This is a genomic window from Methylobacterium sp. Leaf466 (assembly GCF_001425565.1).
Taxonomy (GTDB): domain Bacteria; phylum Pseudomonadota; class Alphaproteobacteria; order Rhizobiales; family Beijerinckiaceae; genus Methylobacterium.
The window spans coordinates 53,976-108,977 of sequence record NZ_LMRC01000033.1; the positions used below are offsets into that span (position 1 = coordinate 53,976).

Consider the following 55,002-nt stretch of genomic DNA (forward strand, 5'->3'; position numbering starts at 1 on the left):
CGTCACCATGAACGAGGTGCTCGATCGCGCGCCCTCGAATTGGTACATCGAGGCCGAGGAGGCGCGTGGCCTCGGGCTGATCGAGGCCGTCCTCTGACCGGGCCGGCCGCTGCTCGGCCGTGACCGTCCCGATGCGCGAGGCACGCGCCGGCGGGACGAGAAGCGCTCCAGGATACGGTTGCCGTTCGATCCGAGCGGGAGCCGCGTCAGCTCGCGAGCGACAGCACCACCGCGCGGGGCGCCAGGCGCTCGGCGATCCGCTCGGCCAGGTACTCCGTATCCTGGGCGATGCCGGAGAAGCGGCCCGAGCCCCAGGTGTGGAGCCAGGGCAGCCCGACGAAGGACAGGCCCTCCACGGCGGTGACCCCGCGCCTGTGGACCGGCAGGCCGCGGTCGTCGAAGACCGGGGCGTCGACGAAGCCGAAGTCGGCGCGGAACCCCGTCGCCCAGACCAAGGCGCCGATGCCGGCGGCCGCGCAATCGAGGGTTCGGGGAGCCGCCGCAGGCTGCCAGACCGGCCGGTAATGCGCCTCTGCCGGTGCCACGATACCCTTGGCCGCGATGTGCCGGTCGATGGCCCCCTGGATGCCGACGTAGACCGCGTCGGCGCCGTCGAGGTTCTTCCCGAGGTCGTCGGCGAAGCGGAGGGTGCCGCCCGCGATGCCGGTCAGCCGCCCGTGCAGGGCCATGCCGTCGCGCGCGAAGCGGCGCAGGTCGATGTCGCGGCCGCCGTCGCGGCCGGTGAGGTAGTGGTTGGCCTTGCGCCGCACGTCCTGCCCGAGGGGATGGTCCTCGACCGAGAGATCGTACTGGCCCATCTCGGCCAGCCAATCGACGGCGTCGCGGCCACGGTAGCGGCGCGGACAGCGCGGCGCGCTGCCGACCACGAGGTGCACTTGGCGCCCGGCCAGATGCAGGTCCTCGGCGATCTGGCAGCCCGATTGGCCCGAGCCCACCACCAGCACCGCGCCCGCCGGCAGCTGCGCCGGATTGCGATACGCCGACGAGTGGATCTGCGCGATGCCAGCGGGGAGGCCGGCGGAGAAGGCCGGGATCGCGGGCACGTGGTAGCCGCTGATCGCCATCACCACCGTGTCGGCGCAATAGGTGCCGGCCTCGGTGTCGACGGTGAACCCGCCCTCCGGCCGGGGGCGGACCGCGGTCACGCCGACGCCGGTCATCAGGGGCGCTTCGATCGACCGGGCATAGGCTTCGATGTAGGCGACGATCTCGTCCCTGCCCATGAACCCGTGGGGATCGTCGCCCGCGTAGGGGAACCCCGGCAGCCGGCACTGCCAGTTCGGGGTGACGAGGCAGAAGCTGTCCCAGCGCTGGGTCTTCCAGGCGCTGGCGACGCCGCTCTTCTCGAAGACCAGGTGCTCGATGCCGCGCTCCTTGAGCTGACGGCTCATCGACAGCCCGGCCTGGCCGCCGCCGACCACGATCGCGGGGAGGTGGCGCGCGGCGGAATCCGCTCGGGTCTCGGTCATGCGGTCTCTCCTCGGAGTGTCGGTCGTGGTGGCGCCTTCAGCCCTCGAAGCGCTCGACGAGGACGTCGCCGTCGGGCGCCTGGGACCCGGCACCGGCTTCGATGCGCGCGAGCTGGCTCATGGCGAGGCTGCAGGGAAAGCCGTAGCGGGCCGCGACCCGGTCGCTGGCGATGACGAGGGCGGTGCGGCTGCGCGCCACGAACTCGGCGAGGGGATAGGCCTGCCCGACCGTGAAATGCTCCTTGATGACCAGGGACGGCGAGTAGCAGGCCTCGCGCCGGCCGTCGGGCCAGCGGATGTGGAAGTGCATCTCGGGCATGGTCTGGCCTCTCACGCATCGGACAGGGCGCGCTTGCGGTCGCCGCAGGTGGCGTAGGCCGCCACGTGCTTGGCGGCGCAGGCGCGCCAGGAGTGGCGTCCGGCGATACCGGGGCCCGCTGCGACGAGGCGGGCGCGCAGATCGGGCGCGAGGACCGCCAGCATCGCCGCGGCGATGGCCGGCACGTCCTCGGGGTCGACGAACAGGGTGTCGCCGGGCGTCAGGTACTCGGTGAAGGGGGCGAGATCGGCGACGATGGTCGGGGTCCCGCTCGCCATCGCCTCCAGCACGCTCAGGCCGAACCCCTCCTTGAGGGAGGGGAACACCAGGGCGTCGGCGAGGCGGTAGAACGCGGGCATCGCCTCCTGCGGCACCGGGCCGGTGCGGATCACCGCCTTGCCCACGCCGACGTCGAGCCCGGCCCGGTCGAGGGCCGCCCGGCACCGGGCCTGGTAGCCGGCATGGTCGAGGAGGGAGGCGCCGCCGACCACCACGAGCTGCGCCTCCGGCCTGTCGGCGCGGACGCGGGCGAAGGCCTCGATGATGCGAAGGGCGTTCTTGCGCTCCTCGAACCCGCCCACCGAGAGATAGACCGGTCCGGGCCCGATGCCCCATTCGGCACGCAGGGCCGCGTCGCGCTCGCTCGGGACGGGACCGTAGGCGCTGGTGTCGACGCCGTTGCCGACGCTGTCGGCGCAGAGCCCGTAGTCGCGCTTGAGGGTCTCCTGCCACAGGCGGCTGACGCACAGCAGCGTCGTCGCTTCGTAGATCGCGCGGTCGTGCCAATAGGCGAGCTGCGGTTCGGCGAACTGGTCGAGGTGGTGCACGGTGCGCACGAAGGCCGGGATCAGCCGGCGGCGCATCAGGGTGGTCAGCGCGTTGCCGCTGATCGCGTCCTGGGCGTGGAACACGTCGAAATCGCAGGCCGCGGGCGAGGCGAAGTGGCGCTGGTAGTCGGCGATGCGCGCGCCCACCAGTTCGGCGGTGGAACCGGCCATGGGCCGGGCCGCCACCGGGACGGTGCGACAACGGGCGGCGCGGAAGAAGCCCTGGCCGCCGGGATCGGGCGCATGCACCACCGCGTCGTGGCCGAGTTCGGTCAGCGCCTCGCCGAGGCAGAGCGCATGGACCACGCCCCCGCGCGGGTTGGTGGAATGGGTGAGGATCGCGATGCGCAACGGACGCTCTCTCATGGGCTCATGCTCATGCGCTCATGATCCTGCGCTCATGCCGCCGCAGCCGATCAGGGGACTGCCGGCGAAGTCCCAGACCACGGCCTCCTCCTCGCCCGCGACGATCCGCACCACCCGGCTCGCATCGACCGTGCCGATCGCGGAAGCCGCGATCCCGCGGGCCGCGAACCGGTCGAGGACGGCTCCGAGCCGGTCGGGCGCGACGCTCAGGAGGTAGCCGTAGCTCGGGAAGGCGGTGAGCCAGCGGGCGAGGGGGACGTCGGGGGGGCGCGGGATGCGGTCGAGGACGATGGCCGCCCCGACGCCCGAACATTCGAGCAGCATCAGCGCGGTGCCGACGACGCCGGCCATGCTGATGTCCTTGCCCGCTTCCGCGAGGCCGTCCTCGGCGATCTGCGCCAGCAGGCCGACGTCGGCGCGCAGGCGCCCGGGCGGGGCGCCGGTGGCGGCGTCCCAATAGGGATGCGGCTCCCGGAACCGGCCCCGCAGGTCGATGGCGGCGACGAGGAGGTCGCCGGGTCTCGCGGCAAAGCTCGTCAGGAGCCGCTCGGCCCGGCCGAGGATCGCCACGGCGAGGTGTTCGGCGCCGGCGCGGGCGTTGGTGTGGCCGCCCACCACCGGCACGCCGTAGGTCTCGGCCCCGGCCCGCAGGCCCGCCAGGATCGGTTCGGCCTGTGGCTGGTCGCGGCTCCACAGGGCGTCCACCACCGCGATCGGCCGGCCGCCCATGGCCGCGATGTCGCTCACGTTGACCATCACCCCGCAGAAGCCCGCGAAATACGGGTCCGCGGCGACGAAGCCGTCCAGGAAGCCCTCGATGGCCAGGAGCAGGAAGCCGTCGCCGTCCGGGATCGCCGCGCAATCGTCGCCCAGCGGCACCGCCGCGTCCCTGTCGCCGAGGCCCAGGCGGGCGACCACCGCGTCGATGTCGCGCTTGTGGGCGACGCCGCGGCCTTCGCGGATGCCGCGGGCGATCTCGGCGAGGGTCGGCACGACGGTCATCCAAGTCCCCCGCCGCCCGCCCGCCGCAGCAGCGTCACGAGACCGGTCTCGGGGTCGGCCATGGCCGGGTAGCGGGTCAGATCCGCCTGCATCAGAGCATGCGGCAGGCCGTGAAGGTCGAGGGTGTCGAGGGCGACCCAGTGCAGGGCCTCGAACAGGGCGACGTTGCGGCCCTGGACGTGGGCGAGGAAGCGGGTGCAGCCGCGCGCATGGGCGGAGGCCACCGCCACGTGGATGAGCCCGGCCCCCAGCGCCCCGATCCGCCGGTAGTCGGCCGCCACCGCCAGGCGCGAGCCCCACCATTCGCCGGGGGTCTGCGTGTCCGCGTGGATGCGCACGGTGCCGACGACGGCATCGGCCTCGCCGCCGAGGGTGGAGAGGGCGCAGATCGGGATCGCCCGGGCGTCGACGGCGTCGGTATCGTCGCCCGGAAACACCGCCTGCTCCTGGCAGAAGACCCGCCGGCGCAGGGCGGCGGTGCCGGCCCGCTCCCAGTCCGAGGTCGCGAACTTGATGCGGAAGTGGCTCGGCTGATAGGGCGGGACCGGCTCGAACATCGCGCTCACCGCTCGTAGGCCGAGAGCGCCGAGCAGGCGCCGCAGCGGCCGCAGCCGGCCTTGATGTCGGTGGAGCGCAGGCCGGCCGCCGCCAGCATCCGCGAGAGCGGCTGCAGGATGTCGTGCATGAACGCCGGCGAGGGGGCGGGGTGGCTCTCCAGCGGGGTTCCCGAGATCGGCACGAACGGCACCACGAAGGGGTAGACGCCCATGGCGATCAGCCGCTCGGCCATGGCGAGAACCGCCTCGCGGGTGTCTCCGAGACCGGCCAGGATGTAGGTGGAGACCTGGCCGCGGCCGAACACCGGCACGGCGGCGGCGAAGGCCTCGTCGTAGCGTTCGAGCGGGACGTCGGCCTTGCCGGGCATGATGCGGGCGCGCACCTCCGGCGTCACCGCTTCGAGGTGCATGCCGAGGGCATCGATGCCCGAGGCCTTCATCCGCTCGAACCAGCGGTCGTCGTCGGGGGGCTCGCATTGCGCCTGGATCGGCAGGTCGACGGCGGCCTTCACGGCGAAGGCGCTCTCGCAGAGCACCTCCGCGCCGCGGTCGGTGGCGTTGGGCGTGCCCGTGGTCATGACCATGTGCTTGACGCCGTCGAGCAGCACGGCGGCGCGGGCGACCTCCGCCAGTTGCTGCGGGCTCTTGCGGGCGACGGTGCGGCCGGCTGCCAGCGACTGGCCGATGGCGCAGAACCGGCAGGTCTTGGTGCGGCTGGCGTAGCGGATGCAGGTCTGCAGCACGGTGGTGGCGAGCACGTCGCGCCCGTGCAGCACCGCGATCTGCGAATAGGGCACGCCGTCGAGGGTCTGCAGCGCATGGAAGCGCGGCTTGCCGGGAAAGCTCACCCGGCCGATCACCTCGCCGTCGTGCTCGATCGCGCTCGACCCGTCGGCGTCCGGCCGTCGCACCAGGTAGGGTGATTCGAAGGCTCCGGCGGTATGGACCGGCACCATCACGGTGCGGCCGGCGATGGTCAGCGCCTTGTGGTCGCTCGGCCCCGCGCCGCCGCGCCGGCTCTCGACGCCGTGGCGGGTGTCAGCCAGCCTGACCCCGAACGACTGCAAGGCGTTGATCAGGCGCTCCGTCGGCATGCCCGGATGGGGCAGGCCCCGGGTGACGGCCGGGATGGCCGGAGTGGTCAGAAGCGGGCTGTCGCTCATCGCACTGTCGCTCATGGGTCTGGCTCCGGTCGTGAGGGGGCGCGTCGCGGGTGGTGACGACGGTGCGGGCGGGGCGGGCGTCGTGGTTGAGGCTCAGCAGTTCGGGGCGGGCGTAGTGCCCGACCGAATCCATCATCCGCTTGCGCTTGGTCACCAGCGCCATGTCCATGTCGGCGATCAGGATGCCCTCGCCCTGCGTCATGGGCGGCGCCAGGTGCCGCCCCTCGGGCGAGACGATGGCGGTGCAGTTGCCCCCCCGCAGCGCCCCGCGCAGGGTCTCGTCCGGGCAGATCGCGGCGATTTGGTCGTCCCTGAGCCAGCCGGTGGCGTTGACGACGAAGGCGCCGGCTTCCAGCGCGTGGTGGCGGATCGTCACCTCCATCTGGTCGGCGAAGACTTGGCCGACCATCGATCCGGGAAATTGCGCCGCGTGGATCTCCTCGTGCTGGGCCATCAGCGCGTAGCGGGCGAGCGGGTTGTAGTGCTCCCAGCAGGCCAGCGCCCCGACGCGGCCCACCGCCGTCTCCACGACGGTCAGCCCGGCCCCGTCGCCCTGACCCCAGACCATCCGCTCGTGGTAGGTCGGCGTGATCTTTCGGCGTTTCAGCAGCAGCGCGCCGTCGGCGTCGAAGACGAGCTGGGCATTGTAGAGGGAGCCGTGGTCGCGCTCGTTGACCCCGAGCACGATCACCGCGTTCGCCCGGCGCGCGGCCGCCGAGACCGCCTGCGTCACCGGGCCGGGCACCGTCACCGCGCCCTCGTAGAGCCTGAGGTGCGCCGGCCCCTGCGCCGCCGGCGGAGCGATGAACGAGAAGTACGGATAGTACGGCACGAAGGTCTCGGGGAACACGATGAACCGCGCGCCCTTGCCCGCCGCCTCGTCGATCGCCGCGAGCACCCGGTCCAGGGTCGCGGCCGGATCGTCGAGGTCGGGGGCGATCTGGACCGCCGCCGCCCGCACGATGCGTTGTTCGGACATGGGTGGGGTCCTCGGCATTGAGCTCCGTGGTGCGCCTGTCCCTCCCCCTTTTTGCGGGGGAGGGTTCGGTCGCGCGTCAGACCGTCCAGGTGTCGATCACCACCGCGTTGTCGCGCTTGTGCAGCAGGACGAGGTCGAGGACGTCGGTGGGGGCGATCGGGCGGATGCCCTCGATCAGCGAGGGCTCGCCGTGGCCGTAGAGGGCCTGGAGCGCGAAGCGGCAGGCGTAGACCTTGCCCCCCTCCGCGATGAACTTGGCGATCTGGTTGTTCATGTTCATGTGGCCGGGGAAGGCCTCGTCGCCCAGCGTCGGGAAACCGCGCTGGATGCCCAGCGTCACGCCGGGGCCGTAGAGGAGAACCGAGGTCTCGAAGCCCTTGCGCAGCAGGCGGGTCGCCTGGAGCAGGTTCACGAAGCCGATCGAGCCCTCGAAGGCGACGGTGTGGAAGGTCACCAGCGCCTTCTGGCCCGGCTCGGCCTTCACGTCCTCGAAGACCTTCTCCTCGTAGTCGACGAAGTAATCGCCCTTCTTGTGGTGTTCGGCGCTGACGGCGGGCATCGGTTCCACTCCCGGAAGACCAGTCTTGACCGCGACATCGGCCGAGTCGGCGGCGTCACCGGGATTGGCAAGGCGTGTGCCAGCCGCCGCGGTCGTCGCGTCCGGGCGATGGTGCCTTGGGAAATGCGGTCAATCGGCCGGTCAATATCGGAGGACGCGGCGTGATCGCGGATTCGGCAGCAATGCACAACGACACGGCGTCTGCTGCATCGCGTGGCACTGTCACGGAGATTGTCATCGGATATACTTGTATGGATCGAACGGTTCGGTCGTCGTTCCATGGGGTCGACATGCCGGCACGGCGATTGCGATCCGGTCAATGTACGATTGATCGCATGATGACCGGACCGAGCAGGATGACCAGGACCGCACGACCCGACACCGGAGCCGCCGCCGGAGCGTGGACGCCCGATCTGCGCCCCTGGGGCAAGCCGCATTATCTCGCCCTCGTCGATGCCATCGCCGACGACGTCCGCACCGGGCGGCTCGCGGCGGGCCGGCGCCTGCCGCCCCAACGGGTGCTGGCCCAGCGTCTCGGCCTCAACTTCACCACCGTGGCGCGCGGCTACGTCGAGGCGCAGCGCCGCGGCCTCGTCGAGTCGCGGGTCGGCCAGGGCACCTTCGTGCGCGGGCCCGCCGCCGCGCCGAGCCAAAGGCGGGAGGCGAGCCAGCGCCGCCTCGGCCCCGTCGACTTCACGATGAACCTGCCGCCCGAGCCCGACGACCCGGCCCTGCTCGCGCGGATGCAGGCGGGGCTGGAGGCGGTCTCGCACGACCTGCCCAACCTGCTGCGCTACCAGGGGTTCGGCGGCACCCTCGAGGACAAGGAGGCCGCCGCGGCCTGGCTCGCCCAGCGCGGTATGGTCGCGCCGCGCGACCGGCTGCTGCTCTGCCCCGGCGCGCATGCGGCGCTCGCCGCGATCCTCGGCCTCGTCGCCAAGCCCGGCGACACCATCTGCGCCGAGGCGCTCACCTACCCCGGCCTGCGGGCGCTGGCCGCCCACCAGGGCCTCAAGGTCGCCGGCCTGCCGATGGATGCGCACGGCATCGACGCGGATGCCTTCGCGGCGGTCTGCACCCGGCTCGCCCCCAAGGCGCTCTACCTCAACCCGATCCTGCAGAACCCGACGACGCGCACGATCACCCGCGAGCGGCGGGAGGCGATCGTGACCGTGGCCCGGCGCTACGACGTGGCCATCGTCGAGGACGACGCCTACGGCTTCGTGCCGGAGGCGCCGCCGCCGAGCTTCTACGCGCTCGCCCCGGAGATCACCTACCTTGTGGCCGGCCTCTCGAAGTGCCTCGGGGCCGGCCTGCGCCTCGCCTACGTCCTGGCCCCGAGCGCCCGGGCCGCCCTGCCGCTCACCGCCGCCCTGCGCGCCGCGACGGTGATGGCCTCGCCGATCACCGCGGCGCTCGCCACCCGCTGGATCGAGGACGGGACGGCCGCCGCCGTCCTGGCGTTCGTGCGGGCCGAATCCCGGGCCCGCCAGGCCATCGCCGCCGCCATCCTGCCGCGGGAGGGCGTCACCGCCGATCCCGAGGGCTTCCATCTCTGGCTGTCGCTGCCCGAGGGTTGGACGCGCTCGGCCTTCGCCAGCCAGGCCCGGTCCGCCGGCCTCGGCACCGTGACGAGCGACGCCTTCACGGCGCTGGGGCCGCCGCCCGAGGCGGTGCGGATCTGCCTCGGCGGCATCGCCGGGCGAGACGAGATCGCCCAGTCCCTGGAGGTCATCGCCCACGCGCTGGGCCGGTCGCCGGCGCTCGCCTCGGCCTATATCTGAGCGGTCTTGCCATGGCCTACCGGGCCTGTGCCGCACCGACGCGGCGTCGGAACATCGCTCGCCTCCCCCGGTTGGCGACTCCCGACAGCCAACGACGAGCGACCCGTTCCACCATGGACCACCTGCGTTCCTGCGTTCTGCCATCGTCCGCGATGGCGATTCCCACCAACGACGGCGAGCATCCCCTCGCGATCGAATTGCGGGCATTCATCAAGGCGCCGGATTTTCCCTGCGTCGGTGCCAAATCGGCGATCGCGCGGGGGCAGTTGCGGATCCTCGTGGCCCGGGACATCGCCTCCGGCTGGGACGACATGCGGATCTACCCCGCCCTTCTTGCCTTCATCTGCCGGTACCGGGCGCGGCCGGACCTGTTCCAGAGTTTCGCGGTGATCTTCGAGGGGCCCGACGCGACCTCCGAGGAGGCGTTCGAGCGGCATCTCTGGGCTCGCGCCCAATCGCTCTCCGACAAAGACGGCTTCCTCGGGCAGCGCTACGACGCCAGCGTCGATCCCGACCCCGAGAACCCGCATTTCTCGCTCTCCTTCGGCGGCGAGGCGGTCTTCCTCGTCGGCCTGCATCCGGGCGCCAGCCGCCCGGCCCGGCGGTTCTCGCGGCCGGTCATCGTTTTCAACCTGCGCGCCCAGTTCGAGCAGCTGCGCCAGGAGGGCCGCTACGAGACCCTGCGCTCCTCGATCCTGTCGCGGGACGTGGCTCTCGCCGGCTCGATGAACCCGATGATCGCCCGCCACGGCGAGGCCTCGGAGGCCCGGCAGTACAGCGGGCGCGCGGTGGGCGAGGATTGGGCGTGCCCGTTCAAGGGCAGAGATATCTCGGGTCGGGCCACGTCCGGGGCCGACGAGCGTGCCAAGGGGGGCCGCGATGCCGCGTGAAACCGTCCGCGGCGAGATCCCGCCCCGCTCCGGCACCGCCTTCACCCTCGACAAGGGCGACCGGCTGCGGGTGATCGACCCGGAGGGCGAGCAGGTCGCCGACCTGCTGGCCTTCGCCCGCGCCGACCTCGACGAGGTGATCTCCTCCGGGCGCACCCTCGACTACGCCAGCCGCATCTACCTGACCACCGGCGACCCGATCTACTCCAACCGCTCGACCGTGCTCCTGCGCATCGTCGAGGACACCGTCGGGCGCCACGACTTCCTGCTGACGCCGTGCTCGGCCGACACCTTCCGGATCATCTACGGCGACGAGGCGCCCCATCGCGGCTGCTTCGGCAACCTCGCGGCGGCGCTCGCACCCTACGGCATCGCGCCCGACCGCATCCCGGTGGCCTTCAACGTGTTCATGAACGTCGTCGTCGACGGGACGACCGGGGCCCTGCGCGTCGAGGCGCCCTTGAGCCGCGCGGGCGACAGCGTGACGTTCCTGGCCGAGACCGACCTCGTCATCGGCCTCACCGCATGCTCGGCGCTGCAGTCGAACAACTACGCCTTCAAGCCGATCCGCTACGAGATCGAACCGGCTGCCTGACCGGACGCGGCGGGAACGACGGCCTGTCGCGCTCGTCCGTCCGTGCTAAGGGCGACGCCCCGCGCCGACGCGAAGCGCCCAACAGGTCGATGTCTTACCCATGCGAACCATCGTCTATGCCGACGGCGGCTGCGATCCCAACCCCGGCCCCGGCGGCTGGGGCGTCGTCATCGCCGGCCCGGAGGGCCCGGTGGAACTGTGCGGCGGCGAACGCGGCACCACCAACAACCGCATGGAGCTCACCGCCGCGATCCGGGCCCTGGAGCACTTCCCCGAGGGTGCCGCGATCGAGATGCGCTGCGACAGCCAGTACGTCGTCAAATCCGTCACCGAGTGGATGAAGGGCTGGAAGGCCCGCGGCTGGCGCACCGCCACCGGGCCGGTCAAGAACATCGACCTGATGCAGCAGCTCGATGCGCTGGCGGCCAGGCGCGACGTGCGCTGGACCTGGGTGCGCGGCCATGCCGGCGAGGACGGAAACGAGCGTGCCGACCGCCTCGCCACCCGGGGCCGGCGCGAGGCCCTGGGCCTCGCCGTCGAACCGCTGGCGCCGGTGTTGCCCACCGCTGCCGCGCCGGCCGAGGCGGCGCCCCCGCGTGAGCCGCGCACGACGCCGGTGGCCATCGACGCAGGGCTCGGTCTGGAGATCTCCCGGCGCTGCAAGCTCGCCGGGGTGACGCCGCGGGCCTTCGTCGAGGATGCGGTGCGGCTCGCCCTGGAACTCGGGCCCGAGGGCATCGCCCGCGCCAGGGCCGCCGGCGCCAAGGGTCCGTGATCGCACCCCTCGGGCCGGCCTTCTTCGACCGGCCCGTCGTCACGGTCGCCGCCGATCTCGTCGGCTGCCTGCTGTCGGTGGAGGGGGTGGGCGGCATCGTCGTCGAGACCGAGGCCTACGACCGCACCGATCCCGCCTCGCACAGCGTCAACGGGCAGACCCGGCGCAACGCCGCGATGTTCGGCCCGCCGGGCCACGCCTACGTCTACCGCTCCTACGGCCTGCATTGGTGCCTGAACCTCGTGTGCGAGCCGGGCAGCGCGGTCCTGATCCGGGCCCTCGAGCCGCGCGCCGGCATCGCGGCGATGGAGGCCCGGCGCGGCCTGTCGGCCCCGCGCCTGCTCTGCGCCGGACCGGGCCGCCTGACCCAGGCGCTCGGCATCACCGGTGCCTTCGACGCCCGCCCCCTCGACGACGACGGTTTTCGCCTGCTCGGGTCCCCGACGCCGGTCCCGGTGGTCGCCGACCGGCGCATCGGCATCAGCCGGGCGGTGGATCGACCGTGGCGGTTCCTCGCCGAAGGCTCGCGCTTCGTGAGCCGGCCGCCGTCCCGCTTCCGTGTGCCGCTCGACGAAGGTGCGGCCTGATAGGGTTTCTGCTTGAATCAAGCGGGAACCCTATCACCGAGCCCGCGCGGCGCCTGAGCGAAGCCCATTTCCGCATCACGAAGTGATCACCCGGAAATGGGATGAGGTGCCGGTTTCAGCGTCGGGCCGGCGATCCCGTCGCTGTCGCGACCCGGCGCGTGCGGCCGGCGACGATCAGGCCCGACAGGCTGGCCGCACCCAACAGCAGGACCGTGGTCCCGTGGGCGACGGCCACATGCAGCGGGTCGGCGATCGGCCCCATCACCAGGCCGACGCCGATCAGGACGAATCCCAGGCGTTGAAGGAGAGGCGTCATGGTCATGGCTCGTTCCGGGCTCGGCCGTTGCAGTCGGGAAACGATGGCCGGTCCGTATTGCCCGGATGTTTCCGGGCGATGGCGCGGGAACCCGCAGGTGCGGCCACGCACGCAGCCGTGACGGGAGACGCCGGCCCCGGTCGCAGACGGATGCGGCGCCAGGGCGTATGTAACTTACCGTGAGCCGCCGCGAACGGTCCAGCGAGGTGACTTGCCGCGATGCCGGAGACTGGCTGGCCGGCGGGCCCGCCGACCGCCCGGAACCACCGTTTCACGGGCCCCCGCCCTCGTCATGACAAGGCCGTTCCCGATGCTGCGCCGCTCGCTCCTCGCCCTGGCCCTTCTTTCCGCCCTCCCGGGCGGGCCGGCTTTTGCCGCCGAGAGCGTGCGCTTCACGCCCGAGGCCTTCGCCGCCGCCCAGGCGGCCGGCAAGCCGATCCTCGTGGAGGTGAGCGCGCCGTGGTGCCCGATCTGCCGGTCGCAGAAGGCCGTCCTGGCCAAGCTCGGCCGCGATCCGCGCTTCAAGGACCTGCGGATCTTCGACGTCGACTTCGACAGCCAGAAGGACGTGTTGCGCCGCTTCGACGCGCGCATGCAGAGCACCCTGATCGTCTTCAAGGGCGCGACGGAGACCGGCCGCTCCGTGGGCGAGACCCAGCCCGAATGGATCGAGGGCCTGCTGGAGAAGGTCCTCTAAGCATCACTCTGCGAAATGGTCTGCGGTTCGCAGGAGAAAATGATGCCCTATCAAGGAGATCTAAACAGGCATTCGTGGGGCGACCCACGCGTGCCTGTTTAGGGCCGACGCTGCCATGGGCACCCTCGGTCTCGCCTTCCTCGCCGGCTGCCTCTCCATCCTCTCGCCCTGCGTGCTGCCGCTGCTGCCGCTCGTGCTGGGGGCGGCGGCCACCGAGCATCGCTACGGCCCCGTGGCACTCGCGGCCGGTCTCGCCGTGACCTTCACGGGGATCGGGCTGTTCGTCGCGCTGGTCGGCTTTTCCCTCGGCCTCGACACGGACGTCTTCCGCACCGTCGCGGCGGTGCTGATGTTCCTCGTCGGGCTGGTGCTGATGGTGCCCGCCGCCCAGACCCGGCTCGCGGTGGCGGCCGGGCCGGTGAGCGACCGTGCGCAGGCCCGCTTCGGCGGCCTCTCGACGACGGGCCTGTCGGGACAGTTCGGCGTCGGGCTGCTGCTCGGTGCCGTCTGGAGCCCCTGCGTCGGCCCGACGCTCGGCGCCGCCTCGCTGCTGGCGGCGCAGGGGCGGGACCTCGGCCTCGTCGCCCTCACCATGCTGTCGTTCGGACTGGGGGCGGCCGTGCCGCTCCTCCTGCTCGGCCTCATCTCGCGCGAGGTGATGATGGCCTGGCGCAACCGGATGATGGCGGCGGGCAGGGGGCTCAAGGCCGCCCTCGGCCTCGTCCTCGCGGTCACGGCCGGCGCCATCCTGCTCGGCCTCGACAAGCGCCTCGAGGCCGCCCTCGTGGCCGCCTCGCCGGATTGGCTGACCGCCCTAACCACCCGGTTCTGAGGCGGCCGCTTTCGCGTCCGGCACTATTCTGCGGGGATGGGCGACAAATTGCTGTTTTCGTCGCCACACGAAAGCCTTAAGGTCTCGGACAGGACACGCATCCATGCCGGTCACCCGCGACCGGGCCGGGGAGAGATTGCGTCGGGAGAGACCGCAGATGGCGGAAAACGGCAAGGCCCATCACACGGTCATCAAGAAATACGCCAACCGGCGTCTCTACCACACCGGCACCTCGACCTATGTGACCCTCGAAGACCTTGCGGGGATGGTGCAGGGGGGCGAGGACTTCCTCGTCTACGACGCCCGCAGCGGCGACGACATCACGCGCTCGGTGCTGACGCAGATCATCTTCGAGCAGGAGAACAAGGCCGGCGAGGACAACCTCCTGCCCGTGGCGTTCCTGCGCCAGCTCATCCGCTTCTACGGCGACAGCATGCGCACCATGGTGCCGAGCTTCCTGGAGTTCTCGATGGCGAACTTCGCCAGCGACAAGCAGGGCCTGCGCGAGAAGATGACCCAGAGCTTCGCCCCGAGCGTGTTCCAGAACGCCATGGAAGAGCAGGTGCGGGCCAACATGAGCTTCTTCGGCGATGCCATGAAGATGTTCACGGCCTTCGGCACCGGCCCGCTCTCGGGGATGAACAAGCTGCCCGGCGTCGCCGCCCAGGTGTCCGGGGGCCAGGTGTCCGGGGCCCAGGTGCCCGCCGTCCAGGCGGCAACGCCCGCCCAGGCCAGCGACCTCGACGATCTCAAGCGGCAGATGGCCGAGATGCAGTCGCGCCTGGAAGACCTTGCCAAGAAGTAGGGTCGTCGCCCGGTCCGGCGGCTCGCGCGGCGAGGCCGTCCGCGCGAAAGGTTGACGAAAGGTTAACGGCGGCCCAAGCCTTGCGCATCCCACCGCATTCACGCGGAAGGCGGATGCGATGTGGCAGCCTGAGACAGATCGACGTTCCGAACCGGCACGAACCGGCGCCCTGGTCGTCCAGGGTGGGTCGAGCGCGGCACAGCCGCCGCCGCGCGGCCGGCCGCTCGCGGGCTTCCTCGCCCAGCTCATCGTCAGCGCCGACCCGGGCCTCAGGCCGTCGCGGGGCGACAGAACGCAAAAAGCCGCATCCTGCTACGCCGAAGCGGCGCGGATGCGGCTTTCACGATAACGAACGGCAACCGAAACCCGTCGCGGTGGCGCGACGGGCGTTTCGCGCCTCAGGCCTCGGCCGACTTCACCTTGAGGACCTGACGGCCCCGGTACATGCCGGTCTTCAGGTCGATGTGGTGCGGACGGCGCAGCTCGCCCGAGTCCTTGTCCTCGACGTAGGTCGGGGCCTTGAGGGCGTCGGCGGACCGGCGCATGCCGCGCCGCGAGGGAGAGGTTTTACGCTTCGGAACGGCCATGGTCGGGTCCTGCTACGGCAAAAGGGTGCCCGGGCGCCTTCCCCTCCGGGAGAGAAAAGCCGCAGCACCGTCTTCGAAAGAAGATTCGTCGCCAGCCTATAGCGTGGCACGGGGCCGCTGGCTAGGCCCGGCCGTTCGGTCGGTGGCCGCCCGCCGTCCGTTCGCTCAACCGCAGCCATCATCGGCGTTAAGCGACGGTTCAACCGCGGGGATCCCTTATCGTCCACGGACGGCGCGGCAGCGCGCTCGCGTCGTCGCTTCGGGAGAAACCCCATGACGTCCTCGCTTCTGCGTACCCTCACCGTCCTGTCATGCCTCGTGGCGGCCCCCGCCCTGGCGCAGTCGCAGACCCCCTCCGCGCCGGCCCCGACCGCACCGACGGTGGCCCCCGTCGCCCCGCCGAAGGCGCCCGTCGCACCCGAGGTCGCCAAGCAAGATGCAGGCAAGCACGATGCGGGCAAGCACGCCCTGATCGACCTCAACAGCGCCACCGCCGCCGAACTCGACGCGCTGCCCGGCATCGGCGCCGCCCGTTCCGAGGCGATCGTCAAGGGCCGCCCCTACAAGGGCAAGGACGAGCTGGTCTCCAAGAAGATCCTTTCCGAGAGCGTCTATGCCGGCATCAAGGACAAGGTCATCGCCAAGCAGAAGTGACGCGGTTCGGGCGGACGAGCCGGTCTTGTCCGCCCCCCGGTGGGATGTTAGGCGCGCCCATGGCTGCAGCCGCCGGCCGGAACCGAGGTCAGACCCCTCCCGATGCCGCCTCCGCCGATCACCCGCCTCCACCGCGGCGACCTGCCCTCCGGCTATCGGCCGGGCCCCTCCATCGCCATCGATACCGAGACCCTGGGCCTCAACCCGCAGCGGGACCGGCTCTGCGTCGTGCAGGTCTCCCGCGGCGACGGCGAGGCCGACGTGGTCCAGATCGTGCCGGGCGGTCCGGCCCCGGTCGTGCTCGCGGGCGTGCTCGCCGACCCCGACGTCCTGAAGATCTTCCACTTCGGGCGGTTCGATCTCGCGGTCCTGTTCCAGGCGCTCGGCGTGATGCCCGCCCCCGTCTATTGCACCAAGATCGCCTCGAAGCTCGCCCGCACCTACACCGACCGTCACGGTCTCAAGGACGTCGTCCGCGAACTCGTCGGCGTCGATCTCTCCAAGCAGCAGCAATCCTCCGATTGGGGCGCGGAGACCCTGAGCCAGGCGCAGGTCGATTACGCGGCCTCCGACGTGCTCTACCTCCACGCCGCCCGCGCGCGGCTCGACGCCATGCTGGCCCGCGAGGGACGGACCGAACTGGCGCGCCACTGCTTCGCCTTCCTGCCGACCCGCGCGCGCCTCGACCTCGCCGGCTGGCCGGAGACGGACATCTTCGCGCATACATGACGGGACCTGCGTAGTCGGACCTTTGATCGGGTGCGCCGCCGCACATCGAGTGCGGCCCTCGCGCTCCTGCCGGCGCCGGCCATTGATCATTCCTCAACGAGGAGGTCATAACTTCGCCATGGGCCGCGCGCATCCGCGGCCGGCCGGGACCCGCCCGGTATCGCGGGGGGCATCCGCGCCGGTTTTCTCAGGACATCCATGCAGGGGCTCGAGGCCATCGGGACGACGGGGCTGACGGGGGCTGGCGGCAACGCCTTGCGTACCCGCGCCCATGCCCGTGCGCGCAACCACAGCGCCCGCGTGCGCCGCCTGCGCGTGCTGATCCCGGCCGCGGCGATCCTGTCGCTGGGCTCGCTCGCCGCCGTCACCCTGTTCAATCCCTTCGGCCATATCGCGCCGGGGGTGACCATCGGCCCGGTCAGCCTCTCGGGCACGAAGGTCAAGATGGAGAGCCCGCGGCTGTCCGGCTATCGCAAGGGCACGCGCGGCTACGAGGTCACCGCCGACGCCGCCCTTCAGGACGTGCGCAAGCCGACCCTCATCGAGCTGCAGGCCATGAAGGGCCGCCTCGACACCGACGACAAGGGCGGACTCGCCCATATCGAGGCCGCCACCGGCCTGTTCGACACCGCCAAGGAATCCCTCACCCTCGACCGGGACATCCGCCTGTGGACGGACAAGGGCGAGGAGGTCTGGCTGAAGTCCGCGGCGGTCGACTTCAAGACCGGCAGCATCGCCTCGCACGAGACCGTGACGGTGACGGTCCCGAGCGGGTCGGTGGTGGCCGACAGCCTCGACGTGGTCGACAACGGCCGGGTGATCTCGTTCGTCGGCAACGTCCGTACCGAGTTCCATGCCGCCGAAGCGCCGCGCAAGGCCGATGCCGCCGGCCTTCGCATCCGCACGACGGAAGCCGTCGCGGCGGCCGACGGAGAGCGGCCATGACGCGGGCGACGGGACGCGCGATCGCGGCCGCGCTCCCCCTCGGGGCCGTGCTCGTATTCCTCTCGGTCGGCGCGGTCCTGGCGCAGGCGGCCGCTCCCGCCGCGTCCGCGACGGCGGCGCAGCCCAAGAAGGACAAGGATCGCGGCGGTGCCGTCGGTGCGCTCGGCGGCGGCAAGGAGCCGATCAAGATCGACGCCGACCGCCTCGACGTGTTCGACCGCGAGAACAAGGCGGTGTTCGCCGGCAACGTGGTGGCGGTGCAGGGTGACAGCACCATCCGCTGCTCGACCATGACCGTGCGCTACAAGCGCGGCAAGGAGAAGGGCGAGAAGGCCGAATCGCCCGAGGGCGAGGCCCCGAAACCCGTTGGCGCCATGGGCGAGAACGGCATCCAGCGGGTCGAATGCGCCGGGCCGGTGACGGTGGTGCAGAAGGACCAGGTCGCCACCGGCGACAGCGCGGTGTTCGACCAGGAGGCCAAGCGCATCGTGCTCACCGGCAACGTCGTGCTGAGCCAGTGCCAGAACGTCACCCGCGGCTCCCGCCTCGTCTACGACATGTCCACCGGCCGCGCGAACATGGACCCGGTGGCGGGCGGTCGCGTCTCGGCGCTGTTCGTGCCGCAGCGGGAAGACGGCCCCAAGGGCGCCAAGGGCTGCGCCACGCCGGCCGCGGCCGGCAAGCCCCGGGCCCAGGCGAATTGAGCGCGGCCCTGCCGTCGCCCTCCGCCGAGGCGGTGCCCTCCCGCCTCATGGGCCGGGTCGCGGCCGCCCGCGGTCCCTCCCTGTTCGGCCGCCTGCTGGGTCGTCGCAAGCCCTCCGACCACGGGGCCGAGGCGGTCGTGGCCGACGGCCCCTCCGAGGACGGCGGCGGCCCCGGCATTCTCTCGGTGCGCGGCCTGCGCAAGAGCTACGGCGCGCGCACCGTCGTCCACGAGGCCGGCCTCACCGTGCGCAACGGCGAGGCCGTGGGCCTGCTCGGCCCCAACGGGGCCGGCAAGACCACGATCTTCTACATGATCACCGGGCTCGTCTCGGCCGATCGCGGCTCGATCAGCCTCGACGGCCTGCCGATCACCCATCTGCCGATGTACCAGCGCGCGCGCCTCGGCATCGGCTACCTGCCGCAGGAGGCCTCGATCTTCCGCGGCCTCTCCGTCGAGGACAACATCCGCGCGGTCCTCGAGATGGTGGAGCCCGACCGCAAGGAACGCGACCGCAAGCTCGATTCGCTCCTCGAGGAGTTCGACATCGCGCGCCTGCGCAAGTCGCCCTCCATCGCCCTCTCCGGCGGCGAGCGGCGGCGCTGCGAGATCGCCCGCGCCCTGGCCTCCTCCCCGACGTTCATGCTCCTCGACGAACCCTTCGCCGGCATCGACCCCATCGCGGTCGGCGACATCCAGGACCTCGTCAAGCATCTCAAGCAGCGCGGCATCGGCGTCCTGATCACCGACCACAACGTGCGCGAGACCCTCGGCCTGATCGACCGGGCCTACATCGCCCACTCCGGCCGCATCCTCACCGAAGGAACGCCCGAGGAGATCGTCGCCAACGAGGACGCGCGGCGGTTGTACCTCGGCGAGGATTTCCGGCTCTGATCGGGGTCAGGCCGGCGAAAATCCACCACCCGCCGGGCTTCTCTGCGAGCCGCGGGGTCTGATCGGACCGACACCCCGATCTCCCGCCGTCGAACTTTCGGATGGCCACGGTCGCACGATGCGATCTTCAGGCGCTGGGATCGGCTGCTTTACAGCAGATCGGTAACCCGGAACACGCTCGGCGCGAAGGGCTCGCTCTCCGCGACCCGGCGCTCCAGGGCATCGATCGACACCTCTGGTCGAGACAGGTCGATACCCGTCAGCTGCCAGGGCGCCAGGGTCCACCAGCGGCTCGCCAGTAGTCGCGCGACAAGAGGCTCGGGAAACCGAAAGCGGACGGCGCGGGCGGGGTTTCCGACCATGACGGCATAGGGAGGAACGTCCCGGGTCACCACCGCATAGGCTCCGATGATGGCACCCGTACCGATGGTGATGCCCTGCCGGATATAGGCCCGGTGCCCGATCCAGACATCGTGTCCCACGGTGATCCGGCTCCCCATGACGAAGCCTTGAGCGCCGGTAGTGTCGGGCCGGAAGGTGTCGTACTCGGCCGCACCGGCGAAGTCATGGCCAACATCGAAAAGCTTTTCATTCAGGTAGAAGTGCGGGCTTGTGCTGATCCAACTGATCGAATGATCGCCGCGGCCCATCTGAACGTCGTCCCCGATCGAGGTGTAACGTCCGATCTCCACGTTGTTGTAGTGTCCGCTGACGGCGTAGCTGAACGCCCCCATCTTCAGAAAGCCGTACAAATCCATCCACTTGAGACTGCACGGTCCCTCGAAGCCCGCTTCCTGCGGAATCCACATGCCGCCGGGCCCATGAGAGGTTTCGACGCCGCGTTCGCGAAGCCTATTCTTTAGATCTGCAGTCAGTAGATAGCGCCCATGCACGAGTGTCGGGGGCGTCGATTGAGCGGCGACGATACCGGCTGATTTCGCCGGGTCGGCGATTTCCGCCTGGACAAGACCGATGCCTTCGGATTGGGCGGGAGGCATTTCGTTCCGAATTCGAGCGGGTTCCGCGTCTTCTCGATTGGATGGTACGATGCCTGTTTGCTGCGCGTGGACGGTCCCTACATCTTCCCTGAGCAGGCGCTGACGCATCGACTTGATGGCTAGGTTTAAACGGGCTTTCAACGATTAACTCCCGACGGAAATATGCGTTGATGAATGCCCTTTCATCGTACGAATGTCCACGATCGACCATGGACGGACGGACGGCATCCGCCACGCTCTTTAATCCGTAGGACGCAGGGCCGCGACGAATGCGGCCAGATTCGATTGCGATGACGCTCAAGTGGCATGTAATCAGCCAATCGAGATGGCGTTGAGTAATATAAAACGATTAATATCAAATCTACACAATCTTAAATTTACCAGATTTGTTTATGCGATCTAAACGGAAAAAGACCTATTCACCGTACGACAGGCTTAAGGTGGGCGCTGGGGGGCGGCTTTAGTCGCCGCTTCCTGAGCCCTCTTGCGCGATCCTCGCGTGGACTATCGGTGTGACGACCGGAGCGATTCTCTCTGAGGCGCCGCCTATGCAAGGCGCGTCGATGCGAGGACTGGCGTCGCATCCACAGTCATAAACCGTTTGCGACCATCGCTCGGCACCATGCCCGGACAGGTGCTTTGACCTGCCGCCGCGATGGCGCTAGACCTGTCACGGACTAAAAGAAGCAAGAATGATGCCGGCAGCCGGACGCGGTTAACGCGGCCTGTCGGATCGTGGTCTTCACGGGGTTCGGGGCCAAGCCATGAGTCTGCTGCAACGGCTGGAAATGCGCCAGGGCCAAGCCCTGGTGATGACGCCACAGCTTCTCCAGGCGATCAAGCTCCTTCAACTCTCGCAGCTCGATCTGGCCGCCTACGTCGACGCCGAGCTGGAACGCAACCCGCTGCTGGAGCGTGTCGAGGGCGAAGCCGACCCGGAGCGGCGCGGCGCCGATGCGGTGCCCGAGGCCCCCGGTGCGGAGCCGGCGGAGGGGTTCGGCGGCGACGGGTTCGAGGGCGGCGAGACCGAGCCGTGGATCGCCACCGAGCTCGGTGCCAGCCAGGCCCAGATCGAGAGCGACCTCGACACCCGCCTCGACAACGTGTTCTCCGACGACGCCCCGAGCCTCGGGCGCGAAGCCCCCGCCGGGGGCGACATGCTCTCCCTGACCCCGGCGCCCTATGGCAACACCGGCGGCAGCTTCGACGGCGACGCCCCCGACTTTGAGGCGACGCTGACCTCCGAGATGTCCCTGCGCGACCACCTCGTGGCGCAGCTCGACCTCGCCACGAAGGATCCGGTGGACCGCCTCGTCGCCGGCTTCCTGATCGACGCGGTGGACGACGCGGGCTACCTGCGCGAAGAGATCGACGAGGTCGCCGAGCGGCTCGGCACCGGCCTCGACACGGTCGCCCGCGTCCTCAAGCTGATCCAGACCTTCGACCCGCCGGGCATCGCCGCCCGCGATCTCGCCGAGTGCCTGAGCATCCAGCTGCGCGACAAGGATCGGTTCGACCCGGCGATGCAGGCCCTTGTCTCGCGCCTCGACCTCGTGGCCAAGCGCGACTTCGCGAGCCTGCGGCGCCTGTGCGGTGTCGACGACGAGGACCTCGTCGAGATGCTGGCCGAGTTGCGCCGCCTCGATCCCAAGCCCGGCCGCGCCTTCGGCTCGCGGGCGGTGGAGGTGTTGATCCCCGACGTGTTCGTGCGGGCCGCCCCGGACGGGTCGTGGCTGGTGGAGCTGAACGCCGAGGCGCTGCCCCGGGTGTTGGTCAACCAGAGCTACTACGCCCGGGTCTCGCGCGGCGCGAAGGCGGACGGGGACAAGGCGTTCCTGTCCGAATGCCTGCAGACCGCCAACTGGCTCACCCGCAGTCTCGAGCAGCGCGCCCGCACCATCCTCAAGGTCGCCTCCGAGATCGTGCGCCAGCAGGACGCGTTCTTCCTGCACGGGGTGGCGCACCTGCGCCCGCTCAACCTCAAGACGGTCGCCGAGGCGATCGGCATGCACGAATCGACCGTGTCGCGGGTGACCTCGAACAAGTCGATCGGGACCAGCCGCGGCACCCTCGAGATGAAGTACTTCTTCACCGCCGCGATCCCGGGGGCGGCGGGCACCGCGGCCCATTCGTCGGAAGCCGTGCGCCACCGCATCAAGCAGCTCGTGGACGGCGAGGCCCCCGGCGACGTGCTCTCCGACGACGCCCTGGTCCAGAAGCTGCGCGACGAGGGCATCGACATCGCCCGGCGCACCGTGGCGAAGTACCGGGAGTCGTTGCGGATACCCTCGTCGATCGAGCGCCGGCGCGAGCATTTCGCCTACGCCCGCTGACGCGAAAGCCCGGGTGAGCCGGTCAGGCCCCGGGCGCCGCCGCTACCGCCGCGATGCCGGCCTGCGCCGCCCAGGCGGTGACGTCGCCCTTACGGATCGCCGCCGCCATCAGGTCGGGGAAGAGATCCGGCGTGCAGGCGAAGGAGGGGACGCCGAGGGCGGCGAGGCGGGCGGCCAGCGCCCGGTCGTAGCTGGGCGCGCCCTCGTCGCTCAGCGCCAGCAGCGCGATCATCTGCACGCCCGAGGCGACGAGCCGCTGGGCGCGGGCCAGAAGCCCGGCCTCGAAGCCGCCCTCGTAGAGGTCGGAGATCAGCACCAGGATGGTGTCGTCCGGCCGGGTGATGCAGGATTCGCAATAGGCGACGGCGCGGTTGATGTCGGTGCCGCCCCCGAGCTGCACCGAGAACAGCACCTCGACGGGGTCCTCGATTTCCTCGGTGAGGTCGACCACCGCCGTGTCGAACACCACGAGGCGGGTCGAGACCGCCGGCAGCGAGGCCATCACGGCCCCGAAGATGCTCGAATAGACCACCGAATGGGCCATCGACCCCGATTGGTCGATGCACAGGATCACGTCCTTGAGGCTGGCGCGCTGTCGCCGGCCGTAGCCGATGCGCGTTTCGGGGACGATGGTGGCGTAGTCCGCCTGGTAGTGCCGCAGGTTGGCGCGGATGGTGCGGTTCCAGTCGATCTCGGCATGGCGCGGGCGCCGGTTGCGGCTCGCCCGGTCGATCGCCCCGGCCACCGCCCGGCGCATCGGCTCCTCCAGCCGCTTCATCAGGGCCTCGACGACCTTGCGCACCACGAGGCGGGCGGTGTCCTTGGTCCTGCCGCCGAGGATGCCGCGCAGGGAGATCAGCGTCGAGACCAGGGCGACGTCCGGGGTCACCGCCTCCAGGAGTTCCGGCTCGGTGAGCATGCTCTCGAGGTCGAGGCGCTCGAAGGCGTCGCGCTGGAGCACCTGCACCACCGCGGTCGGGAAATAGTCGCGGATGTCGCCCAGCCAGCGCGGCACCGACGGGGCGGAGGCGCCCAGACCCGCCTTGCGGTCGGAATCGTAGAGGGCGCCAAGCGCCCGGTCGATCCCGGCGTCGCGGCCGGCGAGGACATGGCCGGTCCCGTCGGCCTCGTCGCCCCCGAGGACGAGGCGCCAGCGGCGCAGGCGTTCGGTCTCGCTCATCGGGCGTCTCCGCCGGGCGCCGGCTCGGGTCCCAGCAGGAGCCGCAGCACAGGCAGCACGCGGGCGGCCCGCGCGGCGTCGAAGCCGTGCCCGTGGCCGGTGGCGTCCGGCGTCGTGCCGCCGGGCCGGCGCAGGGCCTCGCCGATGGCCCGGCGCTCGGGCCGCGGGATCGTCGCGAAGCTGCGGCGGACCAGCGGCAGGAGGTCGGTGAAGTGGTCCGCGTCGAGGCCGACGAGCCAGTCGTCGAGGATGCCGAGCAGCCCGTCGCCGTGGATCAGCGCGGTGCCGCCGCCCTCCAGGAACCCGGCGATCCAGGCCGCGGCCGGCGCGGCGCCGCTGGCCCGCGACAGGGCGGGGCGCAGGCGCGTGCCGGCATCCTCGGCCGAGATCGCGCGCGCGTCGAACAGCAGCCGCACCGCGCGCCCGACCACGCGGCCATGGACGTGGTCCTGGCCGGCCAGCGACAGCAGGGCGTCCCGCCAGACCTCGCCGAGGTCGCTCTCCTCCAGCAGCGACACGGCCCGGTGGACGCCCTCGACATGGCCCTTGGCGAGGGCGGCCGCATCGTCGTCGAGGCTCTGGCAGGCCACCACGAGGCCGGCGGCGATGCGCGGAACGATCCCGCGCACGATCCGACGCACCGGCTCGGTGTCCGAGGAGCGGACCGAGCCGTAGCGGGCGAGCTCGGCGAGGGCCGGCAGCGCCTGCATCAGGTCGAACACGTCGGAGGAGACCGCGGCGCGGTCGTCGAGGGCCTGGACCACGTCCGCCGACGCCTGCGCGAGGTCGGCGTCGAGCAGCGTCCCGATCAGGTCCGAGAGGTCGCTGACGCGGGTGGTGGCATGGGCGAGCGTCCGGATCCGGCTCGCCGCCGCGTCGGCCACCGTCCCGCCATCGGCCGAGGCCGCCACGAGGTCGACCGCCCATTCCGGCTGCCAGGCGAGCACCCAGGCCTCGCGGAAGGTGCCGCGTCCGCCGGCCTGGCGCCGCGTCCCCCACGGGATGCCGACGAGGGCGAGGCGGTTGAGGAAGTGGCTGCGGGCGAGGTCGCCCTCCTTGCGCAGGTCGAGCACGATCTCGCGCGACCCGCCCTCCGGCGACAGGCGCAGGCGCTTGCACTGGGCGGCGAAATCGAGCTCCACCGGCGTCCGGGCGCTGCCGGCCGGGGTGGCGCCCAGGCGCTCGCCGATGACGAGCTTGGCGCGGATCAGCCTCATCGGGGCGGGGTCGGCAAAGCACAGGGTCGAGGCGGCGGCCTCGTCGAGGTCGTCCAGGGAGGGGCGCGAGCGTCCGCGCAGGCCCGCCAGCATGCCGGCCAGCCGCACCGCCTCGATCACCGTGGCGGAGGAGGCGTCGAGGTCTTCCCCGCGCAGGAGTGCTGCGGCCCGGGAGAGCCAGCGCGCCGCGACGCGGTCGCCGTGGTGCCAGACCGCGTCGTACCATTCCGGCGAGAGCACGCCGGCCCGGTAGCCGCTGGCGGTGGCGAGGCGTTCGTAGGACCACGGCGCCCAGGCCGCTGCCACCTTGGTCTTGGGCAGGCCCTTCAGGATCGCCGCATCCCGCACCGGCTGGCCCGTGGCGTCGTGGCGGGCCAGGGCCGGGGCGTGCCAGGCGCCGCAGACGACAGCGATGCGCGAAAACCCGTCCTTGGCGGCCCTGCGCAGGCCGGTGCGCATGTGGGCCTCGCGCGCTTCCTCGCGGAATCGCTCGGCGTCGGGCGAGGCGTTCTCGGACATGGCGTTCTCGGACATGGCGTCCTCGGCCTCGCGCAGGGCGGCCATCGCTTCGGCGATCGCGGAAAAAACGTCCTCGCCCGCCTCCGAGCGGCTCTCGACGAAGGCGTCCCACCAGCGTTCGCCGTCGTCGTAGCCCGCCGCCCGGGCGAGTTCGCCCAAGGGATCGCGCCGCATGGCGGCCGTGGCCGGGCCCCTCTCCGGATCCTTCTCGGCCTCGTCGTCGATGGCGGCCGGTCCCTCGGTTGCCAGCTCGCCGAAGCCGTCGGCGAGCTGGATCGCGTGGGGCAGGTCGATGAAGCGGGCCGGCACCTCGCGCTCCTGCGCGTGGCGCAGGGCGACCCATTCGGGCGAGAACGCCGCGAAGGGGAAGAAGGCGCAGTCGCGCGGCCGGTCGGCCCGGTAGACGAGCAACGCCACCGGCGGGCGCATCTCCGGATCGGCGGCCAGCGCCAGCAGCGCCTCGGCATCCGGCGGCCCCTCCACCAGCAGGCAATCGGGGGCGAAGGCGTCGAGGGCGCGCACGAGGCTGCGGGCCGAGCCCGGCCCGTGATGGCGGATGCCGAAGATGCGGATTTCGCTCATGCCCGCCCGGTCAGGCCGACGCGCGGGCGGCGCGGTAGAAATCCGTCCACTCCGCCCGTTCCTTGACCACGGTCTCGAGGTACTCGCGCCAGATCACCGCGTCCTGAACCGGGTCCTTCACCACGGCGCCGGCGATGCCTGAGACGAGGTCGTGGGCGGTGAGCCGGCCGTCGCCGAAATGGGCGGCGAGCGCCAGCCCGCTGCCGACTACGCTGATCGCCTCGGCGGTGGAGAGGGTGCCTGACGGCTGCTTGACCTTGCTCTTGCCGTCCTCGGTCACCCCGAGGCGCAGCTCGCGAAAGATCGTGACGACCCGGCGGATCTGGTCGGCGCCGGGCGGCTCGGCCGGGATCTCGAAGGCTCGGCCGAGGGCGGCCACCCGGGTCTCGACGATGGCGATCTCGGCCTCGATGGTGGCGGGTGGCGGCAGCACCACGGTGTTGAAGCGGCGCTTGAGCGCGCTCGACAGTTCGTTGACGCCCCGGTCGCGGTTGTTGGCGGTGGCGATGAGGTTGAAGCCCTTCTGCGCCGCCACCTCCTCGTTCAGTTCGGGGATCGGCATTGTCTTCTCGGACAGGATGGTGATGAAGCTGTCCTGCGTCTCGGAGGGGATGCGGGTCAGCTCCTCGACGCGGGCGATGCGGCCCTCCTCCATCGCCCGCACGATCGGGCTCGCCACCACCGCCTCGCGGCTCGGGCCCTTGGACAGCAGCAGGGCGTAGTTCCAGCCGTAGCGGATCGATTCCTCGCTGGTGCCGGCGGTGCCCTGCACCACGAGACGCGAGGTGCCGCAGATGGCCGCCGCCAGGTGTTCGCTCACCCAGCTCTTTGCGGTGCCGGGCACGCCGAGCAGCAGCAGCGCCCGGTCGGTGGCCAGCGTGGCCACCGCCACCTCCATCAGCCGCCGGTCGCCGATGTACTTCGGGGTGATCGCCAAAGCGCCGGCCTCGCCGCCCATCAGGTAGGTGACGACGGCCTGGGGCGAGAGCCGCCAGTTCGGCGGTCTCGGCCGCGTGTCGGCGGCCTTCAGCGCTTCCAGCTCCTCGGCGAAGGCGTCCTCGGCCGAGCGGCGCAGCTGCGCGGAGGGGATCGCGGTCTGGCTCATGTCGGATCGAACTCCCGTCTCATGGCGGCGCGCAGGTCGAGGGTCTCGGCCATCGCGGTGATCTGCCGGCGCAGAGAGGCGTCGGCGTCGTCGGGCAGGCGGGCGGCGATCGCCGCGGCCGCGGCCGCTGCGTCCCGGTCGGCATGGCCGCGCTCGGCGATCTGCCGCGGCAGGCCGCCGCGGCGCAGGACGTCGCAACCGGCCACCGGCCCCCCTGCGACCGGGGCAAGCCAATCGAGCAGCGCGGCGGTGAAGGCCGGCGACCACGCCTCGGGGGCCTCGTCGAGCATCGTCGGGACGAGGTCGAGCGGTCCCGCGAGGGCGGCCGTCATCGCGCGCTCCCACTGATCGTCGGGCAGCGTGCCGACCACCGTGGCGAGCGCCCGCCGGGTGGCATCGGTGGCCGTCACGCCCGGGAGGCGGTGTGCGCAGGCGGTCGTCAGGACGTCGATCGTCGCTTGCGTCCAGGCCGGATCGCCCGCCCGGCGGATCGCTTCGGTGAGGCCGGCGAGCAGCGGCTCGTGCCATTCGCTCGCCAGGGCGCGTTCGATCCACAGGCGGGGAGGGTGGCCGGCGTAGCTCGAGAGCGGCGCCAGGGCGACGATCTCCCGCAGAAGCTGGGCGCGCGGGCCGCCGGTGCTGTGGACGGCATGGGGGCTCGGTGCGATGCCGTCGCGCGCCAGCTCCGGGGATTCCTCCGGCAGGGTGACGACGAGATCGTGCCTGGGGGCACGCAGCAACCGCTTCGTCTCCACGATCCGCAGGGCCGCGGCGGCTCGCCCGGCCATGCGGCCGATGAACCGGCTCCCGGGCGAGCGGCCCAGCAGGATCTGGGCCGCCGTGCGGACGCCGCTACCCCTGTCGTCGAGGCAGGCTTCGAGGAAGGGCTCGTCGGCCCCGGACAGGCCCTCGTCCAGCGCCCTGACCAAGGCCGCGCGCATGTCGGCCTTCTCCCCCTTGAAGGCCGTCTCCAGAGCCGTTCGGGCGCCGGCGGGGTCCTGCCGGCGCAGGGCCGTGAAGGCGGTGACCCGCGTTCCGGCGTCGCCCACCGTCCAGTCGTCGGCGGCGACGTCCGGTTCGTCCCGCCCGGAGCAGACCCGGTGCAGCCAGGCGAGCTCCGCGGCGGCGACCGGGTCGATCGTCGCGGAGCCGGTCGCACCGTCACGCCGCCGGTCGAGGACGCAGAGCAGTTCGGGCGGGGCGCGAAAGCCGCGCGCCGCGGCGAGCCGGCACCATTCCTCGATCCGCTCGGCGGGTCCGTTCTCCGCCATCAGCCCGGCGAGGCGGTCGGCCGCCGCCGTGGGGCAGGGCGGCCCGGCCGATTCGCGGGGCGGGAACGGCCGCAGGGCATCGCCTGTGAGGCCGCTGCCGGCGAGGTGGTAGGCCCCGTAGCCCCCGATCCCGGCCAGGAGGTCGGCGCCCGCATCCCCGGTGGCCGGGAGATCGAGCGGTCCACCCGCCGTCGCGCGCACCGGGGTACGCTCGGCCCCCATCAGCGTCGCCGCCAGGGTCGTGCGCCAGGGATCGCCAGGGGAAGGTCCCGCGGTCGGATGCGCCATCAGGCCGCCCGCCGCAGCAGCGGACGCGGGTCCTGCGCCGGCGCCACGTAGAGCCGCCCTTGCGCGACCAGGCCGAGCGGGCGCAGGCCGTAGCCGTCGTAGAGACCGAACAGGTCGATCGGCCGGCCGGCCGCCACCGCCACGAAGGAGCGGATGCGCGGGTCGTCGCGCAACGCCAGGCAGCCACCGGCATCGCCGACTCCGAACCGGGGCACGCCCGGTTCGGATGCGCTCAACAGCCCGAAGGACACGCCCGATAGCCGCATCGGCCACAGGTCGATCCAGGGCGTCACAGCCAGTGCCCCGGCCCAGGTGTCGAGGGCGTCCGTGATGCTGCCCGCTTCCGGCAGGCTCGCCGGTTGGACCGCGACCGAGCGTCCCTCGCGCAGGACCGCGCGCAGCTCGGGGGCGGCCGGATGAAAGGCGAGCGCCCCGGAAAACGCCTGCCCCGGCACCGGTGCCGGCGGCAGCGGCGAGCCCGGCGTGCCGTAGTCGAGCACCTGCGCCAGGCGCCCGCCGGTTCGCCCGGCGAGCCAGACCGAGCGGGCGACGAGCTTGTCCTCCTCCTCGATCTCGTGGGCGAGCACCGTCCAGGTGTCGGTCTCGTCGGGTCGGCGGGCGATCTCCTCGGCGCTCACGGGGAAGCCGATGGCGGCACGTACCGCCGCCTGCCGCCCCGGATCGAGGGCGTCGAGGCGATGGGCGGCGCGCAGGATCAGGCCGAGCCGGCCGACCGCCAGGGCGACGGCCTCGTTGCCGGATGCGGCGCCCTCGCGCGGGGCCGCCGCGAGCAGGCCCGGCAGTGCCCGCACCCGGCGGGCGAGACCGGGGGCCTGGGCATCCACGAGGCGCCCGGCCATCCGGTCGAAGAAGGCGTAGGGCTCGCCGCGCAGGCTCGCGGTGCCGCGCCGCATCAGGTCGCGCAGCCACAGGTCGAGCTCGGCCAGTCCCGAGGCGACCTTGTCCTCGCGCGCCCGGCGGCGGCGGGCCTGTGCCGCCTCGTCGACCGGTCTTGCGGGCGCATCGGCCGCGGGTGCCGCTGCGCGGGCGGCCCGCCCCGTCGTCCAGGCGCCGACCCAATCGGGGGGCGCCGCCTTGGGAAACGCTTCCGGCCCGGCGGCATGCGCGAGCATCAGCCCGAGGCCGTGCTTGCAGGGGAACTTGCGGCTGGGGCAGGTGCATTTCGAGGCCGGCCCTGACAGGTCCGCCACCGTCCGATAGGGGCTGGCACCGCTGCCCTTGATCTCGCCCCAGACCACGTCCCCGGCCCGCGCGAGGCCGCTCCATCTGCCGGACCTAGCCTGCTCCTGCCCGGCCTTCCGGCTCGGCGCGTCGGGCGCGAGGTCGAGGATCTGGGCGGGGGTGAGGCTCATGGGGCGCCCGGTTCGTCGCATCGGCCGGACGACAGACTAGCGGCGACAGGACGACGAGGAAAAGCCCAAAACCGCTTGGGCAATTGCAAGCAACGGATCGAGACCTCTGCGGCTATAGCCGGCGTCGACCCGGCTCTTCTCTCGATGGGACGGTGCAGCCGCGACGGCGACACCGCCGCACGGGAGGTGCGCCCCACATCGTCAGGGTCGAGCACGGCTCCTGTCTCCAGCGCGGCGACGACACCGGAGCGCCGGCTCGGGAACCGGTTGCATCGCACGCGCTTGTCCAGGCTAGGCAACCCGTGATCTCGTAGGAGGCGACCTTGATCAAGCGATTGGCTCTGGCGGGCATGGCCTGGATCGCGGTCGGGACCTGGGCCGAAGCGCGCCGGGAGGTCCGCCAGGCGGACAGCCCCGCCATGGTCGCCGGCATCGAGGCGGATCTCGCCGGGCGCCACTGCACCGGCGTCAAGATCGACCCCGAACACTTCCGGAGCTTCGCCCGCCAACATGGGCTGAGCCACGAGGACTTCTTCATGAAGAAGCGGTCCGCGCGCCTCAAGGCCGAGGTCGCCCGCACGACCGAGGCTCTGGCGACGGAGCCGGCCTCCACATGCGAGCGGCTCTGGGCGGACTACGGTGACGCCGGCCGGAAGGTGCCGCTGCTGAGGCACGTCGCCCCCGCCAAGGGCGCGTGAGAGAAAACGGTGCGTGCGGCACGCCGATTGGCGCCGGGAGGCCCGCGTTGACTTCGCCGGCCAAGAATCCTTAACTCCATACGATCGACACGGCGAAGAACCGGAGGGATCATGGGGTCATTACGCGTCACGGGCCATGGCCTCGACCTCGGCGAGGCCCTGCGAGGGCGCGTCGAGGACCGGATGGCCGCAACGCTCGGCAAGTTCCTCGATCCCGCGATGAACGCCAGCGCCAACGGGCACGTGACCCTGCGGCGGGACGGGACCGCCTATCGGACGGACTGCGTCATCCACCTCGTCACCGGCCTGACGCTAGAAGTCGCCGGCAGCGCCCACGACCCACACGCCAGCTTCGAGCAGGCGGCCGACAAGCTCGACAAACGCCTTCGCCGCTACAAGAACCGGCTCAAGGACCATGGCGCCGCCCTCCACGACGGGGCCGCCGTCGAAGCGGCCTATGCCGTGATCGCGGCGCCCGACGACGACGACGATTACGACGACGAGATCCCGGATGGCGACGCCCATCCGCCGGTGGTGGCCGAGAGCACCAAGACCCTCCAGCGCCATTCGGTGAGCGAGGCGGTCACCGCTCTCGACATGACGGGGGCGCCGGTGATCGTTTTCGTTCACGCTGGTACGGGGCGCCTCAACGTCGTATACCGCCGCAGCGATGGCGCGATCGGCTGGATCGACCCGCCCGAGGCCGCCGCCTGAGCGGCGCCGGCGCCGGGGACGTTTCGGGGAGGCGGGTCATGAGGCCGTAGGGGTGGGCGCCGCCTGCTCGTCTGCGGTCTTTCAATTCACGTGCGGTGTCCTGCGGGGCGTCGCCGACGGGGCGATGGTCCTCCATGCCAGTGCTGGAATTCCTCAGTCCGGATTCCGTCGTGCCCTCGCTGCGTGCGCGTGCCAAGAAGCAGATCCTGCAGGAACTGAGCGCGCATGCCGTGCGCCGGCTTCCGGCCCTGGACGAGCAGGCAGTCTACGACACCCTGCAGCAGCGCGAGCGCCTGGGCTCCACCGGCATCGGCGACGGTGTCGCCATTCCGCACGGCAAGCTGCCGGGGCTCGACCGGCTGTTCGGTCTGGTCGCCCGCCTGGAAAAGCCTGTGGACTTCGAGGCCCTGGACGGCCAGCCGGTGGATATCGCCTTTCTGCTCCTCGCGCCTGAGGGGGCGGGGGCCGACCACCTCAAGGCGCTGGCCCAGGTGGCGCGGGTCCTGCGCGAGCCGGGCATCCTCGACCGTATCCGCGCGGCGCGGGACGCCACCGCCCTCTATGCGCTTTTGACCCACACCTCCGCCTCGCAGGCGGCGTGATGACGGGATTGGCCAGAGCGATGGCGATCGGCTGCCTCGTGGCCCTGCCGTCGTCCGTCTCGGTCGCCCAGGCGCAGGCCGACACTGCCTGCGCTCGCGACGTCCTCGTGGCGACCTCGATGCAGCGCCAGGCCCTCGAACAGCTCGAACAGGCGGGCGGCGACGATGCCGACCGATGCCGGGTCTGGCGGCGCCACGTGGAAACCATGCGGCGCACGGCCAGCGTCTACGGGCGCTGCCTGTCGGGAGCCGAACGCGGCGCCCGCCTCGCCGAGGTCCAGGGCTCCGAGAAGGAGTTTTCGGGGTTGATCAGGACCCGCTGCCGCTAGAGCCTCGCCGATCCGGCGTCTACGCCGTCGGGATCAGCGCCAGGACGATGCGGGCGGCGCTGCGACTCGGGATGTCGTCGTGCGCGAGGCGCATCAGGCCGTCGATCCGGTCGAGCGACGCGATCTGGGCGTCGCGCTCGGCGCCTCCCGTGACCAGCGGCGCCAGGGCGGTGGCGAGGCGCCCGGCGGTGCAATCGGCCTGCACGAACTCCGGCATCGCGTTCTCCCCGAGGATGAGGTTGGGGAGCACGATGGTCGGCACCTGGATGAGGCGGCGCGCCACCGTCTCCTCGATCCGCGAGACCTTGTAGGCCACCACCATCGGGACGCCGGCGAGCGCCAGTTCGAGGGTGACGGTGCCCGAGGCGGCGAGCGCCGCCCGGGCCCGGCGGAAGGCGGCGTATTTCGCGGCCTCGCCGTGGACGAGCCGGACCGGCACCGTCCAGGCGAGTGCCAGCCGCTCGATCATGGCGCGGTGCCGGGACACCGCCGGCAGCACCGCCTCGACCGGGCCGATCCGCCGCGCGAGATCCGCCAGCGTCGCCCCGAACACCGGCATCAGCCGCTCGATCTCGGAGCGGCGGGAGCCGGGCAGGACGACGATCGTCGGCGGGTCGGCGGCGCGCAGCCGCGCCTCGTCGGGACCGGGACGCAATTCCGACAGGCGCTCGATCAACGGGTGCCCGACGTAGGTGCAGGCCGGGCCGCCCAGGCGCCGATGCGCCTCCGGCTCGAAGGGCAGGAGGGCGAGGACATGGTCGATGAACGGCCGCATCCTGGCCGCGCGCCACGGCCGCCAGGCCCAGACGCTGGGGGAGACGTAGTCGACGATCGGCAACCCCGGCATCCGCTTGCGCACCCGCGAGGCCACCGCATGGGTGAAGCCCGGGCTGTCGATGATGACGAGGATGTCGGGCCGGGCCTCGACGACGTCGCGCACCGTCTGGCGGATGCGGCGCAGGAGCGTGCGCAGGCGCGCGGCCACCGGCAGGTAGCCCATGACCGCCACGTCGTCGATCGGGAACAGGGACGCGAACCCCTGGCCGATCATCGCCTCGCCGCCGACGCCGCCGAAGACGAGCGGATGCTCGGAGAGATCGGACAGGCCGCGCATCAGCTTGGCGCCGAGCTGGTCGCCGGAATCCTCGCCGGCCACCAGCCAGATCTTTCGGGGGGCGGCGCTCACCCGTCGATCCTCAGCCCGACCACGAACAGGCCGGCTCGGTCCGCGGCGGCGACGGTGGCCGCCCGGTCGATGATCAGGGTCAGGCCGGCCTGGATCGCGAGGCCGGCGCAACCCGCGGCCGCCGCGTTGGCCACCGTGCGTGGCCCGATCGCGGGCAGGTCGACCCGCAGGTCCTGTCCCTCCTTGGCGAGCTTGACGAGGACGGTGCCGGGCTGCGCCCGCCCCAGCCCGAACGGCCTCCGCCCCAGCGCCCGGGCGCGGGCGAGCATCCGGTCGGTCCCTTCCGGGCCTTCGACGGCCACCGCCCGCAGGGCCGCGACCACCGCCGCCTGCCCGACGTCGTAGGGCGACAGCGCGCCGAGCAGGGCCCGGCCGGTGGCGATCGACAGGGCGGCCGCCTCGTCGGGGGCATGGCGGCCGAGCTGCCCCTCCGGGCTCAGGAGGTCTGGCGCCACGTCGTGGACGCCGACGACGCTGTGGCCGCGCTCCTCCAGCAGGGACAGGGCGCCGCGCAGCAGGCGGTCGTCGCCGCCGTTGGCCATGGCCCGCAGGACTTCACGGTTGCGCAGGGCCGCGGCGGCGTTGAGGATCGCGGCGGGGCTCGGCCGGGAGACGCCGCCGGCCGGCACGACACTCGCGGGGCCCCAGGCATCGAGGATCTTGAGGATGCCGGCGACGTCGAGGAGGTCGACGCTGGCCTTGGCCCGCGCCCGCATCGGGCCCTCGGCGAATCCCCGGATGGCGAGGACGCGAAACGGGCGCCCGGACCGCTCCAGGGAGGCCGCCACCAGTTCTGGCAGGCGCCCGGCGCCGGCCACCAGCACCAGGGGGCGTTCGGGGGCCGGGGGCGCGGCCGGCGCGGGCGCCACGGCCGATGCGGACAGGCTCATCGTCCGGCCCGGCCCGTCACGCCGCGCCCGGGGTTCCGCGCGGGGTGCACAGCGAGCGTTTTCCGCCCGCGCGGATGAAGGCGATGATGTCGGCCACCGCCGCATGCGGTTCGAACTCCGCCGCCACGTCCTCGAGCCGCTCCATCAGCGTGCCCTCCGGCGCGAACAGCAGGCGATAGGCCCGGCGCAGGGTGTGGATGTCCTCGCGCGAAAAGCCGCGCCGCTGCAGGCCGATGATGTTGAGGCCGGAGAGATAGGCGCGGTTGCCCAGCGCCATGCCGTAGGGGATGCAGTCGTTCTCCAGGCCGGAGAGGCCGCCGACGAAGGCGTGGGCGCCGACGCGGGCGAACTGGATGATGGCCGCGCCGCCGCCGAGGATGGCGTAGTCGCCCACGGTGCAATGGCCGGCCAGCATGACGTTGTTGGAGAAGACGACGCCGTCGCCGACCCGGCAATCGTGCCCGACGTGGGAATTGGCGAGGAAGGCGCAGCGGTCGCCCACCACCGTTTCCAGGCCGCCGCCCTCGGTGCCCGGATTCATGGTCACGCCTTCGCGGATCATGCAGTCGGCGCCGATGGTGAGCGTCGAGGCCTCGCCGCGGAACTTGAGGTCCTGCGGCGGGTGGCCGATCGAGGCGAAGGGATAGATCGTCGTCCGGGCGCCGACGCTGGTGCGGCCGGCCACGACCACGTGGCTCACGAGTTCGCACCCGTCGGCCAGGGAGACCTGCGGGCCGACGTGGCAGAACGGCCCGATCCGCACGCCCTCGCCGAGCCGTGCCCCGTCCTCGACGACCGCGCTCGGATGGATCGCGGCGCTCACTCGGTCACCAGCATGGCGCCGATTTCGGCCTGGGCCACCAGCGTGTCGCCGACCCGCGCTTCGCCGCGGAACCACCACATCGTCTTGCGCTGGCTGATCTTGGTCATGTGGTAGCGCACCGTGTCGCCCGGGACGACGGGCTTACGGAACTTGCACTTGTCGATGGTCATGAAGAAGACCTGCTTGGTGCGGACTTCCTCGGACATGATGTGGCGGCAGCAGATCGCGCCGGCGGTCTGGGCCATGCCCTCGATCAGGAGCACGCCGGGGAAGACCGGCAGGCCCGGGAAATGCCCCGTGAACTGCGGCTCGTTGATCGTCACGTTCTTGATGCCGATGCAGGACTTGTCGCCGTCGATCTCGACGATCCGGTCGATCATCAGGAAGGGATAGCGATGGGGCAGGAGTTCGAGCACCTTCTGGATGTCGGCCGAGGCGAGTTCCTGCCCGGCATCGCGTCCGCCGGACTCTCGCGGCATCTCGTTCATGGAATCCTACACCCCAAACTTCGCGCGTGCCGGCGCCTCCGAACGCCCGCTGCCCGCCTCGATCGATGGCCGTGGATCGGCCCGCGCCTCAGGATCGGCACGGGCGCTTCACGGCGAGCGGCCCTCTTGTGAAGAAATCGGGGCCAATGCAAGGCCGGATCGCAGATGCACGGTCCGGCGACCCGAAGCCGAGCCTCAGCTTCCCTGCGCCGGGGGGGTGCCGCCGGTCCCGGCCGGGCCGTCGCCGTCGCGACCCGTCCGTTCGGCGAGCCGGGCCAGGGTCGTCAGTTCGCGGAACCAGGCGCGCACGGGCTTGGCCGGGGTGCCGCCCCAGCGGCTGCCGGGGGGCACGTCGCGGTTGACGTTCGACGAGCCGGCGATCTGCGCGCCCATGCCGATGCGGATGTGGCCGACGACGCCGACCTGGCCGCCGAGGACGACGTAATCCTCCAGGGTCGTCGACCCCGAGATGCCGACGCCCGAGACGATGACGCAGTGGCGCCCGATGACGACGTTGTGCGCGATCTGCACGAGGTTGTCGATCTTGGTGCCCTCGCCGATCACCGTGTCGCGGCTGGCGCCGCGGTCGACGGTGGTGTTGGCGCCGATCTCGACATCGTCTTGGATGATGACCCGGCCGATCTGCGGCACCTTGAGATGGCCGCCCGGGCCCATGGCGAAGCCGAACCCGTCCTGCCCGATCCGCGCGCCCGGGTGGACGATGACCCGGTTGCCGAGGAGCGCGTGCGTGAGGGTGGCTCCCGCACCGACGGCGCAATCGCGACCGATCCGGACCTCCGGCCCGATCACCGCGCCCGGGCCGATCACGGTGCCCGACCCGAGGTCGGCCCCCGGGCCGATCACCGCGCCGGGATCGACCCTAACGCCGGCCTCGAGGCGCGCGTCCGGGTGGACGTGAGCCCCCGGCGAGACCCCGGCGGAACCGAACAGCGAACCCGGCCGCATGGCGTCGGGATGGAACAGCGCCAGGATGCCGGCATAGGCCCGATAGGGATCCGGCAGGACCAGCGCCGCCGTCGCGGCCGGCACGCGCGCCGAGAAGCGGCGGGAGACGAGGCAGAGGCCGGCCCGCGTCGCGGCCAGCGCGTCGATGTAGCGGGCGTTGTCCATATAGGCGACGTCGCCGGGGCCGGCCGATTCGAGCGGCGCGGCGCCGGTGAAGGCGGCCTCGGCATCGGCTCCATCGGGCACGCCGACGCCACAAGCCCCGGCGATGGCGCCGAGGCTCAGGGTGGTGCGGGTTCTGAAGAAGATCGGATCGGTCATGCCACGAATGGCTCCGCCCCCCGGTGGGGAGGGCGGAGCCCGTCGCTCAGAACCGGGAGCCGCCCGAGAAGCGGAAGGCCTGGAGCTGGTCCTTGCCGACCCGGCCGTAGAAGGTTCCGTCGGGACCGAACACCTTCTGGCCCTCGTCCTTCGACAGGGCGTAGGCGTAGTCGAAGCGGATCGGTCCGAGCGGCGAGTTCCACAGGATGGAGGCGCCGATCGAGGAGCGGATCACGGCCTTGTCGCGGACGTTCACGCACTCGGGTTCGACGGCGATGGCGTTGGGGCCGACCGACGAGTAGTTGCAGCCGCCGCCCGGCGCGATGCCGTTGATGAAGGCGTCGCCGTTCACGTTGAACTGCGAGCGGCCGTTGTAGCCGAACAGCGTACCGGCATCGGCGAAGACCGCGCCCTTCAGGCCGAGATCGCGGGGGATGCCCCAGATCGGGAACTGAACCTCGACGGTGCCACCGACGTAGGTGGTGCCGCCGACCGCGTTCGAGCGGCTGTCGGCGATGCCGACGTCACGCGGGCCGATGCCGTTGGGCGCGAAGCCGCGGACCAGCGACGGTCCGAGGAAGAACTGGTCGGTGATGCGCAGCGGCTCGTCGTTGAGCGCCGAGATGTGGCCGCCCTGGAACCGCACGAAGCCGACCACGTCCTCGTAGAGCTCCTTGTAGTACCGGGCGTCGCCGGTCACGCGGAAGAACTTCGAGTCGCCGCCGAGACCCGCCACGTCGGGCTTCAACTCGGCATAGAGGCCGTTGCGCGGGAGCTGGAGGCTGTCGAGGGTGGAGTAGGCGAGGGTCACGCCGGCCAGTGAGGTGAGGGTGTTGCCCTGCGAGCCCTTGAGGGCGATCGACGCTTCGCCGTCGAAGGCACAGGCCGGGTAGGCGGAGAGGCCGCTCACGCTGCGCCCGCCGACGCTCTGGCTGAACGTGTTGGGCCCGTAGGTCTGCGTATAGCCGGGGATCGGATTCGAGCAGTCGTTGTAGGGACGACGGATCGTGTTCGGGACCTTCAGCTCGGTATTGTAGAGCGAGTAGCGCAGGGTCACGCCGAACTCTTCCGTGATCGGCAGGCCGACGCGGAGCTGACCGCCGTAGACGGTGGTCTCGTAGCGCGAGTAACGGGTCTGGTCGCTGTACTTGTAGAAGGCGTCGAAACCTGCGGCGAGACGGTACCCCATGAAGTAGGGCTCGGTGAACGAGAAGTCGACGCCGCGGGAGTACTGGCCGGCGGTGCCGGCGACGCGGACGTACTGGCCACGGCCGAGGAAGTTCGACTCGGAGACCGAGACCTCGGCGATGATGCCGTCCTGGGTCGAGTAGCCACCAGCCACCGAGAACGAACCCGTGGGCTGATCCTCGACGTCGATGTTGATGATCACGCGGTCGGCCGACGTGCCCGGCTCGTTCGAGAAGCGGACCTTCTTGAAGAACCCGAGGCCGTTCAGGCGGCGCTCGGCCCGGTCGGTGAGGACGCGGTTGTAGGCATCGCCCTCGGTGATATCGAGCTCGCGACGGATGACGTAGTCGCGGGTGCGGGTGTTGCCGCGGATGTTGATGCGCTCGACGTAGACGCGCGGGCCGTCCTCGACCACGAAGCCGAGGGAGACGGTCTGGGTGGCGCGGTCGCGCTGGCCGGTGGGGCGCACCTGGGCGAAGGGGTAGCCCTGGCGGGCGACCTGGTTGGTCACGCCGGTGAGGGTCTTCTCCACGTCCTCGGCGTTGTAGACGTCGCCGACGGCGGTACGGACCTCGCCGTCGAGCACCTGGGTGTCGACACCGGCCAGGCGCGAGTCGATGGCCACGGCGCCGACGCGGTACTGCGCGCCCTCTTCCACGGTGACGGTGATCGCCCAGCCGGCATCCTCGCCTTCCACGTAGCGGGAGTCGGCGTTCACGATCCGGAAGTCGGCGTAGCCGTTCTTGAGATAGTAGCGACGGACCATGTCGAGGTCGTTGGTGATCCGGTCGGGATCGTAGACGTCGGAGGTCTTGATGAAGCTCAGGAAGTTCATCTCGGAGGAGGACATCAGCTCCTTGAGCTTGCCTTCCGAATACGCCTCGTTGCCGACGAACTTGATCGACTTGATGCCGGTCTTGTCGCCCTCGTCGATGACGTAGATCACGTCGATGCGGCCGTTGGGCAGGTCGACGGTGCGGTAGCTGACCTTGGCGCTGCCGCGCCCGGCGCGGCGGTAGACCTCGCGAATGCGCTGCAGGTCGGCCTCGACCACGGCCTTGTTGAAGCCGCTGCGGCCCTTGGCTTCGACCTGGCCCTCGAGGGTGGCCTTCTCGACCTTCTTGTTGCCCTCGAACACGACGCGGTTGACGACGTTGTTCTCGCGGACGCTCACCACCGTGCCGGCGCCGCTGCGCGACACCTTCACGTCGGAGAACAGGCCGGTGGCGAGCAGGTTGCGGCGGGCCTCTTCGGGGGAGCCCGATGCGGTGCCCGTCACGTAGGAGCGGATCGTGTCCGAATCGACGCGCTGGTTGCCCTGAACGACGATCTGCTGCGCCTGAGCGGGACCGACCAGGACCAGCCCGGCTGCCGCGGTGGCGACAAGGACGATGGCCTGTTCGGCCGACTTGCGCCGGCGCTTCGTCGTCATCGACATCATGTAAAAGCCCGTCTCTTTTATTATCAGCACGGGCTCTCACCCGCAGACGAGCGACCGTTTACCGGCCGTCCCGACACCTGGTCTCTAGCCCAGCTTCTACCGAGTTTCGGAAGCGAAGCAAACGCTCGGGTCCCCCGGCTCCTGGGGATTTTGGGGGGACGTGGCCTTCCGGTCACTTAACGGTTCCCGACGACCCGGAATCAGGGTGTACGGACCGTAAAGAGGCCCGCCACCCCCCGGCGGGAGGATGGCGGGCCTCGGGCTTTTTCAGGGCTCGGGCGGGTTTTCGCGACGACTGGTTTTCGCGACGACTCAGGTGGCGCGCGTCCAGGAGGCCGCGAGGTTGAGGATGTCGTTCCAACCCGCGAACAGCATCAGCATCAGGACGAGGGCGAGACCGATGCGAAAGCCGATCTCCTGGGTCTTCTCGCTCAAGGGGCGGCCGCGCACCGCCTCGTAGGCGTAGAACATCAGGTGGCCGCCATCGAGCATCGGCACCGGGAACAGGTTGAGGAGACCGATCGAGACCGACAGCAGCGCCACCAGGCTGATGAGGCCGCCGACGCCCCCGACCTTGGCGACCTCGCCGGAAACGCGGGCGATGCCGATGGGGCCGGAGAGCTGGTCCGGGGATTCGCGGCCCGTCACGAGCTTGCCGAGGTAGTCCATGGTGCGGTCGACCACGAAGTAGGTCTCGTAGACGCCCAGGGACAGCGACTGCAGGGCGCCGTACTGCACCAGTCTCGCCTCGGTGCCCTTGGGGCCCTGGAGGCCGAGGCGGCCGAAGCGGTGCTGTCCGAAGGGCGTGCGCTCCTGGACGACATCGGGGATCGCGACGAGGTCGGTGGGGACGCCCGCCCGTTCCACCACGATCTTCAGCGAACTGCCGGCGCTGCCGGTCACGGTGCGCTGCATGTCGGTGAAGCTGCCCACCGGGGCGCCGTCGATGGAGCGGATGACGTCGCCGGGCTGGAAGCCGGCACGCTCGGCGGCGCTTCCGGCGATCACCGCCTCGACCCGCGCCGGCGTCTCGTAGCGGCCGCCGAAGTAGATCGCGCCGGCGAAGACCAGGATGGCGAGGATGAAGTTGGCCACGGGCCCCGCCACCACGATCGCCGCCCGCTTGGCCACCGGCTGCGTCGGGAAGCTGGTGGCCCGCTCCTGCGGGCTCATCTGCGCCACGCCCTGCGCGTCCGGCACGCTGGCGCCGTTCATGTCGCCGTGGAACTTGACGTAGCCGCCGAGCGGGATGGCGCAGAGCTTCCAGCGGGTGCCGTGCTTGTCGTTGAAGCCGACGAGCTCCGGCCCGAAGCCGATCGAAAAGGCATGGACGCCGACGCCGCACCAGCGCCCGACCAGGAAGTGCCCCATTTCGTGGACGAAGACCACGATGGTCAGGACGATGAGAAAGGGGATGACGGCGCCGAAGAACCCGCTCGCGGTTCCGCCCATGGCGCTGAGGAATTCCATCGGTCCGTCCTTGATGCCGGTCTCTCGACCGATTGTTCAGACCCTAAGCCGGTCCGGGTCGGCAGGGCAACGCGTCGCCCGCTCGGGTCTTCGATCCGCCCCAGGGCCCGGTCGTACGACCGCTGCACGCTTGTCGACCCTGTCTAGCAGATCGTGTCTTGCGGCCGCCAACGCAATTCGGTGCGACGGCACGCCCATGTCGCATCATGGTGACCGGGCCGCGGCCCTTCACGCCGCGAGCGCCTGCGCGCTCCAGGCCCGCGCATGCGCATCGATGGCCAGGGCCTCGTCGACGTTCGCGGGAGCCGTGCGGTAGGTGGGCGCGAAATGCGCGCAGGTCCGCTCGACGAGCTCGGCGATGCCGTAGAACGGGATGGCGCCGCGGATGAAGGCCGCGACCGCGATCTCGTTGGCCGCGTTCATCACGGTGGGGGCCGCGCCACCCTCGGCCAGTGCCGCCCGGGCGATGCGCAGGCACGGGAACCGCTCCTCGTCCGCCGCCTCGAAGGTGAGGCTGCCCGCCGCCACGAGGTCGAGGGGCCGGCCGCGTTCGATCGTCAGGCGGTCGCCGAGGCCCAGGCAGTGGGCGATCGGCACGCGCATGTCGGGCATGGCCAGCCCCGCCGTGACGGCGCCGTCGCGCCAGTGGATCAGCCCGTGGACGATGGACTGCGGGTGCACGATCACGTCGAGGCGTCCGGGCTCGATGGAAAACAGGTGGTGCGCCTCGATCAGCTCCAGCCCCTTGTTCATGAGGGAGGCGGAATCGATGTTGATCTTCATGCCCATCGACCAGGTCGGGTGGGCGGCGGCCTCCGTCGGCGAGGCGGCGGCGATCCGCTCGCGAGCCCAGGTCCGGAACGGGCCGCCCGAGGCGGTGATCGTCATCTTGGCGACGTCCGAGACACGGCCGTCGCCCAGCGCCTGGGCCAGGGCGTTGTGCTCGGAATCCACCGGCAGCAGCCGGGCCTTGTAGCGGGCGGCATCGCGCATGAAGGCGTCGCCGGCGCACACGAGGCTCTCCTTGTTGGCCAGCGCCACCGTGCGCCCGAGACGCAGCGCCGCATGGGTCGGGCGCAGGCCGGCGGCCCCGCTGACCGCCGCGACCACGATGTCGGCCTCGCGGGCGACCGCCTCCATCACCGCCGATTCCCCGGCGCCGTGGGCGATGCCGGACCCGGCCAGGGCCTCGCGCAGGGCGGGTCCGGCGGCCTCGTCGGCCAGGGCCACGAATGCGGGCCTCATCTCCCGCGCCAGCGCCGCCAGGGAGGCGGCGTCGCGCCCGCCGACCAGGGCGCCGACGCGGAAGCGGCCGGGGTGCTGGCGCATGAGATCGGTGGTGGAGCGGCCGATGGAGCCCGTGGCGCCCAGGACGGTGACGGTGAGACTCACGCGAACGATTCCTTCAGGCGGCCGCCAGGCGGCGCAGGACGAGATAGAAGCCGACGAGGACGGCCACGGCGAAGAAGCCGTCGAGGCGATCCATGACGCCGCCGTGACCGGGGATGGAGCGGCCGGAATCCTTGACGCCCCACCGCCGCTTCAGCGCGGATTCGGCGAGATCCCCGCTCTGGCTGCAGATCGAGGCGGCGGCGCTGGCCAGCGCCACGATGCCCAGCGAGGCGGAGGCGGCGCCGCTCCAGCCCTGCGCGCGCGCGGCCATGACCAGGCCGGCGCCGGCCAGCGTGCCGGCGGCGAGGCCGCCGAGCGCGCCCGACCAGGTCTTGTTCGGGCTCACCCGCGGCATCAGCTTCGGGCCGCCGAGCATGCGGCCGGTGACGTAGGCGACGATGTCGGTGGACCACACCACCGCGAACATCCAGGCGGGACCGACGATGCCGATGGCGGGATCGTCGCGCAGCGCCGTGGGGACGAGGGCGATCACGGCGCCGCCGCCGAGGCCGAGGAGGGCGCGAACCCGAGTGGCGCTGTCGCGGGCGACGATCAGGAGGACGAGGCCCGCACCGGCGAGCACCATGGCGATCGTCGCCGGCGACGTGCCGACCCGCGCGCAGACCACCGCGCCGACGAGGGCCGCGGCCGTCACCGCGACGAGGGGCCGGGTCGGGGAGAGTTGCGTCATCGCGATCCATTCGCCCGTGGCGATGACCGCCGCGACGAGCCAGATCACGGCGAAGGGCCATTCGCCGACGACGAGGCCCGCCACGACCGCGACGGCCATCACCAGCCCCGAGATCGCGCGAAGCCGGAACTCGCGCCCGCCGAGGCGGTCGCGCCGGCGCACGGCCGCGGGTGCCGGGCCGCCCGTGCCCGCCATCAGCCGGCCTTGTCGCTCAAGCCGCCGAAGCGGCGGTCGCGGCGGTTATACTCGTCGATGGCCGCGCGGAAGGCGTCGTGGTCGAAGTCCGGCCAGAACTCCGGCACCATCACGTATTCGGCATAGGCCGTCTGCCACGTCAGGAAGTTCGACAGGCGCTGCTCGCCGGAGGTGCGGATGACGAGGTCCGGATCGGGGATGCCTGTGGTGTCGAGGGCGGCGGTGATGGTGTCCATCCCGATCTCGCCCGGGCTCATGCGGCCCTCGAGGACCGCCTGCGCCAGCTGCCGCATCGCTCGCAGGATCTCCTGGCGGCCGCCGTAGTTGAAGGCCACCACTAGGGTCAGGCCGGTGTTGTGCCGGGTCCGCTCCTCGGCTTCGACGAGCAGGCCGGCGATGTCGGGGGTGAGGCTCTCGCGGTCGCCGATGATGCGCACGCGCACCCCGCTGGCATGGAGATCCGCGAGGTCGCGGCGCACGAACAGCTTGAGGAGCCCCATCAGGTCGGCGACCTCGGCGGGCGGGCGACGCCAGTTCTCCGAGGAGAAGCCGTAGATCGTGAGGTAGCTCACCCCGAGTTCGATCGCCGAACGGACGGCCCGGCGGACCGCCTCGACGCCGCGGCGATGGCCCTCGACGCGGGGCAACCCGCGCCGGGCGGCCCAGCGGCCGTTCCCGTCCATGATGATCGCAACATGGGCGGGCACGGCCGGGCGCTCACGCGCGGCGGCCCCGGGCGAGGGCGTCGCGGCCTCGATCCGCGACGAATCCGGTCCCGTACCGGTGCAAGCCATCACCTCGGCGTCGGACGTCATCCCTGCCTTGATCCGACGCGCGCGCGTTAGGCGATCCACCGCGTCTCTCCCTCACCGTCCCTGGACCGGTCGACCACGCGGCCCCGTCGTGCCGGGGCCCTCCGACGCCCGCCGGACCGGCCCCCATCGTTCTCGCCGATCCCCCGGCGTCGAGCCGGCGAGACCACGCCCGTCGCGCGTCCGGCGGCAGGCCCCCATGCGGAAGGCCCTAGACCTGCATGATTTCCTTTTCCTTGGACGCCAGCACGCCGTCGATCTCGGCGATGTGCTGGTCGGTGACCTTCTGCACCTCGGCGGCCTGACGCTTCTCGTCGTCCTCGCTGATGGCGCCGTCCTTCTCGAGCTTCTTGAGGTGGTCGAGGCCGTCGCGGCGCACGTGGCGCACGGCGACCCGGCTCTCCTCGGTGTACTTGTGGGCGACCTTGACCATCTCCTTGCGGCGCTGCTCGTTCATCTCGGGGATGCGCAGGCGGATGGTCTGGCCCTCGGTCTGCGGGTTGAGGCCGAGGTCGGATTCGCGGATCGCCTTCTCGACGGCGCTGACCATGCCGCGGTCCCATACTGAGATGCTGAGGAGGCGCGGCTCGGGCACGCTCACCGTGGCGACCTGGGACATCGGCATCGCGGCGCCGTAGGCGTCGACGGTGATCGGATCGAGGATGCTGGGGGTGGCGCGGCCGGTGCGCAGGGAGCCGAGATCGCCCTTCAGCGAGGCGACGGCGCCCTGCATGCGGCGCTTGATATCGTTCAGATCGAAGTCCGGAATGGCCATGCGTGAAGAGTCCCGACGCGAACAGGGGAGGAAAGCCAGGCCGCTGGGCCGGTTCGTGGGCTTCCATGAACCAAAATCCGGGCGCTCGCAAATGACTTGGCCGCCGGCCCGCACCCCCGCGTCCGGCCGGTTACGCCGTGGGGCGCCGCGCGGGCTCGCGGGCGGCGCCGGCGAGCGGCGTCGATTTCTGGACGTAGTGGGTGCCGTCGAGGTGGGACACCGCGCGCAGGAGGCCGACGGCACCGCGGGCGGTCATCGGCGGCGGATCGAGTTTCGCCTGGGTGCCGTGCAGGAGGTAGAGCGCGTCGAGCGCCGGGGTGTGGCCGGCAAAACCGACCGTCCAGCCCTCGAAGTCACGGCGATCGATCGCACCGGCGAACAACAGCACCATGCCGCTCTGGCGGTCGTCCTCGGCCAGGCGCCAGAGCTGCTCGGAGATCGCCGCCCGGTCGCCCTCCATCGCCTGCAGGAAGTACGCCTCGTTGAAGATCAGGGTGCCGGTGATGCCGGTGGTGTGGTCGTAGCGGCTGCACGAGGCCAGGATGTCCCGCACCATGTCGCGCATGGACCCACCGGTCATGGCGACCCGGTTGTGGCTGTAGAAGACGATCTGGGCCAGGCACATCGCTGCGGCGTCTCGGGCCCGGCGCGCTGCTTGCGGCCCGGGGCACGCGAGCCAACCTCACGAAGCTGAAGAATTCGTCTCTTCGGTGCGTGCCGGTCAGGGAACGACGTGCGTGCTCGGCGCGGCCCCCGTCAGGATCGCCCGGATCGAACTCGGCGCATGCACCGAGCCGACGACGATGGAGAGGCGGCTCTCGCGCGCCAGGGCGAAGGCGGCGGTATCCATGATCTTGAGGTCGCGCCGGATCGCCTCGTCGTGGGTCAGGCGGTCGTAGCGCACGGCGTCGGGGTCGGTCTTGGGATCGGCAGAATAGACCCCGTCGACCTGCGTCGCCTTGAGCACCGCCTCGCAGCGCAGCTCCGCCGCGCGCAGCACCGCCGCGGTGTCGGTGGTGAAATACGGGTTGCCGGTGCCGCCGGCGAGGACCACGACCTGGCCCTTGTCGAGGTGGTGCAGGGCCGGCTGGCGCGCGAAGGTCTCGCAGATCGTGGGCATCGACACCGCCGACATGGTGCGGGCGGTGACGCCGGCCGCGTTCAGGGCGGTCTCCAGGGCCAGCGAGTTCATCACCGTGGCGATCATGCCCAGCGAATCGCCGGTGGCCCGGTCGATCCAGCCGGCGGAGGAAATCCGCGCCCCGCGGATCATGTTGCCGCCCCCCACCACGAGCGCGACCTGGACCCCGGTCTCGAGGGTACGGGCGATGTCCGCGGCCAGGCTGGCCAGGGTCGGCGGATGCAGCCAGTAGCCGTCGGGAGCGGCCAGGGCCTCGCCGGACAGTTTTACGAGCACGCGGCGGAAGGACGTCGTCTCGGGCATCACCCAACCTCTTCCGTCGCCGGACCGCGTCGCCGGTCCGGCCGTCGCCCGTGCACATACGTGACCCGACGCCGTGGCGTCGAGGGCCGGGCCGCACCATTAGCGGGAATGACGGGCACGGGACCGGACGTCGTGGCGCCCCGATGTCATGGCGCCCCGAAGTCATGGCGCCGGGTTGCGCAGGCACGCCCACCCCGGCAGCCCGTCGGTGTACGGTCGAGGGCGAGCCTCGGCGTCCGTCGCCGCGCCATGCGCAGAGGACGTCGCTCGCGGGCGGGTCGTCAGCTCGTGACGGACCGGTTCCAGACGGAAAAAATCCGTGGGAGGTGCCAAGGCGCCGCTCCCACGGATGCTGCTACAACCCCGGCCGGCTCGCGGCCCGGACCGTCCTCAACGCGAGAGGCTGGCGACCTCGGCGGCGAAGTCGGGGCCTTCTTCCTTCTCGATGCCCTCGCCGAGCGCGTAGCGCACGAAGGCGGTGAGCTTGACCGGTGACCCGGCCTTGCCCTCGGCCTCCTTCAGCACCTGGCTGACGGTCTTCGAGCCGTCGTGCACGAAGGGCTGCTCCAGGAGGGTGACCTCCTTGTAGTAGCTCTTGAGGCCGCTCTCGACGATCTTGGCGAGCACGTGGTCGGGCTTGCCGGCGTTCTTCTCGCGCAGGATGTTGCTCTCGCGCTCCAGGGTCGCCTGGTCGACGCCGGAGGCGTCGAGCGCCACCGGGTTGGTCGCCGCGATGTGCATCGCGATCTGGCGGCCCAGCGTCGACAGCACCTCGACGTCGCCCTCGGACTCCAGCGCCACCAGCACGCCGATCTTGCCGAGGCCGGCGCTGACGGGCGAGTGGACGTAGGAGGCGATCACGCCCTTCTGCACGTCGAGCTTGGCGACGCGGCGTAGGGTCATGTTCTCGCCGATGGTGGCGATGAGGTTGGAGAGGGTCTCCTTCACCGTCTCCGTGGCGCCGGGATAATGCGCCGTCTCGAGCCCCTCGAGGGTTCCGTCGGTGTCGAGGGCGAGCTTGGCGGCCTCGCGGGCGAAGCCCTGGAAGCTGTCGTTGCGCGCGACGAAGTCGGTCTCGGAGTTCACCTCGACGATGGCGGCGTGGTGCCCGGAGGATTCGACGGCGACGAGGCCTTCGGCGGCGACGCGGCCCGCCTTCTTGGCGGCCTTGGCGAGGCCCTTCTTGCGCAGCCAGTCCACCGCGGCTTCGATGTCGCCGTCGGTCTCGTTGAGCGCGCCCTTGCAGTCCATCATGCCCGCGCCGGTCTTCTCGCGCAGCTCCTTCACCAGTGCGGCGGTGATGTTGGCCATGGCCAGTCCTCTCGTCAGGTGTTCAGCAGGTCTTCAGAAGGTCAGGAGCCCGGCGCCGGGGTGGCGCCGGGCTTCCCGGTCAAAGTCCAATCCGTGTGTGACGGCCCGGCGACGGACCGTCGCGCGCCTCACGCGGCGGCGGCGGCCTCGACGAAGCCACGGGCCTGGTCGACCCAGCCGTCACGGACGATGCGGCCGTTGAGCTTGAGGTCGGTATCTGTCTTGGCGACCTCGGCGTCGGTCATCGCGGCGATCTGCCAGTAGTGGTAGATGCCGGCGTCGTTGAGCTTCTGCACGATCTGCGGGCCGGCGCCGTGGAGCTTCGACAGGTCGTCGGGCGCGCCGCGGGGGGCCGAGAGCAGCTCGAAATGCTCGGTGGATTCGACGAGAGCGGCCACGTCGGCCTGCGTGATCGAATCCGATTCCACCGACAGCGCCACGTCGTCGTTGGCCGGAAGCTCCTCGGCGAGGGGCTCCTCGGAGGCGCCGAGGTCGACGCCGCTGGAACCCTGGCCGCGCGAGATGCCGTCGATGGCGGCGCGGGCGATCAGGTCGCAGTAAAGCGAGATCGCGCGGCCGGCGTCGTCGTTGGCGGGCACGACGTAGGTGATGCCGTCCGGGTTGCAGTTGGTGTCGACGATGGCCGCCACCGGGATCCCGAGGCGCTGGGCCTCCTTGATCGCCAGCTGCTCCTTGTTGGTGTCGATCACGAACAGGAGGTCGGGCACGCCGCCCATGTCCTTGATGCCGCCGAGCGCCTTCTCGAGCTTGTCCTTCTCGCGGGCGAGCATCAGGCGCTCCTTCTTGGTGAGGCCCTGGGCCCCGCCCTCGAGGGTCTCGTCGACCTTGCGCAGGCGCTGGATCGAGCCCGAGATGGTCTTCCAGTTGGTGAGCATGCCGCCGAGCCAGCGGGAGTTCACGTAGTACTGGGCCGAACGCTTGGCGGCCTCGGCGATGGTGTCGGCGGCCTGGCGCTTGGTGCCGACGAACAGCACGCGGCCGCCCTTGGCCACGGTGTCGCTCACCGCCTGCAGGGCCTGGTGGAGGGCCGGCACGGTCTGGGCGAGGTCGATGATGTGGATGTTGTTGCGGGTTCCGAAGATGTAGCTCTGCATCTTCGGGTTCCAGCGGTGGGCCTGGTGTCCGAAGTGGGCGCCCGCTTCGAGGAGCTGACGCATGGTGAAATCGACGGCCATGATTCTCTGTTCTCTTCCGGTTGATGCCGCCGCGGAGGAAGCGATCCCGCCCCGAAAGGCACGATCACCGGAAACGCCTCATTCAGGCATGAGGCCGGCTCCGCGTGTGGAATGGGCGGGGCCTTAGCAGAGGGGAGGGTGGGAGGCAACACCTCGCCCGACCCCAACGGCATCGCCGCGCCGGTGGCCACCGGCAATCCGTGTGACGGAGGCTTCTTTCCCGTCCGGCCAGGACAGGGCCCGCAAACGGGTCAGGCTGGCCGAGGCCCGGCGAAGACGGCCTGGATCTCGGCTTCGCCCAGGATCCGGTACGCCCCCGCCTCCAGATCCTCCGGCAGCGCGAGCCCGCCGATCCGGTCGCGGTGCAACGCGACCACGTGGTTGCCCACCGCCGCGAACATGCGCCGGACCTGATGGTAGCGGCCTTCGTGCAGGGTCACGGCCGCATGGGTCGCGTCGTGGACCTGCGTCTCGACGGGGAGGAGCGGCTTGTCCTCGCCCTCCAGCATCAGGGTGCCGGACGAAAAGATCGCCGCCTCGTCGCCCTTGAGCGGGCGGTCCAGGGTCACCTGGTAGCGCTTGGCGACATTGGATTTGGGCGCGATGATCCGGTGCAGCAGGGCGCCGTCGTCGGTGAGCAGGAGGAGGCCGGAGGTCTCCTTGTCGAGGCGGCCCACCGTGGAGAGGGCCGGGTCGCGCCGGCGCCAGCGTTCCGGCAGCAGGCCGTAGACCAGCGGCCCCGCTTCCTTGTGCGAACAGGTGACGCCGAGCGGCTTGTGCAGCATCAGGGCGAGGCCGGGAGGCGGGTCGAGGGCCTCGCCGTCCACGGTCATCCGCGCGCTGAGGTCGGCACTCACGGCGATACGGCGATCGGCGTCGCGGACCGGCGCCCCGTCGAGGACGACGAGTCCCGCCTTGGCGAGCTGGCCGATCTCCCGGCGCGAGCCGTAGCCGAGGTTGGCCAGCAGCCGGTCGAGACGCAGGGTGGCTGCCTTGGCCGTGCCGCTCATCGCAATGCCGCTGGGATCACGTGCGCGCTTCGTAGATCTTGTAGCCCCCCGCCGAGGCCTTGAGGGTCACGGACTTGAAGGCGGCGTTGAGCGGCGCCTCGTAGGGCAGGTGGGTGTTGGCAGTGAGCCACAGGGTTCCGCCCGGCCGCAGCGATTCGGCCGCCCGGCGGATGAAGACCTGGCCCAGCATCTGGTCCTCGGTGCCGCCGTCGTGGAAGGGCGGGTTCATCACCACGAAGTCGAGGCGGGACAGCGCCGCGTCCGGCGCGCGGATGTCGGCCCAGCGGATGACGGCGCGCGGATCGGCGACGTTGCGCCGTGCCATCTCCACGGCGCGCCGGTCGATGTCGATGAGCGTCAGCGCGGTGACGGCCGGCGAGGCGAGGACGGCCCTGGCCAGCACGCCGATGCCGCAGCCGAAGTCGGCTCCCTTGCCGGAGAGGACGGGCAGGGTGGAGAGAAGCAGCGCCGTGCCGGGGTCGAGCCGGTCCCAGGAGAAGACGCCCGGCTGGGTGCAGAGCGCGAGGTTGTCGATGTGGCGCGGGGCGCCGTCGCGGATCACCGCGTCGAGGGGCGCCAGGGCCTCGGGCCTGGCGACCTCGCAGATGCGGTGGTGGCGGCGGGCCGTCTCGGCCGGCTCGCAGCCGAACGCCTTCAGTTCGCGCCCCAGGCGCGCGCCGCCGCGGTCCTTGGGAGCCAGCGCGGTGAGGCGTCCGCCAGGACGCAGCGCCCGCAGCGACAGGGACAGCGCATAGCGCCGCTCCAGCGTCCCGGGGGGCGCGAGCACGACGATCCGGTCGAGGCTGGCCTCGGCGAGGTCTTCGAGACGGGCCGATCCGGGAATCAGCGGCGAGACCTGGGCGGCGTCAGCCGGGATCTCGGCGAGGTCCGGCGGCGGCGATCCATAGACGGCATCGGGAGGAGGCATGGTGGGGGGAGACATGGCCAACATCATGACGAATCCGGCGCGACGGCGCACGCGCCTCGAGGCTCAGGGCGTAAGCGGGAATGGGTGGGGCGGCCGCGACTCGGACTCGAATCCCGACATGGCGATAGGTAGCCGGCGAGAACGTCGAGGGGAAGTTCGACGTGGTCGCATCCACGATATTTCTGATGTCCACCGAATCGTCGCGTCGGACAATGTCAGGTTATTGACGGATCGGCTTTGTTATGAAGGCCATCGGATCGGTGATTTGCTTCCCGGGCTCGTGAAAAGACGCAGGCGTTGCAGCGCAATACTGGGACAGCGCCGCTTCGCCGGCGGCGCAAGCCATTGTCTGATCTGGGAAACCGGCGTTCAACCGCGCGGAAATTCCAGTCCCATCTCGCGGTAGCGGGCCGGATCGTCGGCCCAGTTCTCGCGGACCTTCACGTGCAGGAAGAGATGCACCTTGGTCTCGGCGACCTCCGAGATCTCGATACGGGCCGCCTGGCCGATCGCCTTGATGGTCTGGCCGCCCTTGCCGAGGACGATCGAGCGCTGGCTCTCGCGCTCGACGAAGATCGTCTGCTCGATCCGCACCGAGCCGTCCGGCTTCACCTGCCACTGGTCGGTCTCGACGGTGGAGCGGTAGGGCAGTTCCTCGTGCAGGCGGTCGTAGATCTTTTCGCGGGTGATCTCGGAGGCGAGCATCCGCAGCGGCGCGTCCGAGACCTGGTCCTCGGGGTAGAGCCAGGGGCCGGGCGGCATCATGCCGGCCAGCGCCACGCGCAGGGTCGCGATGCCGTCGCCCTTCAGCGCCGAGATCATGAAGGTGTGGGCGAACGGCACCCGTTCGTTGAGGGCGGCCGCCAGGGCGAGCAGCGTCTCGCGCAGGATCAGGTCGATCTTGTTGAGGATCAGGATCTTGGGGCGGCCGATGTCCGGCAGGCGCGCCAGGATCGCCTCGACCTCGTCGTCGATCCCCTTGCGGGCATCCACCAGCAGCGCGACGGCGTCGGCGTCGGCCGCCCCGCTCCAGGCGGAATGGACCATCGCCCGGTCGAGCCGGCGCTTGGGCGCGAAGATGCCGGGGGTGTCGACGAGGATGATCTGGGCCGGGCCCTCCATCACGATGCCGCGCACCAGGGCGCGGGTCGTCTGCACCTTGCGCGAGACGATCGACACCTTGGTGCCGACGAGGCTGTTGAGAAGCGTCGACTTGCCGGCGTTGGGTACGCCGATCAGGGCGACGAAGCCGGCGCGGGAGTCCCGCGAGGCTCCCGGCATCGTGCCTGCGCGGGGCGCGGTCGCCTCCGTCTCGGGGGCGGCATCTTCCGGGCCGTCGTCGCGGTCGGGGCCGTCTTCGAGATCCGGGTCGTGGTCAGGCATCGGGGCTACGTCCTTCATCGGTGTCGGTCGACGCGTCCGGAGCCTCCGGGGTTCGTGTCGTGTCGTTGAGCGCGATGCCCTCTCGCGCCAGGACGCAGCGGGCCGCCTCCTGCTCGGCGAGGCGCTTGGACGGCCCGTCGCCGAAGCCGGGCTCGATCCCGTCGACCCGCACGGCGATGCGGAACTGCGGGGCGTGGTCCGGCCCGGAGCGGGCCGCGACCTCGTAGACGGGGATGGCGAGCCCCCGAGCCATCGCCCACTCCTGCAGCGCCGACTTGGCGTCGCGCCCGCGCGGGGCGGACGTTTCCCGCGACGGCGCGAAGGCCGCGGTCACGATCGCCCGCGCCGCCTCGTAGCCCGCATCGAGGAACACCGCCCCCAGGATCGCCTCGCAGACGTCGGCGAGAATCGTCTGGTTGCGCCGCCCGCCACCCTGGACCTCTCCCGGCCCCAGCGCCAGATGCGGGCCGACATCCCAGGCCAGCGCCACGGCCGCGCAGGTCTCGCGGCGCACCAGGCCGGCCAGGCGCCGCGAGAGGTCGCCCTCGTCGGCGGCGGGGAAGGCGGCGTAGAGGAGGTCGGCGGTGGCCAGGCCGAGCACGCGGTCGCCGAGGAATTCGAGGCGCTGGTAGCTGCCGCTGCGGCCGACGCCGCCGGCCTTGCTGACGTGGGTCAGGGCCCGCACGAGCAGGGTCTTGTCGGTGAAGACGTGGCCGATCCGGGCCTCGAGGAGGTCGAGCCCCGGCCTGGGACGCGGCGCGCGCCGCGCCCGGTTGGACAGGGGCGCGCCTTCGTCCATCTTGGGCATGACCTTAGTTGATGGCGCTGAAGAGGCGGTTCCAGCGCACCTTGGCCGGCCAGTGCCAGATCTGCCAGGCCGGCGTCCCCTCGTCGATCGAGAAGAAGATCATCTCGGCGCGCCCGACGAAGTTCTCGAAGGGCACGAAGCCGACGTTGGCGAGATCGCGCGAATCGGTCGAGTTGTCGCGGTTGTCGCCCATCATGAAGTACTTGCCCTGGGGTACGACGTAGGGCTCGGTGTTGTCCCAGTAGCCGCTGTCGCCGTCACGCTCGATCACCAGGTGGGTGACGCCGCCCGGCAGGGTCTCGCGGTACTGCTCGGCCTTGGCCTGCTCGCCGTAGGGCCCGGTGGTCTCGAAGGGCGCGATCTTCTCGCGCTTGACCGGGACGTCGTTGATGTGGAGCAGGCCCGACTTCATCTGCACCTTGTCGCCGGGCAGGCCGATCACCCGCTTGATGTAGTCGGTGGCGTTGTCCTTGGGCAGTTTGAACACGGCGATGTCGCCGCGCTTCGGGGCGGCCTCCCAGATCCGGCCGTTGGCCTCGAACGGGAGGTATTCGCTCAAGGGCAGCGAGTATTTGGAATAGCCGTAGGCGTATTTCGAGACGAACAGGTAGTCGCCGATCAGCAGCGTCGGCACCAGCGAACCCGATGGGATGTTGAAGGGCTGGAACAGCAGCGTGCGCACCACGAGGGCGATCAGCAGGGCCTGGAGGCCGACCTTGAGCGTCTCCTTGACGCTGGCCCAGGTGCCGGTCTCGGCGACCTTCAGGTCACGCTTCGTCTTGTGATCCACGCGCGCACGTTCCATCTTCGCTGTCGTCTCCGGCTCGCCCGCGCAGATCCTCGCCCGCGCAGATCTTCGGGACGTCCGTCCCCGATACCCGAGCCGCGGTCCATTCGCCCGGCGAAGAGCGGGGGGTATACCAAGCGCCGCCCGCCCGCAACGCGGATGCCACCGCCGCTACGCCGGAGCGCCGAGGCCCGCCCCTGCGCTGTCGGGCACGGCCTCGATGACGACGAAGGCCTGCGCCATCGGCGGATCGTCGGTGAGGGAGACGTGGATGCGGGCGACGTGGCCTGCGGGCATCATCGCGGCAAGCCGCGTCAGCGCGCCGCCGGAAAGGCGCAGGGTCGGGCGGCCGCCGGGCATGTTCACCACCTCCATGTCGCGCCAGAACACGCCCTCGCTCATGCCCGTGCCCAGGGCCTTGGCGCAGGCCTCCTTGGCGGCGAAGCGGCGGGCGTAGGAGGGGCCGCGGGCGGCCCGCGCATCCGACTTGCGCCGCTCCCCCTCCGTGAAGATGCGCTGCGTGAATCGGTCGCCGTAGCGGTCGAGCGAACGCTCGATCCGGCGGATGTCGCACAGGTCCGATCCGATCCCGACGATCATGTCCGCGCTGCCGCCATCGCCGCGCGCATGTCGGAGACCGCCCGGGCGAGGCCCAAGAAGATCGCCTCGCCGATCAGGGCGTGGCCGATGTTGAGCTCGGCGATCTGCGGCAGGCGGGCCACCGGCGCAACGCTGTCGAGGGCGAGCCCGTGGCCGGCATGGACCTCGAGGCCGAGACCCGCGCCGTATTCGGCCGCCCGCGCGATGCGGGCGAGTTCGCGGGCCGTGCCGGCGGCATCGCCCTCGGCCACCGCCTCGCAGTAGCGCCCGGTGTGCAGTTCGACCACCGGCGCTTCGAGGCGGCGGGCCATGTCCATCACCGCCTCCTCGGGCTCGACGAACAGCGAGACGCGGATGCCGGCCTCCGACAGGGCGCCGATGCGGGGCGCCAGATGCGCGCGGGTGCCGACGATGTCGAGGCCGCCCTCGGTGGTGCGCTCCTCGCGCTTCTCCGGCACGAGGCAGGCGGCGTGCGGCCTCAGGCGCAGGGCGATGGCCACCATCTCGTCGGTGGCGGCCATCTCGAAGTTGAGGGGGACGCTCAAGACCCGCATCAGCGTCTCCACGTCGGCGTCGCGGATGTGGCGGCGATCCTCGCGCAGGTGGGCGGTGATGCCGTCCGCGCCCGCCTCG

57 protein-coding genes (2 of these 57 running past the window's edge) are annotated in these 55,002 nt (G+C 71.2%); 19 read left to right on the forward strand and 38 right to left on the reverse strand.

Annotated elements, in window-relative coordinates; translation table 11 throughout:
• Window positions 1–97 carry the 3' end of a hypothetical protein gene (locus ASG59_RS15225; RefSeq protein WP_056280438.1) on the forward strand. 473 nt of this gene lie to the left of the window's left edge, so 97 of the gene's 570 nt are visible here — the last part of the coding sequence; its start codon lies beyond the left edge, outside the window; the stop codon is at window positions 95–97.
• A 109-nt stretch (window positions 98–206) separates the two neighbouring features.
• On the opposite strand, the gene ASG59_RS15230 is transcribed toward ASG59_RS15225, so the two are convergent.
• The 8 genes from ASG59_RS15230 to ASG59_RS15265 all read right to left on the reverse strand — a co-directional run bounded on the left by ASG59_RS15230 (window position 207) and on the right by ASG59_RS15265 (window position 7,262).
• A complete protein-coding gene (locus ASG59_RS15230; protein WP_056409808.1) occupies window positions 207–1,490 on the reverse strand; it encodes an MSMEG_0569 family flavin-dependent oxidoreductase in 1,284 nt (427 codons plus the stop codon).
• A 37-nt stretch (window positions 1,491–1,527) separates the two neighbouring features.
• Entirely contained in the window at window positions 1,528–1,809 is a 282-nt protein-coding gene (locus ASG59_RS15235) for an MSMEG_0570 family nitrogen starvation response protein (RefSeq protein WP_055879096.1), read from the reverse strand.
• A gap of 11 nt (window positions 1,810–1,820) precedes the next feature.
• Window positions 1,821–3,002, reverse strand: a complete 1,182-nt coding sequence (locus ASG59_RS15240) for an MSMEG_0565 family glycosyltransferase (protein WP_056409811.1) — start codon at window positions 3,000–3,002, stop codon at window positions 1,821–1,823.
• Window positions 3,003–3,020: 18 nt separating this feature from the next.
• On the reverse strand, window positions 3,021–4,004 hold the full coding sequence (locus ASG59_RS15245; protein ID WP_056409814.1) for a sll0787 family AIR synthase-like protein: 984 nt from the start codon (window positions 4,002–4,004) through the stop codon (window positions 3,021–3,023).
• The gene (locus tag ASG59_RS15250; RefSeq protein WP_056409817.1) at window positions 4,001–4,561 is read right to left on the reverse strand and encodes an MSMEG_0567/Sll0786 family nitrogen starvation N-acetyltransferase; all 561 of its coding nucleotides are present in this window, start codon (window positions 4,559–4,561) and stop codon (window positions 4,001–4,003) included. The genes ASG59_RS15245 and ASG59_RS15250 overlap by 4 nt, the downstream gene beginning before the upstream one ends.
• Window positions 4,562–4,566: 5 nt before the next feature.
• Window positions 4,567–5,655, reverse strand: coding sequence for an MSMEG_0568 family radical SAM protein (locus ASG59_RS15255; protein WP_056281091.1), 1,089 nt, complete (start codon window positions 5,653–5,655; stop codon window positions 4,567–4,569).
• Window positions 5,600–6,703, reverse strand: a complete 1,104-nt coding sequence (locus ASG59_RS15260) for a Nit6803 family nitrilase (RefSeq protein WP_056409820.1) — start codon at window positions 6,701–6,703, stop codon at window positions 5,600–5,602. Before ASG59_RS15260 ends, ASG59_RS15255 begins: the two co-directional genes overlap by 56 nt.
• A 76-nt stretch (window positions 6,704–6,779) precedes the next feature.
• Complete coding sequence (locus ASG59_RS15265) at window positions 6,780–7,262, reverse strand: MSMEG_0572/Sll0783 family nitrogen starvation response protein (protein WP_055881039.1); 483 nt, start codon at window positions 7,260–7,262, stop codon at window positions 6,780–6,782.
• A gap of 356 nt (window positions 7,263–7,618) precedes the next feature.
• On the opposite strand from ASG59_RS15265, the gene ASG59_RS15270 reads away from it, so the two are divergent.
• From ASG59_RS15270 to ASG59_RS15290, 5 genes are all read left to right on the forward strand, one after another.
• Complete coding sequence (locus ASG59_RS15270; protein WP_156399263.1) at window positions 7,619–9,046, forward strand: PLP-dependent aminotransferase family protein; 1,428 nt, start codon at window positions 7,619–7,621, stop codon at window positions 9,044–9,046.
• Window positions 9,047–9,198: 152 nt separating this feature from the next.
• A complete protein-coding gene (gntA, locus tag ASG59_RS15275; RefSeq protein WP_056409824.1) occupies window positions 9,199–9,936 on the forward strand; it encodes a guanitoxin biosynthesis heme-dependent pre-guanitoxin N-hydroxylase GntA in 738 nt (245 codons plus the stop codon).
• A complete protein-coding gene (locus tag ASG59_RS15280) occupies window positions 9,926–10,531 on the forward strand; it encodes an urea carboxylase-associated family protein (protein WP_056409826.1) in 606 nt (201 codons plus the stop codon). Before gntA ends, ASG59_RS15280 begins: the two co-directional genes overlap by 11 nt.
• Window positions 10,532–10,631: 100 nt before the next feature.
• Window positions 10,632–11,306, forward strand: coding sequence for a ribonuclease HI (gene rnhA, locus ASG59_RS15285; protein WP_055879076.1), 675 nt, complete (start codon window positions 10,632–10,634; stop codon window positions 11,304–11,306).
• Complete coding sequence (locus ASG59_RS15290) at window positions 11,303–11,893, forward strand: DNA-3-methyladenine glycosylase (protein WP_056409829.1); 591 nt, start codon at window positions 11,303–11,305, stop codon at window positions 11,891–11,893. The genes rnhA and ASG59_RS15290 overlap by 4 nt, the downstream gene beginning before the upstream one ends.
• A gap of 115 nt (window positions 11,894–12,008) precedes the next feature.
• Here the strand turns inward: ASG59_RS15290 and ASG59_RS15295 are convergent, their stop codons facing one another.
• Window positions 12,009–12,209, reverse strand: coding sequence for a hypothetical protein (locus tag ASG59_RS15295; RefSeq protein WP_156399264.1), 201 nt, complete (start codon window positions 12,207–12,209; stop codon window positions 12,009–12,011).
• Window positions 12,210–12,519: 310 nt separating this feature from the next.
• On the opposite strand from ASG59_RS15295, the gene ASG59_RS15300 reads away from it, so the two are divergent.
• The 3 genes from ASG59_RS15300 (at window position 12,520) to phaR (ending at window position 14,543) form a co-directional block, all read left to right on the forward strand.
• Entirely contained in the window at window positions 12,520–12,906 is a 387-nt protein-coding gene (locus ASG59_RS15300; RefSeq protein ID WP_055879070.1) for a thioredoxin family protein, read from the forward strand.
• A gap of 115 nt (window positions 12,907–13,021) precedes the next feature.
• Window positions 13,022–13,738: a cytochrome c biogenesis protein CcdA gene (locus ASG59_RS15305; protein ID WP_056409836.1), complete on the forward strand. Its 717-nt coding sequence runs from the start codon at window positions 13,022–13,024 to the stop codon at window positions 13,736–13,738.
• A 157-nt stretch (window positions 13,739–13,895) separates the two neighbouring features.
• Window positions 13,896–14,543, forward strand: coding sequence for a polyhydroxyalkanoate synthesis repressor PhaR (phaR, locus tag ASG59_RS15310; RefSeq protein WP_056409839.1), 648 nt, complete (start codon window positions 13,896–13,898; stop codon window positions 14,541–14,543).
• A gap of 398 nt (window positions 14,544–14,941) precedes the next feature.
• Here the strand turns inward: phaR and rpmF are convergent, their stop codons facing one another.
• Window positions 14,942–15,130, reverse strand: a complete 189-nt coding sequence (gene rpmF, locus ASG59_RS15315) for a 50S ribosomal protein L32 (protein ID WP_003601373.1) — start codon at window positions 15,128–15,130, stop codon at window positions 14,942–14,944.
• Between the two features lie 273 nt (window positions 15,131–15,403).
• Here rpmF and ASG59_RS15320 point away from each other — a divergent pair, with 273 nt between their 5' ends.
• From ASG59_RS15320 to lptB, 5 genes are all read left to right on the forward strand, one after another.
• Window positions 15,404–15,784 carry a helix-hairpin-helix domain-containing protein gene (locus tag ASG59_RS15320; protein WP_056280400.1) on the forward strand — a complete coding sequence of 127 codons (381 nt, stop codon included), beginning with the start codon at window positions 15,404–15,406 and terminating at the stop codon, window positions 15,782–15,784.
• Window positions 15,785–15,886: 102 nt separating this feature from the next.
• Entirely contained in the window at window positions 15,887–16,513 is a 627-nt protein-coding gene (locus ASG59_RS15325) for a ribonuclease D (protein WP_055879058.1), read from the forward strand.
• A gap of 198 nt (window positions 16,514–16,711) precedes the next feature.
• The gene (locus ASG59_RS15330; protein WP_056409842.1) at window positions 16,712–17,458 is read left to right on the forward strand and encodes a hypothetical protein; all 747 of its coding nucleotides are present in this window, start codon (window positions 16,712–16,714) and stop codon (window positions 17,456–17,458) included.
• Window positions 17,455–18,162 (forward strand): LptA/OstA family protein, encoded by a 708-nt coding sequence (locus ASG59_RS15335; protein ID WP_056280386.1) that lies wholly within the window; start codon window positions 17,455–17,457, stop codon window positions 18,160–18,162. The genes ASG59_RS15330 and ASG59_RS15335 overlap by 4 nt, the downstream gene beginning before the upstream one ends.
• On the forward strand, window positions 18,159–19,055 hold the full coding sequence (lptB, locus tag ASG59_RS15340) for an LPS export ABC transporter ATP-binding protein (RefSeq protein ID WP_156399265.1): 897 nt from the start codon (window positions 18,159–18,161) through the stop codon (window positions 19,053–19,055). Before ASG59_RS15335 ends, lptB begins: the two co-directional genes overlap by 4 nt.
• 149 nt (window positions 19,056–19,204) lie before the next feature.
• Here lptB and ASG59_RS15345 read toward each other — a convergent pair whose 3' ends face one another.
• Complete coding sequence (locus tag ASG59_RS15345; RefSeq protein WP_156399266.1) at window positions 19,205–20,194, reverse strand: CatB-related O-acetyltransferase; 990 nt, start codon at window positions 20,192–20,194, stop codon at window positions 19,205–19,207.
• Between the two features lie 623 nt (window positions 20,195–20,817).
• On the opposite strand from ASG59_RS15345, the gene rpoN reads away from it, so the two are divergent.
• Complete coding sequence (rpoN, locus tag ASG59_RS15350; RefSeq protein WP_082494274.1) at window positions 20,818–22,386, forward strand: RNA polymerase factor sigma-54; 1,569 nt, start codon at window positions 20,818–20,820, stop codon at window positions 22,384–22,386.
• 22 nt (window positions 22,387–22,408) lie between these two features.
• Here rpoN and ASG59_RS15355 read toward each other — a convergent pair whose 3' ends face one another.
• From ASG59_RS15355 to ASG59_RS15375, 5 genes are read right to left on the reverse strand one after another with little or no spacing between them, the layout of a single operon-like run.
• On the reverse strand, window positions 22,409–23,566 hold the full coding sequence (locus tag ASG59_RS15355) for a VWA domain-containing protein (RefSeq protein ID WP_056409845.1): 1,158 nt from the start codon (window positions 23,564–23,566) through the stop codon (window positions 22,409–22,411).
• Window positions 23,563–25,884, reverse strand: coding sequence for a DUF5682 family protein (locus tag ASG59_RS15360; RefSeq protein ID WP_056409848.1), 2,322 nt, complete (start codon window positions 25,882–25,884; stop codon window positions 23,563–23,565). The genes ASG59_RS15355 and ASG59_RS15360 overlap by 4 nt, the downstream gene beginning before the upstream one ends.
• Window positions 25,885–25,894: 10 nt before the next feature.
• Window positions 25,895–26,989, reverse strand: a complete 1,095-nt coding sequence (locus ASG59_RS15365; protein ID WP_055879034.1) for an AAA family ATPase — start codon at window positions 26,987–26,989, stop codon at window positions 25,895–25,897.
• Entirely contained in the window at window positions 26,986–28,548 is a 1,563-nt protein-coding gene (locus ASG59_RS15370) for a DUF5691 domain-containing protein (RefSeq protein ID WP_082528788.1), read from the reverse strand. Before ASG59_RS15370 ends, ASG59_RS15365 begins: the two co-directional genes overlap by 4 nt.
• Entirely contained in the window at window positions 28,548–29,921 is a 1,374-nt protein-coding gene (locus ASG59_RS15375; RefSeq protein ID WP_056409851.1) for an SWIM zinc finger family protein, read from the reverse strand. Before ASG59_RS15375 ends, ASG59_RS15370 begins: the two co-directional genes overlap by 1 nt.
• Window positions 29,922–30,244: 323 nt before the next feature.
• Between ASG59_RS15375 and ASG59_RS15380 the strand changes: the two genes are divergently transcribed.
• The 4 genes from ASG59_RS15380 to ASG59_RS15395 all read left to right on the forward strand — a co-directional run bounded on the left by ASG59_RS15380 (window position 30,245) and on the right by ASG59_RS15395 (window position 32,264).
• A complete protein-coding gene (locus tag ASG59_RS15380) occupies window positions 30,245–30,619 on the forward strand; it encodes a hypothetical protein (protein WP_156399267.1) in 375 nt (124 codons plus the stop codon).
• A 111-nt stretch (window positions 30,620–30,730) separates the two neighbouring features.
• On the forward strand, window positions 30,731–31,333 hold the full coding sequence (raiA, locus tag ASG59_RS15385) for a ribosome-associated translation inhibitor RaiA (RefSeq protein ID WP_055879025.1): 603 nt from the start codon (window positions 30,731–30,733) through the stop codon (window positions 31,331–31,333).
• Window positions 31,334–31,467: 134 nt separating this feature from the next.
• Window positions 31,468–31,935: a PTS IIA-like nitrogen regulatory protein PtsN gene (gene ptsN / locus ASG59_RS15390; protein WP_055879022.1), complete on the forward strand. Its 468-nt coding sequence runs from the start codon at window positions 31,468–31,470 to the stop codon at window positions 31,933–31,935.
• A complete protein-coding gene (locus tag ASG59_RS15395) occupies window positions 31,935–32,264 on the forward strand; it encodes a hypothetical protein (RefSeq protein ID WP_056409856.1) in 330 nt (109 codons plus the stop codon). The genes ptsN and ASG59_RS15395 overlap by 1 nt, the downstream gene beginning before the upstream one ends.
• 19 nt (window positions 32,265–32,283) lie before the next feature.
• Here ASG59_RS15395 and lpxB read toward each other — a convergent pair whose 3' ends face one another.
• The 22 genes from lpxB to ASG59_RS15505 form a co-directional block, all read right to left on the reverse strand.
• Window positions 32,284–33,450 carry a lipid-A-disaccharide synthase gene (gene lpxB, locus ASG59_RS15400; protein WP_055879016.1) on the reverse strand — a complete coding sequence of 389 codons (1,167 nt, stop codon included), beginning with the start codon at window positions 33,448–33,450 and terminating at the stop codon, window positions 32,284–32,286.
• Window positions 33,447–34,340, reverse strand: a complete 894-nt coding sequence (lpxI, locus tag ASG59_RS15405; RefSeq protein WP_056409859.1) for a UDP-2,3-diacylglucosamine diphosphatase LpxI — start codon at window positions 34,338–34,340, stop codon at window positions 33,447–33,449. The genes lpxB and lpxI overlap by 4 nt, the downstream gene beginning before the upstream one ends.
• 16 nt (window positions 34,341–34,356) lie before the next feature.
• Window positions 34,357–35,163 carry an acyl-ACP--UDP-N-acetylglucosamine O-acyltransferase gene (gene lpxA, locus ASG59_RS15410; RefSeq protein ID WP_055879007.1) on the reverse strand — a complete coding sequence of 269 codons (807 nt, stop codon included), beginning with the start codon at window positions 35,161–35,163 and terminating at the stop codon, window positions 34,357–34,359.
• Window positions 35,160–35,642, reverse strand: coding sequence for a 3-hydroxyacyl-ACP dehydratase FabZ (gene fabZ / locus ASG59_RS15415; protein WP_056410085.1), 483 nt, complete (start codon window positions 35,640–35,642; stop codon window positions 35,160–35,162). Before fabZ ends, lpxA begins: the two co-directional genes overlap by 4 nt.
• Window positions 35,643–35,846: 204 nt before the next feature.
• A complete protein-coding gene (lpxD, locus tag ASG59_RS15420) occupies window positions 35,847–36,938 on the reverse strand; it encodes a UDP-3-O-(3-hydroxymyristoyl)glucosamine N-acyltransferase (RefSeq protein WP_055879004.1) in 1,092 nt (363 codons plus the stop codon).
• A 46-nt stretch (window positions 36,939–36,984) separates the two neighbouring features.
• Window positions 36,985–39,567 carry an outer membrane protein assembly factor BamA gene (gene bamA, locus ASG59_RS15425; RefSeq protein ID WP_055879001.1) on the reverse strand — a complete coding sequence of 861 codons (2,583 nt, stop codon included), beginning with the start codon at window positions 39,565–39,567 and terminating at the stop codon, window positions 36,985–36,987.
• A gap of 312 nt (window positions 39,568–39,879) precedes the next feature.
• On the reverse strand, window positions 39,880–41,037 hold the full coding sequence (gene rseP, locus ASG59_RS15430) for an RIP metalloprotease RseP (protein WP_055878997.1): 1,158 nt from the start codon (window positions 41,035–41,037) through the stop codon (window positions 39,880–39,882).
• 228 nt (window positions 41,038–41,265) lie between these two features.
• Window positions 41,266–42,429 (reverse strand): 1-deoxy-D-xylulose-5-phosphate reductoisomerase, encoded by a 1,164-nt coding sequence (dxr, locus tag ASG59_RS15435; RefSeq protein ID WP_056409863.1) that lies wholly within the window; start codon window positions 42,427–42,429, stop codon window positions 41,266–41,268.
• Between the two features lie 13 nt (window positions 42,430–42,442).
• Window positions 42,443–43,315, reverse strand: a complete 873-nt coding sequence (locus tag ASG59_RS15440; protein ID WP_056409866.1) for a phosphatidate cytidylyltransferase — start codon at window positions 43,313–43,315, stop codon at window positions 42,443–42,445.
• Window positions 43,315–44,130: an isoprenyl transferase gene (locus ASG59_RS15445; protein ID WP_244472222.1), complete on the reverse strand. Its 816-nt coding sequence runs from the start codon at window positions 44,128–44,130 to the stop codon at window positions 43,315–43,317. Before ASG59_RS15445 ends, ASG59_RS15440 begins: the two co-directional genes overlap by 1 nt.
• A gap of 208 nt (window positions 44,131–44,338) precedes the next feature.
• Complete coding sequence (gene frr / locus ASG59_RS15450) at window positions 44,339–44,902, reverse strand: ribosome recycling factor (protein ID WP_055878987.1); 564 nt, start codon at window positions 44,900–44,902, stop codon at window positions 44,339–44,341.
• A 130-nt stretch (window positions 44,903–45,032) separates the two neighbouring features.
• A complete protein-coding gene (locus tag ASG59_RS15455) occupies window positions 45,033–45,527 on the reverse strand; it encodes a BLUF domain-containing protein (protein ID WP_055878983.1) in 495 nt (164 codons plus the stop codon).
• 96 nt (window positions 45,528–45,623) lie between these two features.
• Window positions 45,624–46,346 (reverse strand): UMP kinase, encoded by a 723-nt coding sequence (pyrH, locus tag ASG59_RS15460; protein WP_055878979.1) that lies wholly within the window; start codon window positions 46,344–46,346, stop codon window positions 45,624–45,626.
• A 390-nt stretch (window positions 46,347–46,736) separates the two neighbouring features.
• On the reverse strand, window positions 46,737–47,657 hold the full coding sequence (gene tsf, locus ASG59_RS15465) for a translation elongation factor Ts (RefSeq protein WP_055878976.1): 921 nt from the start codon (window positions 47,655–47,657) through the stop codon (window positions 46,737–46,739).
• A gap of 128 nt (window positions 47,658–47,785) precedes the next feature.
• Window positions 47,786–48,853, reverse strand: a complete 1,068-nt coding sequence (locus tag ASG59_RS15470; protein WP_055878972.1) for a 30S ribosomal protein S2 — start codon at window positions 48,851–48,853, stop codon at window positions 47,786–47,788.
• A gap of 251 nt (window positions 48,854–49,104) precedes the next feature.
• Complete coding sequence (locus ASG59_RS15475) at window positions 49,105–49,863, reverse strand: pseudouridine synthase (protein WP_056409869.1); 759 nt, start codon at window positions 49,861–49,863, stop codon at window positions 49,105–49,107.
• 16 nt (window positions 49,864–49,879) lie between these two features.
• Complete coding sequence (locus ASG59_RS15480) at window positions 49,880–50,806, reverse strand: class I SAM-dependent methyltransferase (RefSeq protein WP_156399268.1); 927 nt, start codon at window positions 50,804–50,806, stop codon at window positions 49,880–49,882.
• Window positions 50,807–51,160: 354 nt separating this feature from the next.
• Window positions 51,161–52,072 carry a GTPase Era gene (gene era / locus ASG59_RS15485; protein ID WP_156399277.1) on the reverse strand — a complete coding sequence of 304 codons (912 nt, stop codon included), beginning with the start codon at window positions 52,070–52,072 and terminating at the stop codon, window positions 51,161–51,163.
• Between the two features lie 94 nt (window positions 52,073–52,166).
• Complete coding sequence (rnc, locus tag ASG59_RS15490; protein ID WP_082528789.1) at window positions 52,167–52,982, reverse strand: ribonuclease III; 816 nt, start codon at window positions 52,980–52,982, stop codon at window positions 52,167–52,169.
• Between the two features lie 4 nt (window positions 52,983–52,986).
• Complete coding sequence (gene lepB, locus ASG59_RS15495) at window positions 52,987–53,787, reverse strand: signal peptidase I (RefSeq protein WP_055878963.1); 801 nt, start codon at window positions 53,785–53,787, stop codon at window positions 52,987–52,989.
• Between the two features lie 153 nt (window positions 53,788–53,940).
• Window positions 53,941–54,369: a holo-ACP synthase gene (gene acpS, locus ASG59_RS15500; protein WP_056409877.1), complete on the reverse strand. Its 429-nt coding sequence runs from the start codon at window positions 54,367–54,369 to the stop codon at window positions 53,941–53,943.
• Window positions 54,366–55,002: the 3' portion of a pyridoxine 5'-phosphate synthase gene (locus tag ASG59_RS15505; RefSeq protein WP_056409878.1), read on the reverse strand. It continues 110 nt past the right edge of the window; only the last 637 of its 747 coding nucleotides appear in the window; its start codon lies beyond the right edge, outside the window; its stop codon occupies window positions 54,366–54,368. The genes acpS and ASG59_RS15505 overlap by 4 nt, the downstream gene beginning before the upstream one ends.

Coding starts and splice junctions, on each gene's coding strand:
- pyrH (WP_055878979.1), bottom strand. CDS start 46,346: ATGCCCGAGACGACGTCCTTCCGCCGCGTGCTCGTAAAACTGTCCGGC.
- ASG59_RS15240 (WP_056409811.1), bottom strand. CDS start 3,002: ATGAGAGAGCGTCCGTTGCGCATCGCGATCCTCACCCATTCCACCAAC.
- ASG59_RS15455 (WP_055878983.1), bottom strand. CDS start 45,527: ATGTGCCTGGCCCAGATCGTCTTCTACAGCCACAACCGGGTCGCCATG.
- ASG59_RS15395 (WP_056409856.1), top strand. CDS start 31,935: ATGACGGGATTGGCCAGAGCGATGGCGATCGGCTGCCTCGTGGCCCTG.
- gntA (WP_056409824.1), top strand. CDS start 9,199: ATGGCGATTCCCACCAACGACGGCGAGCATCCCCTCGCGATCGAATTG.
- frr (WP_055878987.1), bottom strand. CDS start 44,902: ATGGCCATTCCGGACTTCGATCTGAACGATATCAAGCGCCGCATGCAG.
- phaR (WP_056409839.1), top strand. CDS start 13,896: ATGGCGGAAAACGGCAAGGCCCATCACACGGTCATCAAGAAATACGCC.
- lpxD (WP_055879004.1), bottom strand. CDS start 36,938: ATGACCGATCCGATCTTCTTCAGAACCCGCACCACCCTGAGCCTCGGC.
- ASG59_RS15445 (WP_244472222.1), bottom strand. CDS start 44,130: ATGACGTCCGACGCCGAGGTGATGGCTTGCACCGGTACGGGACCGGAT.
- lpxI (WP_056409859.1), bottom strand. CDS start 34,340: ATGAGCCTGTCCGCATCGGCCGTGGCGCCCGCGCCGGCCGCGCCCCCG.
- ptsN (WP_055879022.1), top strand. CDS start 31,468: ATGCCAGTGCTGGAATTCCTCAGTCCGGATTCCGTCGTGCCCTCGCTG.
- rpoN (WP_082494274.1), top strand. CDS start 20,818: ATGAGTCTGCTGCAACGGCTGGAAATGCGCCAGGGCCAAGCCCTGGTG.
- ASG59_RS15335 (WP_056280386.1), top strand. CDS start 17,455: ATGACGCGGGCGACGGGACGCGCGATCGCGGCCGCGCTCCCCCTCGGG.
- bamA (WP_055879001.1), bottom strand. CDS start 39,567: ATGATGTCGATGACGACGAAGCGCCGGCGCAAGTCGGCCGAACAGGCC.
- ASG59_RS15265 (WP_055881039.1), bottom strand. CDS start 7,262: ATGCCCGCCGTCAGCGCCGAACACCACAAGAAGGGCGATTACTTCGTC.
- lepB (WP_055878963.1), bottom strand. CDS start 53,787: ATGGAACGTGCGCGCGTGGATCACAAGACGAAGCGTGACCTGAAGGTC.
- tsf (WP_055878976.1), bottom strand. CDS start 47,657: ATGGCCAACATCACCGCCGCACTGGTGAAGGAGCTGCGCGAGAAGACC.
- acpS (WP_056409877.1), bottom strand. CDS start 54,369: ATGATCGTCGGGATCGGATCGGACCTGTGCGACATCCGCCGGATCGAG.
- ASG59_RS15255 (WP_056281091.1), bottom strand. CDS start 5,655: ATGCCGACGGAGCGCCTGATCAACGCCTTGCAGTCGTTCGGGGTCAGG.
- ASG59_RS15295 (WP_156399264.1), bottom strand. CDS start 12,209: ATGACGCCTCTCCTTCAACGCCTGGGATTCGTCCTGATCGGCGTCGGC.
- ASG59_RS15245 (WP_056409814.1), bottom strand. CDS start 4,004: ATGACCGTCGTGCCGACCCTCGCCGAGATCGCCCGCGGCATCCGCGAA.
- fabZ (WP_056410085.1), bottom strand. CDS start 35,642: ATGCCGCGAGAGTCCGGCGGACGCGATGCCGGGCAGGAACTCGCCTCG.
- ASG59_RS15370 (WP_082528788.1), bottom strand. CDS start 28,548: ATGGCGCATCCGACCGCGGGACCTTCCCCTGGCGATCCCTGGCGCACG.
- rseP (WP_055878997.1), bottom strand. CDS start 41,037: ATGGAATTCCTCAGCGCCATGGGCGGAACCGCGAGCGGGTTCTTCGGC.
- rnhA (WP_055879076.1), top strand. CDS start 10,632: ATGCGAACCATCGTCTATGCCGACGGCGGCTGCGATCCCAACCCCGGC.
- ASG59_RS15360 (WP_056409848.1), bottom strand. CDS start 25,884: ATGAGCGAAATCCGCATCTTCGGCATCCGCCATCACGGGCCGGGCTCG.
- ASG59_RS15375 (WP_056409851.1), bottom strand. CDS start 29,921: ATGAGCCTCACCCCCGCCCAGATCCTCGACCTCGCGCCCGACGCGCCG.
- ASG59_RS15270 (WP_156399263.1), top strand. CDS start 7,619: ATGACCAGGACCGCACGACCCGACACCGGAGCCGCCGCCGGAGCGTGG.
- rnc (WP_082528789.1), bottom strand. CDS start 52,982: ATGCCCAAGATGGACGAAGGCGCGCCCCTGTCCAACCGGGCGCGGCGC.
- ASG59_RS15475 (WP_056409869.1), bottom strand. CDS start 49,863: ATGAGCGGCACGGCCAAGGCAGCCACCCTGCGTCTCGACCGGCTGCTG.
- ASG59_RS15235 (WP_055879096.1), bottom strand. CDS start 1,809: ATGCCCGAGATGCACTTCCACATCCGCTGGCCCGACGGCCGGCGCGAG.
- rpmF (WP_003601373.1), bottom strand. CDS start 15,130: ATGGCCGTTCCGAAGCGTAAAACCTCTCCCTCGCGGCGCGGCATGCGC.
- ASG59_RS15480 (WP_156399268.1), bottom strand. CDS start 50,806: ATGTCTCCCCCCACCATGCCTCCTCCCGATGCCGTCTATGGATCGCCG.
- ASG59_RS15440 (WP_056409866.1), bottom strand. CDS start 43,315: ATGGCGGGCACGGGCGGCCCGGCACCCGCGGCCGTGCGCCGGCGCGAC.
- ASG59_RS15365 (WP_055879034.1), bottom strand. CDS start 26,989: ATGAGCCAGACCGCGATCCCCTCCGCGCAGCTGCGCCGCTCGGCCGAG.
- ASG59_RS15470 (WP_055878972.1), bottom strand. CDS start 48,853: ATGGCCGTCGATTTCACCATGCGTCAGCTCCTCGAAGCGGGCGCCCAC.
- ASG59_RS15320 (WP_056280400.1), top strand. CDS start 15,404: ATGACGTCCTCGCTTCTGCGTACCCTCACCGTCCTGTCATGCCTCGTG.
- ASG59_RS15260 (WP_056409820.1), bottom strand. CDS start 6,703: ATGTCCGAACAACGCATCGTGCGGGCGGCGGCGGTCCAGATCGCCCCC.
- ASG59_RS15250 (WP_056409817.1), bottom strand. CDS start 4,561: ATGTTCGAGCCGGTCCCGCCCTATCAGCCGAGCCACTTCCGCATCAAG.
- ASG59_RS15305 (WP_056409836.1), top strand. CDS start 13,022: ATGGGCACCCTCGGTCTCGCCTTCCTCGCCGGCTGCCTCTCCATCCTC.
- ASG59_RS15330 (WP_056409842.1), top strand. CDS start 16,712: ATGCAGGGGCTCGAGGCCATCGGGACGACGGGGCTGACGGGGGCTGGC.
- ASG59_RS15230 (WP_056409808.1), bottom strand. CDS start 1,490: ATGACCGAGACCCGAGCGGATTCCGCCGCGCGCCACCTCCCCGCGATC.
- ASG59_RS15355 (WP_056409845.1), bottom strand. CDS start 23,566: ATGAGCGAGACCGAACGCCTGCGCCGCTGGCGCCTCGTCCTCGGGGGC.
- ASG59_RS15280 (WP_056409826.1), top strand. CDS start 9,926: ATGCCGCGTGAAACCGTCCGCGGCGAGATCCCGCCCCGCTCCGGCACC.
- era (WP_156399277.1), bottom strand. CDS start 52,072: ATGCCGGGAGCCTCGCGGGACTCCCGCGCCGGCTTCGTCGCCCTGATC.
- raiA (WP_055879025.1), top strand. CDS start 30,731: ATGGGGTCATTACGCGTCACGGGCCATGGCCTCGACCTCGGCGAGGCC.
- ASG59_RS15325 (WP_055879058.1), top strand. CDS start 15,887: ATGCCGCCTCCGCCGATCACCCGCCTCCACCGCGGCGACCTGCCCTCC.
- ASG59_RS15300 (WP_055879070.1), top strand. CDS start 12,520: ATGCTGCGCCGCTCGCTCCTCGCCCTGGCCCTTCTTTCCGCCCTCCCG.